The organism is Spirosoma koreense (assembly GCF_054777875.1).
Genome location: NZ_BAAHAC010000005.1, coordinates 840,379 through 898,049, shown reverse-complemented (window position 1 = coordinate 898,049; position 57,671 = coordinate 840,379). Strand labels below are relative to the sequence as shown.

Here is a 57,671-nt window from a genome sequence, read left to right as displayed (position 1 = left end):
GACGCGGGCTGGTTTTATCGGCAGTATAGGGCCAGTCCCAGTACGATGCCTGTGGGTACAGATGCAGCCCGTTGGCCCCGTAAATGCTGTGCATAGCCTGCACCGACTTCTGAATAAAGTCTGCCGAACCGTAGCGAAAAGGCTCCAGGTTGGCCAGAATATGCACATTCTCGATCTGTACCGTACCGATATTGCTCAATGTCCGGTGGAGGTCGGCCCATTTGCCGCGTGGGGTATAGGTGGTCAGGGCTTCTCCGTTGAATTTGGCTTCGGTATACAGGTTTTTGTACAGCGGCAGGGCGGCTTTCATCACGCGGGGGGCATCGGTATCGTGCGCCCGCAGCACGAGGGGTGGCTCGGTCGTCTGGCCCAGCGCTTTCAGTCCGTCTTTCACACCCGGAATGATGGTTTGGGTAAACCAGTCCACGTCGTCCTGACCGACACCTTCCATCGCTTCGCCCAGGGCAATCAGCAGACCGACGTTCGGGTATTTCTGGACGAAAGCAGCAATCGATTTCCGGGTGTAGTCGGCAATGAGTGGTACAATGGGCCGGTTGCGGTCCTGGGTTTTGATGTGGTGATGTTCGGCAAACGGCTTCGAGACGATGATGTTGTAAAACATCTGAATGACCCAGATGCCGCGCTTGTCGGCTTCTTCGGTCAGGAATTTAAAAATCTCTTCGTTCTTTTTGAACGTCGCGTCATCGACCTCGACGGCATACGGGTATTCTTTCAGCCGGACCAGCGACGCAAAGGGGTGACCGTTCCACAAATACAGCGAGTTGTACCGGTTTTCGACCATCATATCCAGGTAGCGAATCCACAGGGCTTTGTCATAAAACCACGGAAACGTTTCGGGCGTATACGGGTATTCGTACACGTCGCGGCCGGGTAGGTAGGTTGGCTTCTGTACGCCGATGCATGTACCCCGCAACACCATTTCCGGTTTGTCGGCCAGACTGATTTTATCCGGGATTTTACCCGTTTCAGTGATCTGCGAAGCTAGTTCCAGGCAGCCGTACAAAGCGCCCGACGGATCGGCACCGGCAATCAGCAGCGGCTTCTGCCCTTCTTTCTGAATCAGAAAACTTTCTTTCCCTGTCGTTTTCTCACCCGTAACCGAATAGCCCGCAGCCGTTTGCTTTATCCCCTCGTCTGTCCAGACACCCACCACAATAGCCGTGTTCGTTTTCGGTACGGAGCCGCTGGCAAGAGTCGCCTGATAGCCCGCTTTTGCCAGCGCCTGCTGGAGTTTCTGAGCGCCGAACATCACCCGCGCATGCGCCGACGCCGGTACGACGATCGTAACGATTTGTGCTTTTTTGCTTTCCGGCTGCGCAACGGATAGCAGCCGGGAAAAGAAAAAGAGAGCGGATAGAAGTAAACAGATTCGACTATGTCGGTTCATGGTGGGTTTATCGTTATCCTGGATAAGCATTTTTATCATCCCGACTGACGGACCGGTCGGGATGATAAACTGCGCTGGAACACTGACAAAATTACTCGTTTACTTCACCGTCGATCTCCACCATTTTTTCTAAAAATGATATAATCTTAGCGTGGTGATTCTGAACGGTATCGTGGGTTTCAAACTGGCAAAGCGAGCTAGTATCCCTCATTCTGTTTAAACTCGCCCTTATTCGTTACTGCGTCGATTTCACTCTGCGGAATGGGCCGTACGACATGGAACGGCTGAATGTATGGGGCCGCGTCGGGGTTGTACTTTTTCACCCGCTCGACCAGTTTATTCGTCCGTTTCAGGTCGAACCAGCGCACCTGCTCACCAGCCAGTTCGCGGGCGCGTTCGTCCAGAATGAAGTCGAGGGTTACGTCGGAGGCTGCTACACGCATGGCGGCCTGCCGCCCGCTCACGGCGGCCCGTGTCCGGATTTCGTTCAGGTAATAAGCGGCCGAGTCTTTTTTGCCCAGGTTTAGCTGCGCTTCGGCGGCCAGCAGATACACTTCGCCCAGGCGCAGGATATACGCATCGCGCGAGCTTTCGGTAGTCGCATCCGTTGCCCGGGTCGGGTCGTCGAACTTCTGGAGCGATACGTAATGGAACCGGTCGTTTGGCGTACCGTCGGCTTTATACATGTCGTTTACGTCGTAGATACGGTATTTTTTCGACTGGCGGAACCCGGGTGCCACTGCGTATTTCGTTGTCAGTACCGCCGTGTCGCCGACGTTCATTCCCGCCGGTCGTTTGGTCGCGTCGGTTTCGTTGGCCTTCCAGACCGACTTAAACGAAGCAGTATACCGCGAGTCGTCCTGTTCATTGAAGAGATTCAGCAGAAACAGCGTCGGCATATACCGTACATTTGGAAAGCCATTCGCCACGTCGCGTTTCATGCCGGGCTGGGTGTTGTACTCCATCAGAAACAGGGTATGGTTCAGGTTGCTCCCCGCGTTGAAAGCCAAGTTCGTCGAGTAATTCACGGCCCACAGGACTTCGGTATTCTGCTGATTCGTTATTTTCCACAAGTCGGCGTAGCTGGGCAACAGCTTGTAGGAATAGCCCGTAATTACTTTTTTAGCGTAATTGCTCGCTTCCTGATTCCGGCCACGGGTTAGATACACTTTCGCCAGAAACGCTTCGGCGGCCGGTCGGGTGATGCGTCCGTACTCGGTGGTCGTTTGCGGAATAGCCGACACGGCAAACTCCAGGTCCTGAAAAATCTGCGTATAGATCTGATCGACGGGCGTCCGTGTGGCGGTGGTCAGGATGGTTTCGGTCGGAGCCAGCTGGAGTGGAACCGGGCCGAAAGTTTCGGCCAGATGCCAGTAATACCAGGCCCGCAAAAACCGCGCTTCGCCCTCCAGCTCTTTCTGACGGGCCGCAGCCACGCCCGCGCTGGGCAGGTAGGTCAACACGCTGTTGGCCAGATTGATGGCTGCGTAACATTGTTGCCACATCCGGTTTTTCACCCAGAGATTATCTGTTGTCAGGCCCTGGTAAGTCATCAGCGAAGGTTGCGGAAAGAGGCCGTTCGAGCCCGTATTACCGTTGTTGGCGGCATTGGTCCAGATGTCGGAGCCCATTTCCATGAGCGCCTGCCCTTCTTCTTTTCCGTAGAAATAGCGGTTGTAGGTATAAATCCCGTTCACGCCCGCTTCAATGCCTTCGGGCGTGGTAAACAGGGTTTGGGCGGTCGATCCGGCCGGGTTGTACTCCTGCAGATCCTGCTTGCAGGAAAGCCCCGTGGCGGTCAGCGCCAGGATGGTTATATAACTCAGGTATCGTTTCATAGTAGATGGCAGCTGCCGGTTAAAAGCCAAGATTCAGACCGAACACATACAGCCGGGAAAGGGGCTGGTCGATGACGCCTTCGTTTTCGGGATCGAAATCTTTCAGGTTGCTGAACGTATAGAGGTTTTTGCCCGACACGTACAGCCGCAGGTTGTCGATTTTAATTTTACTGGTGACGGTTTTAGGAATCGTGTAGCCCAGCGTGACGTTGCGAAGTTTCACGTACGAAGCCTGCCGCTCGGTCAGCGTCGTGACGTAGGTCGAGGCTCGGTTCGCGTTCGGCCGCGGATACTCGTTGGTTGGGTTTTCAGGGGTCCAGTAGTCGATGCTGGCACCGTTGTTGTTGCCGTTCCGATTGTACTTGGCGTAGTAGTCGGAACTGATCCACTGGCCTGCCCGGGCAATAAACAGAATGTTCAGATCGAAGCCTTTGTACCGAATGTCGTTGGACAGACCACCCGTCCACTGCGGCACCCGCGACCCGATGATGGTACGATCGGTCCCGTCGATTTTTCCATCGTTGTTGATATCTGCGATTTTAATATCGCCCGGAATGGTATTGTATTTAGCCGCAGCCGATTCCTCGCCCAGTTGCCAGATACCCAGCTTTTTGTAGTCGTAATAAATCTGCGATGGCTGGCCCTGAATCAGCGAATTCCGGTAGTCGTCGGCGATAACGTTGCCGTTCGGCAGCGAAACGATCATCTCTTTGTTACGGGCAAACGTCACATTCGTCGACCAGGTAAAGCCTTTCTTATTGATGTTCTGCGTCGTAATACCGATTTCAAGTCCGCGGTTCCGGGTGACGCCGATGTTGCGGTTCACCGTCGTTACGCCCGTCAGCAGCGGTAGGGTATACGGGAAAATGAGGTCGTTGGTACGGGCGTCGTAGTAATCGATGTTGGCCGTGATGCGGTTGTTGAGCAGGCCCACGTCCAGCCCCACGTCGGCGGTGGTAGTCAGCTCCCATTTCAGATCCTGGTTGCCGATGGTCGGGCTGATCAGGTAGGCATTGGCGGCATTGGCATCGCTGTAGGCAAACGACACCGTCGTCAGCGAACTTTGCGTTGCGTAGGGATTGATCACGTCGTTTCCCGACACGCCGTAGCTGGTCCGCAGTTTCAGGTCAGTAACCACATTCTGATTTTTGAGGAACGGCTCGTCGCTGATGCGCCAGCCCAGTCCGGCCGATGGGAAGAACGCCCAGTTATGTCCCGCCCCCAGCTTCGACGATCCATCGCTCCGTCCTGTAACGGTCAGCAGGTATTTGTCTTTCCAGTTGTAGTTGATGCGCCCGGTAAACGAAATCAGCCGGTTGCTGGTGTAGCCACTGCCCCAGAACGGATTCTGGTTGGCGGCCGCCAGATTATAAAAATACTGGGCCGGAATCAACTGATTATTCCCGCCGGCAAAACTCGACGTGTTGTTGAAGGACAGGTAGCTGGTCACGCCCGTTACCGTAAACGAATGGTCCTGAATCGTGCGCTTGTAGGTAAACACGTTCTCCCAGCTCAGGTTCCGGCTCTGGTTGTTGGTGATGGACGCCTGCGATTTGCTTCCGGCTCCGTCGATGGTGTTCCGACCATAGTAACTGCCCAGCTCGGAGGTCGAGAAAATAGCCCCCAGCGTCGAGCGGACCGTAAAGCCCGTAAAGGGTGCCAGTTCGACGTAGGCCGACAGCGTACCGCGGTTCGTTTTCTGGTTCCGTTTGTAGGCGTTTGGCTGTTCGTCGGCCAGCGGGTTGATGATGCTGCCCCCCAGCGGGAATGGGATAAAATTACCGTTTTCGTCGTAGGGCGTGCCTAGTGGCGGTATGTTGGACGCCCGGTTGAACGGGTCCCGACGAATGTCGTTGTCGATATAGGCCAGCTGAGTCTGGATACCGGCGGTGATCCAGTTGTTAATCGTCTGATCGATGTTCATCCGGGCCGAATAACGCTTGTACTCATCCAGTTGCAGGATACCTTTTTCGTTATAATACCCGGCTGAGAAATAAATTTTGGTTTTATCCGTCCCGCCCGTAACGCTCAACTGATGGTCCTGCTGAAAGCCCTGTTTCAGCAACAGATCGGGCCAGCTCGGAAACTGCTGTTTCTGAATGGCATCCAGTTGTGGGGCGTTGAAAATCTTCGCATCGTCGGCTGGGCTGGTCCAGGTGCCGGCCGCCCGATAGGCTTCGCGCCGGAACGCGATGTATTCCGGACCCGTCATGAACTTACCGTAACCCGCTACCTCCGATACCCCCGCGTACGAACTAAAGCTGAGCTTCGGTTTACCGCCCGTGCCGCGCTTGGTCGTGATGATGATGACTCCGTTGGCTCCGCGCGAACCGTAAATAGCCGTCGACGACGCGTCTTTCAGCACGTCGATCGACTGAATGTCGTTGGGATTGATATCGGCGGCATTCACTCCCTGCACGCCATCGACGATGTACAGCACATTGTTCGAGCTACTGGGGTTGGCAATCGAGCGGTTGCCGCGAATCCGGATGGAGGCACTGGCCCCCGCGTACCCGCTGTTCCGGGTAATGTCGGCACCGGGAATTTTTCCCTGAAGCGCTTCGACCGGCGTGGTCACGGGAATCTTGGTCGTTTCATCGCCTTTGATCGAAACCACCGATCCGGTCAGGTCGCGTTTGCGCTGCGTACCGTAGCCCACCACGACGACCTCGTTCAGTTGTTTGTTGTCGACCTGAAGGGTTACGTTGAGTTCGGTTTGACTGGCAATGGCGACTTCCTGCGATAAATAGCCGACGAAACTGAAGACCAGGGTTGTCGCGGCATCGGGAGCGGTCAACTGATAGGCCCCGTTCGCATCGGTCGTGGTACCCCGGCCCGTATTTTTGATCACCACGCTTACGCCCGGCAATCCCTGTCCGCTTTCATCTTTAACGGTCCCTTTGATGGTTTTGTCGATTATCGGGGGGGTAGTGGGCTCGACCCGGACCGTTGCGGGTGCCGACTGACGACTGGCCAGCCCATGCGGATAAGCCAAGATTGGCAAACCCAGCTGAGTTAGCCCAAGAAAGCCCAGAAACCAGGCGTGGATACACTTCATACCGATATAGTTGAGAGTTTACGTAAGGTGCAGTTGTTCATAACGAGCTGGCTACCAAAACGATAGTTAGCCAGAAGCGGTATCTTCATGGTTTTAGTCTAAGGAAGCTTCGCATTCTTCTATTTCGAAGAAAGATGACAAACTTAGCCGTTTTGCAGGGCGTCAAATTCCACCATTTTTCCTAAAAATTATACAATCTTATCCTGCTGAACCCTGTGAAAACGTAGGGCCTGTCCGGAACAATGAGCCATGGCTTTCAACAGTCAGGCAATTTTCTGACTATCAAGAACTTATTAATGATTCATGGCTCCGCGTAGTAGGTTGACAAACTTCATCCTGCTTTTATGGTTAGCTAATTACTGCCATTCCCATCCGATCTATGTCAACCCTTGACCTGGTTCTGCTTACCTATTCGCTTGTCATTACGCTTGCTTCCTTCCTGAATCTCATCCGGCTCGACTACTGGTGGATTCGCATCTGGGATTTTCCGCATCTGCAACTGACGGCGCTGGCCGGTCTGGGGCTGCTGGGCTGGCTCGTATTGGGGCATCATATGGACGGGTGGCTACTCATCGTGCCCGTCGGACTGCTGGCCACGCTGGTGTATCAGTCGTGGTTGATTTATCCGTTCACGCCCTTTCATAAAAAGCAGGTTCTTTCTTTGTCGCAGACCTGGAATAGTTCATCCGAAAGCGATAACAGCATCCGGCTGCTGACGGCCAATGTATACATGGAAAACACCCGGATGCCCGAAGTGAAAGCACTGGCGAAAAAGCACCAGCCGGACGTTATTTTAGTGCTGGAAGCGAATCAGAAATGGCAGGATGCCCTGACCGATCTGGAAGAGTTTTATCCCTATCGCCGGTTGTACCCGCTGGAAAATACGTACGGGATGTTGTTCTATTCCCGCTTTCCGATCCGTTACGATGAGCTGCGTTTTTTGATCCAGGACGATATTCCTTCCCTCTACGCGCAGCTTGAATTGCCGTCGGGCCAGCTCATTCATTTTTATGGGGTTCATCCGATGCCGCCCAGCCCGACGGAACACTACCGATCGACGGAACGGGATGCCGAATTGATTCTGGTGGGGAAAGAAGCCCGAAAAAAGACAGACCCCGTCATCGTTGCGGGCGATCTGAACGACGTGGCCTGGTCGCACACGACCCGTTTGTTCCAGCGCATCAGCGGCCTGCTCGACCCGCGCATTGGCCGGGGGCTTTACAACACCTTTCATGCCCGGTATTTCTTCCTGCGCTGGCCCCTGGATCACATTTTCGTTTCCCCTCATTTCCAGTTGCAGACCATTCAGCGTTTACCCAATTGCGGCTCGGATCATTTCCCGATGCTGGTCGATCTGATTTACACCGGCGATCAGGCAGCGAAGTCTGTAGATATTCCTCAGCCGGAGGGCGACGATCTGGAAGAGGCCAACGAAAAAATAGAAGAAGCGGAATGACCCCGAATTCCAAATGGGGGTAGCACCGAACGGGCCGGGCGGGTGAAACGTAACGGCTATGTACCCGACCGGCACGATCGGTACTAGACAAAACTTCTTATCTTTACCGTATGAGGATGGCACCCATGTTATAATTATTTCTTCGCTGTGGCTTCGTCGCCCACACTCGCCCCACCTGCTTTGGGACGAAGGATTTTTATACCATTTTCAATACTCTTTAGTCACCAATCTCATGTAAACCAGCGAATGGCGGTTTTTATGAGATGCTTATCCTCAGAAAAATGCTTGATTCGACGCAGATACAAACCTTTATTCGGGACGGCTTCGTCCGTGTAGACAATGCCTTTTCCAAAGCCACGGCCGACGCGGTAGTCGATCGTTTGTGGAGCGACATCCCTTTCGACCGAACCGACGCTACCACCTGGACAGAACCCGTCGTGCGGCTGGGCATGTATGCCGAAACGCCCTTTCTCAATTCGGTCAACAGCCCCAAACTGCACGACATATTCGACCAGTTGGTTGGCGTGGGCAAATGGATTCCCTGCCGTAGCGTAGGCACGTTTCCGGTTCGTTTCCCTTCCGACAAAGACCCGATGGATACCGGCTGGCACGTGGATGCCAGTTTTCCGGGTACCGATCCCAGTAATTATTTCGACTGGCGGGTAAACCTACGCTCGAAAGGCCGCGCCCTGCTCCTATTGGTGCTGTACTCGGACGTTGCGGAAGCCGATGCACCGACCATCATCCGCAAAGGTTCGCACCGGGACGTTGCCCAACTGCTGGCCGACAAAGGTGAGGCCGGGCTATCGTTTATGGAACTGGCGAACAGACTCGCCGATTTACCGCACCGGGACGAAGTGCTGGCAGTTGGCTCAGCCGGGAGTATTTACCTGTGTCATCCGTTTCTGGTGCATGCCGCACAGGCCAACCAGGGCAACCGTCCCAAATTTATGGCCCAGCCGCCCTTGCAGCTGCCTACCGAGCTGAATATCAGCGACGAGTCCATTGAATTCGCGCCTGTAGAAGTTGCCATACGCCTGGCGTTGCGGCTTTGACGATAAAGGGTGTAGTGCCAACCGTGGACGGTTGGCACTACACCCTTTATCGAATGAACGGAATCCAGACTTCCATTTCCGAATGCCCACGGTTGGCCCAGGCATAGTACGGAATCAGGCGAACGCGGGTGGGGGCCGGTGCTTTATCCGATACTTCCCGGTAGAGTTGGTTGGTCCAGCTATTCTCGTTCAGGAGTTTGGCGTCGCCCTCCAGTGCCATCAGGTCGCTGTTGTCGATCCGGACGGGGGTGGGTCTGAAAGCCATTTTCGAAGAGAGCGCAATGTTCGTCAGTTTCGTCTTTGGATTGTCCGTCGATTCCAGACAGTATACGATCGGCCCTCGCTTGACGGCGACCTGATTGCGGCTCTCCTCGACCAGCGGGTTCGCTTCGATCAGTTTCACCAGCATCGGTAAGTTGATGTTTACTTTATCGCCCGCTTTCCAGCTGCGGTTGATTTCAGCGTATTCGCCCGCTTGTATAGTTGCCGAAATAGGTTTCCCGTTCACGCTGATGGTTGCGCCCTGACACCAGCCGGGGATGCGCACAAAGACTGAAAACGGCTTCGTCGGTACCTGCTCCAGTTGCAAACCGATCGCCCCTTCCCAGGGGTAATTCGTGGTCTGCGTCAGCCGGATCGGTGAACCATCCTTGAGGGTTGTATTCAGTTGGTTACTACCGAACAGGTTCAACCACAAGCCTTTGTCGGACAGGCTATACGCGTAACTACTGACTTCGGCCATCGTCCGTACGGTATTCGGCGGACAGCAATTCGACAGGCGGATGTAAGGCTGACGACCGCCCATCCAGCGCATCTGATACGGATAATCGTCCGACGCGCTCAACGGGTTAGTGTAGAAAAACTTCGTGCCGCCCAGGCTGATGCCCGACAGAATCGCGTTGTACAACTCCAGTTCCATGACGTCGGCGTATTTGGCCTGGCCCGTAATCTGTAGCATGCGGTAGTTCCAGAGCAGGTTGCCGATGTTGGCGCAGGTTTCGTTATGCGCCGAGTGGTTGGGCAACTGATACGCTTTGCCGTAGGCCTGATGGATTTTCTGTACCGTATCGGGCTTGTACGATGTGCCTTCGGGCGAAACGCCGTCGTAAAGCGCTCCGCAGCCACCCGTCACATACATTTTGGTTCTGGTCACATCATCCCACATCCGGTCCAGGGTCGACAGCAGCGTACTGTCGCCGGTTTCGGCAAATACATCGGCTGCCCCCGCAAACAGGTAATTTGCCCGAACGGCGTGGCCAATCACTTTCGTCATCTGCCGGAACGGCACGCGGTCCGAATTGTCGTCGGTACCTTCCGATAGCCCGCGAATGTCGATCAGCTTTTGCGCTAACGCCAGGTATTTCGGGTCGCGGGTGGTGCGGTACATCTCCGTGATGCCCATGTAGTGCGACGGGCAAATGGCGTTACGGGCCTGTTCGGGGCTGGCGCTGTTGTAAAATCCGATCAGAAAATCGGTCGCTTTTCTGGCTATATTCAGCAGCGAGGTTTTGCCCGTGACCCGGTAATGCACGCAGGCCGCCGTCATTAGGTGACCGAAATTATAAGCCTCGAAACTGAGCTTATCACGGAAGGCCGCCCCATCGAACATCTTTGTTTCGCCGGTTTTTTTCTGCTGAATGATGGCTTTGGTATACACGTAGCCGTCGGGTGCCTGCGCTTTGCCAATGACGGCAATGGCCTTGTCCATCTGCTCGTCCAGCTTTTTGTCTTTCGTCAGGGCGTATACCCCCGCCACCGACTCCAGGGTTTTGTAAAAATCGCCATCGTGGAACGATGGTCCTTTGAAGTTGCCTGATTCCAGCCCGGCGGCTATCTCGAAGTTACGGAACGCATGGCTGAGGTTGGCATCGGTGTAGGTATTCCACAGGTGTGGCACCATCGAATCGCGGCATACCCGAAACCGATCCGCCCAGAAACCCGTCGTCCAGTTGACGGCGTTCAGATCGGTACTTTCCAGTCGGGCAAATTTACTTTTCGACGTGTTGACCAGCGCGTTGGTCTGCGCGTTGACGGATGGTATCGAAATGACGGACAAGGCTAGCAGGCAACCGTATTGGAGTAATTTCATGTGGCTGAGGCTAAATAGCACGGAGTCAATAAGCAATGGAACGACTTTACTTTTCAATCACGGAGCGGTCTGCCGTTGCAGCACAAAGAATAGGGCAGTTCACTGAATTGGTTGGTAGCAACTCAAGAATTGGTACACTCTATGGCTCTGTAGCTCAAATTTTAAACGGATATTCCAGTACGTTGGTAAAGTGTGGCCCTATGACAGTTCAAAATTAATAGCAATAATCCATTACAAAATATGCTATTTTCTCCGGTCATTGTAGGATGTTAGCAGGTGAACACCAGCCGCCCGGCTGAGATGGAGGCACTGTTGCGAAACGAAATAATTAAAAAATCAATCATTTACTTTGTATTACAAAGTACTTTTATAGATTTGCAATCAAATCATAAACCAGACCATCATGACAACTGAAAACAAACGATTTACCGGCATTTTACTGACCATCACAACGCTGTTGTTCATCCCCTTGCTGGCAATGCAGTTTACCACAGAAGTGAACTGGACGCTGTCCGATTTTATCGTGGCGGGTATTCTACTTTACGGCACCGGTCTCCTCTGTGAACTCGTCCTGAGGAAAGTAACCCGGTTCGAGTACCGAATTGCTCTTTGTGCCATATTGCTGATTACACTGCTCCTTGTTTGGGCAGAACTGGCGGTTGGTATCTTCGGAACTCCACTCGCCGGAAGTTAGAATTTAAACAGCAGGAGAACGCCAGACAGATTCGATGCCAGAACAGCACATAACCGTTACTAGCCTTGAAAACCAAAGCAGGCATATTTATTGGTTGCAACGGTCTTTCAATCAGGTGCGTGTACTGGCGCAATTGCGTAATTTAGAACAGACAGTAAAGACCACTATGGACAGTAGAAGAACGGGATGTTCTCTACCTGCGCGGACTCGACAAAGGTGAAGAACGGATCGTCAAAAACTTGCTGGCAAAGCTATCGCTTAGTGTAGAGCAGATTGCTGACCTTGCAGAGGTATCCGTTGACTTTGTTAAAGCTACTCAACAAAAACTTGCCACCGGTAAGGAATAGGCAGTAACGCGGGCGGTCGGCCGCAGCCGTGGCCACGGCTGCGGCCGACCGCCCGCGTTACTGCTTGTAACTCAGCACATAGCTTCTCCCCTTTTCGACCGTCAGTTCGTAGGCCCCGTTGCCTATAGCCCTAACCTCACCCTGCTTACAGACGGGTTTGGCTTTGCTTTTAAAGCGGAGGCTTCCGGTTCCGGCGGCTCCGGTTACTTTGATCTCTCTGGCGCTGCAGTATACGCTGACGTCACCGTCGGGGGTGGGCACTTTCCCGTCGATCCATTGCAGACCACCCAACTGCGGTTCGATTAGGTAGGTGGCGTAGGCGGGCGATGTCGGTTTGACGCCCAGGTAATATTTTCCCAGCAGATAAATCGGGCTGGCGCCCCAGGCGTGGCAGAGGCTTTTTCCAAACGGTCGGCCGTACATGGCGTAGTGTTCCGCGCCTTTTTTGGCCGGATTGTATTCTTCCCAGAAGGAGGTAGCGCCCAGGGTCAGCATACCGCCCCAGTAGTCTTTAATTTCTTTCGTTACATAGGCCTGTTCACCCAGCGCGCACAAGGCTTCGAGTTCGTAGAAGCGCATGTATGGCGTTGTAATTTTGGGGACGTCCGGATTCAGCAGCACATACTGCTTGACGGCCTGTTTCTTCGCATCGTCCAGGTAATTGAAGAAGATTGCGAACATGTTGGCGTAGCGCGTGACGTTGTCGGTCGGGACGCCATCCACGCGGCTGTGCACCAGTGCGTGTTTACTGTCGCTCCAATATGAACGGAACAGCTTATCTTTGACGTCGGCGGCCAGCTGGTTGTATTTTTCCACATTCTGCGTATCGTTGACAATGCCCGCGCAGAGCGCCATCGTCTCCAGACTCCGCGCAAACAGTAACTGCTCAAAACTCACTTCGCCTTTCTTGCTCAGCCCTTCGGCCCAGTCGATGAACACCCAGTCACCGGCGAGCCCTTCCAACAGGCCATTTTTATTCCGGCGGCCCAGGCAATAGTTCAACAGGCTTTGCATGCGCGGATAAACTTGTTGAATAAACGCCTTATCGCCCGTGTACTGGTAGTAATCGTAAATTCCGATGAACCAGTAAAAGGTGTAGTCCATGATGGTATTGATGTGGCTCGTCACCGGGTCTTTTCCGCGGAGAGCCAGCAGCGTGCGCGTTACCGAAGGCGAGTCGAACAGCAGGTAGTAATTCATCAGATAACTCTGGGCTGCATCGCCCGACCAGATCCAGCGGTCGCGTTTGATGCCGTCAATGAAAAACTCGCGCGTGTTCAGGTGCAGCGTGTAGGTCGCTACGTCGTAAATTTTGTTGATCTGCTCGTCGTTGCAGCGGAAACTACCCCGGTCGGCCACGGGGAGGTACTCATACAGCATCGACACCGAATCGATGGCAACGCTGCCGTCGAACTGCACATTCACGTACCGGAACGCTTTGGTCAACTCCATGGTGGAATCCCGTTTCTGTCGCTGATCGATTTGCAGAAAATCGGTAGTTTCGCCGGTGTCCGTTGCCAGCGCTTCTTCCCGCGATTCGCCGTAATAAATATTGACCGCCCCTTTACCCGACAAACCGTGCAGTTTCACGAATCCAAAGGTTTCCTGGCCAAAATCCAGTAGCATCGACTGCGTTTGCTTCTCGGTCTTCAGGGCCGATAATGGCCTGGTAGCCAGCTTAAACTTCGATGGCGGCAATTGAGGGTCATTGAAATTCCAGGTGCCCGCTTTCAGCCAGGTTGTCCCCGACTGATCGGATGCCTTCCCGGTTTCGTCGATCCACTCTTTATCCTCGAACGTCACGAGCCATGAGCCATCCGAAACCACGTTTTTTCCCCGCACATAAATCGCCGGTACCCGATCCTGACAAAACACTTTCAGGCTTAGTTTGTGCTTGCCGGCGGGCACTGTGATTCGTTTCGGATAGCCCGGAAAAGCCTTACCGTCGACCTTGACGTTGTATTTTCCTTCCACAAACAGATCGACTTCTTCCACCTGCGACAGGTCGAAATCCTTATGAAAATCGATGAGGTTGTAGTGACTGTCGAGCTTCCAGAACGGCGGTAGAAAGGTAGTCCGCTCGGTCCGCCGGTTCTGCATGGAATTGCCCAGCCAGATCTCAAAATCACCCGGATACCAGATCCAGGTTGCCTGACGTTGCGCAAAGCCAGTCGAAACGAATGCTAAAAGTAGAAAAGTGGCCAGGCGTAACTTTCTCATACAGAATACAAATGGATACGATCAAAAAACAAAAATAAGAACCCTTTAGAAAGTAAAAGAAAATTTATAGACTTTCTCTAAACTAATTATTGAATATATCCAAAAAATGAGCTGTTCAACCAACTTTTATAGGATATTACCCATGGCATTGTACTATATTAACCCACACAATAAACGTTATTCGTGCTCATATGGCTTATTATATCCATTGATTTACTTTCGATTGTTTTCTTTTATTTTCTATTTATCATTTTTATCTTTGTTCGATCGGTCTAGCTGGTACAAGCCTACGCGTTGGCCGAATTGACATCTACTAGCCCATGAATGTAAAGACAAGTGCCCCGATTACGTTAGGGGTGATTATTGGTAACCGGGATTTTTTCCCCGATAAATTAGTGGGCGAATGCCGGGCCGATCTGCTGCTCGCCTTTCAGAAAGCCGGGGTCAATCCGATCATGCTGCCCGAATCGGCCACCAAGCTCGGTGGCGTCGAAACTTTTCAGGAAGCTCAGAAATGCGCCGAACTATTCCGTAAACACGCCGACGAGATCATGGGCGTTCTGGTTGTGCTGCCCAACTTCGGCGACGAAAAAGGGGTGGCCGAAACCCTAAAACTCGCCCGGCTGGACGTTCCGGTGCTGATTCAGGCCTATCCCGATGATCTGAACCGGCTCGACGTAGCTCGTCGTCGGGATGCCTGGTGCGGTAAGATTTCGGTCTGCAATAACCTGTATCAGTTCGGGATCAAGTACTCCCTGACGACAAAGCACGTCGTGCATCCGTCCGACCCGAGCTTCGAAGCGGATCTGAAGAATTTTCTGGCCGTTTGCCGGGTCGTCAAAGGGTTGCGCAACGTGCGGATCGGGGCGGTTGGTGCGCGTCCGGGCGCGTTCAATACGGTTCGGTATAGCGAAAAAATCCTCCAGCGAAATGGCATATCGGTCGTCACCATCGACCTGTCGCATATTCTGGGGTTTGCCAATAAACTTACCGCAGCCGATCAGTCCGTAAAAGACCGGCTCGACGCCATCAAAGCCTACACGCCGACGGGCCGCACCCCCGATGATAAGCTGGTTCAGATTGCCAAGCTTGATGTGGTGCTGAACGATTTCATGCAGGAACACGCGCTCGATGCCACGGCCATTCAGTGCTGGACCTCGCTTCAGCAAAACTACGGCTGTAACGTGTGTACCAGCATGAGCATCATGAGCGAAAACATGCTTCCCAGCGCCTGCGAAGTCGACGTGACAGGTACACTCAGCATGTACGCCATGCAACTGGCGTCGGGGTCACCCAGCGCGCTCGTCGACTGGAACAACAACTACGCCGACGATGAAAACAAGTGCGTACTGTTCCACTGCGGTAACTGGGCCAAGTCGTTCCTGCCCGATATCGAAATCAGCACGGCCCCGATTCTGGGGACCACCGTCGGTGAAGAAAATACCTACGGTGCGCTGGCCGGACGCACGCCCGCGTCGCCCCTCACCTTCGGGCGCATCAGCACCGACGATCCGAAAGGGATTATGAAAGCGTACATCGGCGAGGGCCGACTGACCGACGACGCGCTGAACACGTTCGGCAATCGGGCCGTGGCGCAGATCGATAACCTGCAGGGACTGATGCAGTATGTGTGCCGGAACGGCTTCGAGCACCACGTGGTGATGAATGCCTCCAAAACCGCGGGTATCCTGAAAGAAGCCATGGAAAATTATATGGGCTGGGAGGTCTATTCGCATTAATTTTTTTCGACAGGATGCACAGGTTTTTTTATGGCTGTAATCCGAAGCGTCGGCCCGGCTGTCAATTCTGTCGAAAAACTCGTCAAAACCGAACATCATGACGTCACAGGAGCTAGCCCGCAAGTCGGCTACGTATCGAAAAAATATCCTTAAGTACATCGTCGGTGCCAATGCGGGACATACAGGCGGCAGTTTATCCTGCATCGACATTCTGAATGTGTTGTACAACAACGTACTGAATGTCAGCCCGGAAACGGCCAAATCGCCGGACCGCGACCGGTATATCCAGAGTAAGGGACACACCGTTGAAGCACTGTACGTAGTACTGGCTGACAAAGGTTTCTTTCCGGAATCGGACCTAGAAACCCTGTGCCGGTACAAGTCGCACTACATTGGTCACCCAACCAAAAAAGTGGCAGGCGTCGAACAGAACACCGGTTCGCTGGGGCACGGGCTTTCGCTGAGCGTCGGTACGGCCATTTCCGCTAAGCTGGATGAAAAACCCTTCCGGGTATTCACGCTCCTGGGCGATGGCGAGCTACCCGAAGGCTCGAACTGGGAAGCGGCACTGCTGGCGGCTCAGTATAAGCTCGATAACCTCTGCGCCATCGTCGATAAAAACGGCCTGCAAATTACCGCGCCAACCGCCGAGGTATGCAGCACCGACCCGCTCGACCAGAAATTCGAAGCGTTCGGCTGGGCTGTCCGGCATGTCGACGGCCACGATTTCGATGCGCTGACCGAAGCGTTCGACGCCCTGCCCTTCGAGCCCGGCAAACCAAGCCTGATCATTGCGCATACCGTAAAAGGCAAAGGCGTCAGTTTCATGGAGAACCAGCTCAAATGGCACCACGGCGTTCCGAATCCGGACCAATACCAACAGGCACTGGAGGAATTAACGAGTCAACTATGAACGGTCGTGTAACGCGGGTTTCCACCCGCACTGTTTCGCTAACAATCGCGGGTTTCCACCTGCGTTACTCCGGGGCTTTGAAAAAGGGATATTGGCTAAGTTTGCTCCTCAGCCTAACGGTTTCTTTTCATGCGCTTGCCCAGTCGAAAGGCCTGCCGGGTGTGGAGCCTCGCATGCGCATCATCGTCGACAACGATTTCAGCGGTGACCCCGACGGTCTGTTTCAACTGGCCCACCTGCTGATGTCTCCGTCGGTGGAGGTACGGGCCATCATCGGTTCTCACCTGCGGGTGGGCGACGGTTTCGACCGATCTACAACTCAGGCCGACAACGCGGCTAAAAAAGCGAAGGAAGTGCTCCAGGTGATGGCCGTGACCAAAGCTATCCCTGTCTTTGCGGGGTCGAACACAGCCATGGCGAACGACAGCACGCCCGTCAAAAACGAGGCCGTTACCTTCATTATCCAGGAAGCCTTACGGACCGATACCAAACTGCCTCTTTATGTAGTTTGCGGAGCCGGCCTTACCGAAATTGCGTCGGCTGCGCTGACCAATCCGCAGATTGCCGATAAGCTGACATTAATCTGGATCGGGGGTGCCGAATACAGTGAACTGGCCCTTCCTCCGCCGGGCTATACGGAAGTCGAATACAACCTGAATATCGATCAGGCAGCGGCCCGGGCGGTTTTTAACCGGTCTGCGCTGCCGTTGTGGCAAGTGCCGCGGGATGTGTACCGGCAATGCCTGCTGTCGTATGCTCAGTTGCTGACCAAAGTGAAGCCACGCGGAAAAGTGGGTGCTTACCTGAGCGGGACGCTGGAAACCCTGATGGCCCGCATCCAGCGCTTCCTAAACATCGGCGAAACGTACGTGCTGGGCGACAGCCCGCTGGTACTGCTCACGGCGCTGCAATCGTCCTTCGAAGCAGACCCCTCATCGAGTCGCTACGTCGTTCGACAGGCTCCCCGCATCAATCAGGCCGGAACGTATGCCCATAACCACAAAGGAAGACCGATTCGGGTGTATACGCAGTTGGATACCAGCCTGATGTTCGCCGATTTCTTTGCTAAACTGGAATTGATGAGTGGCCAGTAATTAGTCATTAGCTGCGCGTTAATGATTGTCATTGATAGTCATTTGTAGTCATTGGTCGCTGCCGATAAATGACCATCGATGACAGCACCGGCGGACTGGCGAGGCAAATGACCATTTATTAAGATACAACCATGGGAGAAGTAAGTACAGTAGTCGATAAAAAAGAATTGGCCAACCTGGATGTGTTTTCCAGCACGCTACAGGAACTGGCCAGCACCGACAGACAGATTCTGGTCGTCACCAGCGATTCGCGAGGGTCGGGAAAACTGGTGCCGTTTGGGCAGAAATATCCGGCGCAGCACATCGAGATTGGGATTGCCGAGCAGAATCTGGTGGGGGTAGCCGCGGGTCTGGCTTCGACGGGCAAGAAAGTTTTTGCCGTTTCGCCCGCCTGCTTCCTGACGGCGCGGTCGTTCGAGCAGATCAAAACCGACGTGGCCTATTCCGACAATCCGGTTAAGCTTATCGGCATCAGCGCGGGTGTCAGCTACGGGGCGCTTGGCTCGACGCACCACAGCCTGCACGATTTTGCGGCACTCCGAGCGGTGCACAACCTGATTATCGTAGCGCCCGCCGACAATTTCGAGACCGAGCAGGCTATTCGTCTGGCCGCCGAAACCGAACACCCGATTTACCTGCGGTTCGGCAAAAAGCCCATGCCGCTGCTGTCCGAAGAAAACCAGGATTTTGCCTTCGGGAAAGGCCGCATCATCTGCGAAGGCGACGACCTGGTGCTGATCGGTACCGGCGAAACGGTTTACCCGGCGCTACAGGCCGCCCGCCAGTTGGAAGCAGTACACGGCCTGCGCGCAACGGTGATCAGCATGCACACGATCAAGCCACTGGATTACGAGTTGCTGGCAACGGTCGCGGCCAAAGGTTGCCCCATTCTGACCGTAGAAGAGCACAGCGTGTTCGGCGGTCTGGGCGAAGCCTGTGCATCGTTCCTGATGACCAACGGCTTCCATAACCGATTCAGGATCATGGGAATTCCGGATGAATACACCGTTACGGGTTCGCAGGTTGAGATTTTGGCACATTACGGTTTGTCAGAAAACGGCATCGTTGCCGAAGCATTGACGTTAATGGATTAAACACATCGGACCACTACCCTAAACCACCATGAAATCCATCTTACTCGTTTTGCTGTCGCTCTTAGCGATACGAAGCCCAGCCCAGCAACCACCGCCAAAACTGCGGGTGCTGGTGCTCACCGACATTGAAAATGAACCCGACGATGCGCAGTCGATGGTGCGCTTTCTGACGTATGCAAATCAGTGGGACGTAGAAGGCCTGATCGCGACGACCTCGGTTCACCAGAAAGAGCGGGTGGCTCCGGAGCGCATCAAACAGATCGTGACGGCCTATGGAAAGGTTCGGTCGAATTTACTGCTGCACGAAAAAGGTTATCCCGAAACCGAATACCTGACCAGCATCATCAAGTCGGGTTATCCAAACTTCGGGATGAGTGCCGTTGGGCCGGGCAGAGATTCGGAGGGTTCGGAATGGATTATTTCGGTTGTCGACAAAAAAGATGACCGCCCCGTCTGGATTCCGGTCTGGGGTGGAGCCAACTGCCTGGCGCAGGCCCTCTGGAAAGTTCGTCAGACGCGCACACCCGAAGACCTGGATAAGTTTGTGGCCAAACTTCGGGTCTACACTATTTCGGATCAGGACGATACCGGGCCATGGCTGCGGAAGACGTTCCCGAATCTGTTTTACATTGCCAGTCCGGGCTTTCATGCGGGGGGAGCCTATCACCATGCCACCTGGAGCGGCATCAGTGGCGATAAGTTTCACGGACGATTTCAGGGCGCCGATTTCAGTCTGGTCGATAATCCGTGGCTGGACGAGCACATCCGGAAAAATCACGGTCCGCTGGGTGCGGAACATCCATTCACCAAATTTCTCATGGAAGGCGACACGCCGACGTTTCTGTTTCTGATCAACAACGGCCTGAGCGATCCAGAGCACCCGAATTACGGGAGTTGGGGCGGTCGCTACGAATTCTACACGCCCCGCATGCGCAAGTGGTTTTACGAGCCCGAAACGCGCCCCTTTTGGTCGGATGCCGAAGATGAGGTGATGGGCGTCGACAGCGGCTGGTACACCAGCAACAAAGCGACGATCTGGCGGTGGCGGAAAGCGTATCAGCATGATTTTGCCGCCCGGATCGACTGGACGGTCAAGCCGTATAAAGATGCAAACCATCCGCCTGTTGCCCGACTCGGTCACCCGAATCAGATCCGCGCAAAAAGCGGAGAAAAAGTGACGCTGAGCGCCGACGGGTCCAGCGACCCGGATGGCCATACGCTGACCTACGACTGGATTTATTACCGCGAACCCGGTACGTTCGACAGCAGCCGGGCGCTGGAAATACAGGATAAACAGAAAAAACAGGCTTTTGTCGTGGCACCGGCCGTAACGAAGCCCGAAACCTTTCATGTCATCCTGGCCGTGACCGATACGGGAACCCCAGCCCTGACCCGGTATCAGCGGGTGATTGTAACGGTAATGCCCTGATCAATGAATAATGGATAATGTAAAATGAATGCATAATGCAGCAACCCTGGAAATCAGCCGCTTACTCATTATCCATTATCCATTATCCATTATCCATTATCCATTATCCATTATCCATTATCCATTATCCATTATTCATTCCCTCCTATGAAACATTACTATCACTGGGTACTGGCTCTGCTGATACTGGCAGGGAGTTGTACGAAGAAAACCGATACAGGCCAGCCGAAGAAAGTGGCCGTGATTGTCTCTACACTCAACAATCCCTGGTTCGTGGTACTGGCCGAAACGGCAGCGGCTGAAGCCAAAGCGCTGGGGTACGAAACCAAGATTTTCGATTCACAGAACAACACAGCGCTGGAAAGCGACCATTTCGAGAACGCAATAGTGTCGGGATTCAACGCCATTCTGCTCAACCCAACGGACTCCGACGGATCGATCGTGAACGCCATGAAAGCCAAAGACGCGGGCATTCCGGTATTCTGTATGGACCGCGAAGTCAACTCGTCCCAGGCCGCTACCTGTCAGATCCTGTCCGACAACTACTCGGGCTGTGTAGCCATCGGGAAATATTTCGTACAGACCCTGCGGACCAAAGCCAGTGCCGCCCCGATCAAATACGTCGAGATTCTGGGACTAGTCGGCGACAACAACACCTGGAACCGTTCCAAAGGCTTTCACAGTGTCGTTGATCAGTATCCGAATTTTAAAATGGTCGCGCAGCAAAGCGCCGACTTCGACCGCAACAAAGCAATGGAAGTGCTTGAATCCATCCTGCAGGCGCAACCCGATATCGACGCAGTTTTCTGCGGCAACGACGCCATGGCGATGGGCGCATACCAGGCGCTGGTCGCAGCCGGCAAAGCCAAAGACGTTGGGGTGTTCGGCTTCGATGGGGCCGACGATGTGATGAACTCGATTCGCGATGGTAAGATCAAAGCGACGGGGTTGCAGTCACCACAGACGATGGCTAAAACCGCGGCTCAGTTTGCGGACGAGTATTTCAAAGGCAAACGCGATTTTGCCAAAAAGATACCCGTAGCGGTCGAACTAGTCGATCAGGGAAATATCAAGGATTATCCGGGCACTAAAAAATCCTGACGAGCCATGCCGAAAAACCTGAAATATGCCCTGCTGCTGGTGTTGATTGCGGTTGTCGCGTACAACTCCGTTTACTTTAAAAAACTGGATGAGGTCAACGCGTCGGCGGGGGCCAGTACCGGTACGAAATTCGACGCGGCCGCATACGCCCAGACCTTCTGGAAGACGAAACTGCTCCCCGACTCGGCCAAAGCGACCGAGCTAACAACGCTCCTCCCTTTGCTGAAGTCGGACAAAGAAAAAGCGTTCGACACCTATTCGCACGCGCTGGGCATCGGCAACATCCGCTATTTTCTGGTGAAAGGCGAAGGCAGGATTACGGCGGTCGGCGACAACGACATTACGGTGCTTCTCCCCTCCGGCGACGTTGTGAAACTGGCGACCGAATACATTTTCGGCAATGCCGCCCGTGATGCTTCGGGGCTCATCAGAATCACGGAATTCGACAACACGATGGATCTCAACAACGTCTCAGCCGAACTCAACACGATCATCCGCCAGAAAGTGGCGCCGATCCTGAAAGCCACCGCCAAACCCGGCGGTTCGGTCCGGTTCATCGGTGCTATCGAATTGAACCAGGCGCATCTGCATCTGGAAAATTTGGAAGTGATCCCAATAGCTGTATAGCATAGGGCATGTGGTAAACCCATACGCTTTATCCTAGACCCTACCCCCTTCGCCCCATGCCCTTACCCCCAAACCCTCTGCCCTTACCCCTCCCCCCTCTCCTCGTTGCGGAAAATATCACCAAGCGATTTGCGGGCGTGACGGCGCTGGACCAGGTCTGTCTGGAATTTATGGCGGGGCAGGTCACCGCCCTCATCGGGGAAAATGGAGCCGGGAAATCGACCCTGATGAAAATTCTGTCAGGGGTTTATTCGGACTACGAAGGTCAGATCCGCTTCAACGGAGAGCCGGTCCGGTTCCACACCATCCGCGACGCGCAGGCCTGCGGGATCGCCATCATTCACCAGGAACTGAACCTGATTCCGTACCTCAGCATCACGGAAAATATTTTCCTGGGCCGCGAACTGACCACCCGCTGGGGTACGCTCGACCGCAGGGCCATGCGCACTAAAACCCATGAGCTGCTCGACAAACTCAAACTTTCCATCGATCCCGATACGCTCGTCGCCGAACTGAAAGTCGGTCAGCAGCAGGTGGTCGAGATTGCGAAAGCATTGTTGGTGGAATCGGACGTGATCATTATGGACGAACCTACCTCGGCCATTACCGACAGCGAAGTGGCGGTTTTGTTTACGATCATCGACGACCTACGCCGGGCGGGCAAAGCCATTGTCTACATCTCGCATAAGCTGGATGAGCTGTTCACGATTGCGGATCGCTACGTGGTCCTGCGTGACGGAAAATCCATCGAATCCGGTTCGATGCAGGGCATCGATCACGACACGCTGATCCGGAAAATGGTGGGCCGCGCCATTACGAGTATCCGTCGTCAGTCGGCCGATCGGGCGTATGAGTCGCTGCTGTCGGTGGACGGGCTTTGTCTGAAGCATCCGGTACGGGTGCAGGAAAATCAGCTCAAAAACATCTCGTTTACCGTCGGACGGGGAGAAATCGTCGGTATTTTCGGATTGATGGGCGCGGGTCGGACGGAGTTGCTGGAATCTCTGTTCGGGCTTCATCCGAAGCGGTCCAGCGGTACGGTTCAGCTCGACGGTCAGCCGGTTCGCCTGAAAGCGCCGGTCGATGCCATCCGGTCGGGTCTGGCGCTGGTGCCCGAAGACCGGAAGAAAGATGGACTGGTGCTGGGGCTGGACGTACAGACAAATATCAGCCTGACGGCGCTCGAAGCCATTGAACAGGCCGGTTTGCTGAATCAGACGAAAGAAACCACGCTGGCCAGGAAATACATCGCGGACTTGCGAATCAAGACGCCTTCGGAAAAACAGGCGGCTAAAAACCTGAGCGGTGGCAACCAGCAGAAGATTGTGCTGTCGAAATGGCTGGCGACGCACCCGAAGCTACTGATGCTCGACGAACCGACGCGCGGCATCGACGTCAACGCCAAGAATGAAATTTACCGCCTGATTCTGCAACTGGCCGACGAAGGCATGGGCATTCTGGTCGTTTCGTCGGAACTCCCCGAAATTCTGGCGATATCGGACCGGATTCTGGTTCTGTGCGAAGGCACCCTAACCGCCGAAATGGCTGTGCAGGATGCCTCCGAAGATTCGATTTTAAAAGCGGCTATTCCGAAAACTTAATGGATAATGAATAATGTATAATGGTTAATCACCTCAACAAAATCCCTTGACAATCAATATGTTACATTATGCATTTTTCATTATACATTACCCATTATATATTACCCATTACCCTCTCTTATGCAATCTACACTCACGACCTACCGGCCTTTACTGACTAAGTTTCAGTCGCTGATCGCCCTGTTCATTCTTTGTCTGGGCATTAGCCTGTTATCCGATAAATTCTTGACGATAGCCAATTTCTGGAACGTGCTGCGGCAGATTTCGGTCAACGTCTGCATCTCGACGGGCATGACGCTGGTGGTGCTAACGGCGGGCATCGACCTGTCCGTGGGTTCGGTGCTGGCGCTGTCGGGGGCAATCACTGCGGGGCTCCTGCGCAACGGCATCCCAATTCCATCGGCCAATCTATACATCGGGTTCACCCTGCTCGGCGCTATACTGGCGGGAATCCTAACGGGTTCGGCGCTGGGCTGGTTCAACGGCTGGGCTATCACCCGATTCAACCTCCCGCCGTTTGTTGCCACCCTGGCCATGCTGACCATCGCGCGGGGCCTGACTATGCTCTGGACCGAAGGCTTTCCCATCACCGGCTTGGGCGACTCGTTCACCTTTCTGGGCACCGGCTGGTTTCTGGGCATTCCTTTACCCGTCTGGCTATCGAGTATCATCGTAGCCATTGCCGTGCTGGTCACGAACAAAACCCGTCTGGGTCGCTACATCTACGCCATTGGCGGCAGCGAAAGCGCAGCGCGGCTATCGGGCGTCAATATTAACCGAATCAAGCTGGCCGTGTACACCATTGCCGGGGCGCTGGCCGCCGTGGGTGGGCTGCTGGTCACTTCCCGGCTGGATTCGGCCCAGCCCAACGCCGGCACCAGCTACGAGCTGGACTCCATTGCCGCCGTCGTAATCGGTGGCACCTCGCTTTCCGGCGGACGCGGCAGTATTTTAGGAACGGTGCAGGGAGCTATCATCATCGGGGTGCTGAACAACGGGCTGGTGCTTCTGAACGTGTCGCCGTTCTGGCAACAGGTCGTCAAAGGTTTCGTCATCCTGCTGGCCGTGATCATCGACAAATCGAACGTAAAAAATGAATAATGAATAATGTACAATGAATAATAGTTAACACTACCACATTGACAGGAAGCAATTTGACCTCAACACTCATTTTTCATTAACCATTATTCATTATACATTAACCTCCAATGACTTCTTCCTACATCCTCGCCATCGATCAGGGCACCAGTAGTACCAAAACCCTTTTGTTTGACGAAGCCGGTCAGGTTGTGGCCCGCGCTTCGGAGCCGCTGACGACAAACTATTTCGGGGACGGCTACGTAGAACAGGACCCGGAAGGCATTTTCCGGAATGTGCTGGCTTCGGTCGGCAAATGCATCGGCACGTTTGCTGCGGAGGGCGGGAACCTAAAAGCCATCAGTGCGTGCGGGATTTCGAATCAGCGCGAAACGTTTGTGGTGTGGGATGAAGCCGGCGTACCCCTGCACAACGCCATCGTCTGGCAATGCAAGCGGTCGATTGCGGTGTGCGAACGACTCAAAGCGGAAGGACTCGAGGAGATCATTCAGGCAAAAACCGGCCTGTTCATCGACCCGTATTTTTCGGGTACCAAGCTCATCTGGCTGTACGAGCATGACGAAACCGTCCGGCAGGCCATCGATGCGGGCAAAGCCTATTTCGGTACAATCGACACCTGGCTGCTGTACAAACTGACCAACGGCCAGCGCTACCTTACCGACTATACCAACGCTTCCCGAACCCTGTTTTTTAACCTCCAAACCCTTAGCTGGGATCAGGAACTGCTCGCCCGGTTTGGGTTATCGAAACTGAATCTACCCGAGCCCCAACCTTCTTCGGCTTTCTTCGGCGAGTCGAATTTCAATGGTCTGTTCGACCATATTCTGCCTATTACCAGCCTCATCGGTGATTCGCACGCGGCCGCGTTTGGCGAGGGTTGTTTCACGCCCGGAACAGCCAAAGCTACCCTGGGCACCGGCTGTTCGATTATCATGAACATTGGCCAGTCCCTGAAACCCTCGCAGCACGGTATGGTGACGACCATCTGCTGGAGCACCGAAGCACGCGTAGATTATGCGCTGGAGGGGGTTATCGTCACGTGTGGCGCCACCATCGAGTGGCTGAAAAACAGCCTGGGCTTATTCGCCGAGAGCCGCGAAACCGAAGCAATGGCGACGGCGGTCCCCGACAACGGGGGCGTGTACATCATCCCGGCATTCAGCGGACTGGGCGCTCCTCACTGGCAGATGGCCCGCAAAGCGTCGATCTCGGGGCTGACGTTCGGTTCGACCAAAAACCACATCGTTCGGGCGGCTCTGGAGTCCATTCCATACCAGATCAAGGATGTCATCGTCGCGATGGAGCAGGATACGGGCATTCCGCTCGAAGAACTGATGGTGAACGGCGGCATCAGCGCCAACCGGTTCGTCGTACAATTTCTGGCGGATCTGCTCGGGAAAGCGGTGGTCAACCGTGCCATGCCCGACGTATCGGCTTTGGGTGCCGCTTATCTGGCAGGCCTGAAAACCGGACTCTACAAAGACCTGGCGCATTTACAGGAATTAAACGCCGACAAATTGGCCGTTGAACCGAATGAAATAAATACCTCAGTAGCCGGAAGTTATGCGGGTTGGCAGGCAGCGATCGCGGCAATTTGATCAATCGAATACCAGTTTACCCACCAGAATGACCGTACTTTGCGTATTCACTGATAAGGTACGGAATGAACGAACGGTTATTGGACCCGATTGAAGCAGGTATCGACGCGATTCGCCGGGGCGAGCTGATTATTGTGGTGGACGATGAAGATCGCGAGAACGAAGGCGATATGATCGGCGCGTCGGAATGCATCACCCCGGCGCTGGTTAACTTCATGACCAAAGAAGCACGCGGACTCATCTGCGTTTCCCTGACCGAAGCACGCTGCCAGGAGTTGCAACTGCCGCTGATGGTCGAGCAAAACACCGCTACTCATCAAACCGCGTTCACCGTTTCCGTCGATTTAAAAGGGTTTGGTTGTGGTACGGGAATTTCCGCACATGACCGCGCCAAAACCATTCAGGCGCTGGCCGATCCCAGCATCCATCCCGACGATTTTGGTCGGCCGGGCCATATTTTTCCGCTTATCGCCCAGGCGGGTGGTGTACTGAGCCGCCCCGGACATACCGAAGCGGCTATGGATCTAGCGGTACTGGCGGGCTTCAAACCCTCGGGTGTGCTGGTCGAAGTGCTGAGCGAAGATGGTTCGATGGCTCGCCTGCCCGAACTGCGGCAGATCGCCGATCGATTTGGGATGAAGCTGGTCAGTATCGATGAATTAATTCGATACCGCCAACAGAACGAAGGTTAAGTTTACTTCAACAGGCCGATGAGGCTTTCGACCATCATGGGCGCACCGATGTACAGGGGCGTCCGCTGGTGCAGGCTGGTGGGCTTGATGTCGAGCACCGACCGGTGTCCCGACGTGGCCAGGCAACCGGCTTTTTCGGCGATAAACGCTAGTGGGAACGCTTCGTAGAGCAGCCGTAATTTTCCGTCCGGGTTCTTTTTGGTAGATGGGTACAAATAAATTCCTCCCTTCAGCAGGTTACGGTGAAAATCGCCCACCAGCGACCCGATGTACCGCGCTGTAAACTGTTTCTTCCGGCAACTGGTCAGGTAATTTTGTACGCCCTCTTCGTAGCTGTCGACGTTCCCGTCGTTGCAGGAATAGATCTGGCCATTGACGGGGCTGTGAATATCCGGATGCGACAGGATAAATTCGCCCAGCGACGCGTCGTACGTAAATCCGTTGGCGCTGTGGCCGGTCGTATACACGAGAATCGTCGAGGAGCCGTACAGAATATACCCCGCTGCGACCTGCCGCCGGCCACCCTGCAAAAAATCATCCAGCGTCGGTTCCGATCCAATGGGAGTTATCCGGCGGTAGATGGAAAAGATCGTACCGATGGATACGTTCACGTCGATGTTCGAGGAACCATCCAGCGGATCGATTGCCACGACGTATTTGCCGTGGTTGTTGCCCGTGAAGACAATGTCTTCGTCTTCTTCCGAAATAATCGCACACGCTTCTCCCCCATTTTTGAGCGCCCGGCAAAACCGGATATTAGCGATCATATCCAGTTTTTGCTGGCTTTCGCCCTGCACATTCTGAACGCCCATGCCGCCGGTCAGATCGATCAGCCCCGCCCGGTTCACCTCGCGGTGAATGATTTTTCCGGCCAGCGCGATGTCACGCAGCAACTGCGAGAGTTCGCCGGTGGCGTAGGGGAAAGCCGTTTGCCGGTTCATGATGTAGCGGTCGAGGGTTACACCAACGGGTAACGCCAGGGGATGCGAAGCGCTGATTTCCATTTGCTGAACGTCCATAGTACTGGAAGGAATTTATATGAATAGATAGTTTACAGATTAAATAGATTTTTAGGTAGGATCAACTGGAATTTGGCAAGGCAATAGCCTTGCCGTCGATCTCGTTGACGCATGGATCGCCCGGACGAACGATCTAAATAATCAACAAAATCAATACAATCTTACCTATTCTTACCTAGTGAACATGAGTAATGTTTTAGGCTTCGGCTGACGGGTTTTACAGGTCAGACCGAAAGCCTAAAACATTGATTTTTACAGACGTTACGCTACCGGTTCCGACTCGGGCGTTTCCAGCCGGACGGGTTGCATAGTTGGGGTAAGCAGGTGCATGACCAGCCAGGCCAGCAGGTAGGCCGAACCACACATCAGGAAGATGATGCCGTAGCCACTTTGAATATCACCAATGCGTTTGTAGTTGTCCAGAATGCGCCCGACAATTTCCGGAAAAATGATCCCGCCGACCGATCCGGCCATACTACCAATACCCACTACCGAGCTAACCGCCCGCTTCGGAAACATGTCGGAGGCCGTCGTGAAAATATTGGCGCTCCAGGCCTGGTGAGCCGCACCGGCCAGCCCGATCAACGCTACGGCCGTCCAGATTCCTGGCCCAAACCGGACAGCAATAACCGGGATGACCAGCAACGCGAAAATAAACATGGCGGTTTTTCGCGCCCTCCAAACGCTCCAGCCGCGACTGATCAACGTCGATGAGAGGTACCCCCCTCCGATACTTCCAATGCTGACCAGGGTGTACAGCACAGCCAGGTACAGGTTCGGTTTTTTGGTATCCAGGTGGAACGTCGTAGAGAAATAATCCTGCAACCAGAACAGAAAAAACCACCAGATGGGGTCGGTCAGCATTTTTCCGAACACGAACGCCCAGGTCTGCCGCTTGCTCAGCAGTTGCCCCCACGAAACGGGTTTCCCATGATCGGCGACTTCGTCGGGGGTGGTTTCGTTATCGCTGTGGATGTAGTCGTATTCTTCTTTCGACAATTTAGCCTGCTTAGACGGAATTTCGTAGGTAACGTACCAGAAAACCAGCCAGATAAATCCGACGGCCCCGGTAACGATAAAGGCCATTTCCCAGCCATAAACGCCCAGAATCCAGGGGACCAGAATCGGGGCTATAACCGCGCCGATGTTGGCTCCCGAGTTGAATATACCGGTTGCCAGCGCCCGCTCTTTTTTCGGAAACCACTCGGCTACGGTTTTGATAGCTGCCGGAAAGTTACCCGCTTCGCCCAGCCCGAGTCCGATACGGGCAAAAATGAATCCCATCGTGCTCGATGCCAGGGCGTGGCCCATAGCGGCCAGACTCCAGAAAATAATCGCCAGCGTATAGCCCAGCTTGGTGCCGATCCGGTCGATGAACCGCCCGAAGATCAGCAGGCCAATGGCATAAGCGGCCGAGAATACCTGAACAATGCGACTGTAGTCGAGTTCCGACCAGTCGAATTCTTTCTCCAGCGTAGGTTTCAGCAGCCCAACCACCTGTCGGTCAAGGTAATTGATGGTCGTCGCGAAGAACAGCAGTGCTACGATGGTCCAGCGATAGTTTCCAGTGGGTTTAGTCATGCGGGTTGGGGAATAAAGGGTGTAACCATCTGAACCAGGGCGGCCACGCGCTCCCGCAGGATGGCCGGGTCGGCGTTTTGCCCGGAGAAGAGTTGCGATCCAATACCGACGGCCGTTACGCCCGCCCGGAACCAGGCCGACAGGCTGTCGATGGTCGGTTCGACCCCACCTGTAACCATCAGTTTGAGTTTGGGCATAGGCCCTTTGATGGCTTTTATGAAATCGGGACCGACGACGTTACCGGGAAACACTTTGACCAGATCGGCTCCCAGCAGTGTCGCCTGGTAAATTTCGTTCAGGGTTGAGCCGGCGGGCATCCAGGGAATACCGCGGGCTTTGCAGACGTCACCCACGGCGGGCGTCGTTACGGGCTGCACCACGAAATGAGCACCGGCATCCAGGAATTTTTCGGCGTCTTCGGGCGTCAGGATCGTACCGATGCCCAGCGCCATCTCGGGGCAATTTTCCCGAACGTAGCCAACCAGTTGGGTAAAAACCGCCAGGGCCTGATCGCCCCGGTTCGTAAATTCAAAAACGCGAAGGCCGCCGTCGTAACAGGCCTGCACGATGGCCTGCGCCTGCTGAGCGTCGGGATGATAAAATACCGGTACAATCGGGTGACTGATGACTAGATCAAGGATTTTTTCGGATGAGAATGAGGACATGACAACCTTACGTTAAGGACGTTAATGGATATAACCGTTTCGTAATATCGACGACGGACTGCTGCGTTGCATCGCCTAATTCCTGCAATTTGCCAAAAGCAGCCGTAGCGGCAAAATCGACAATGTCCTGAGGGGCATGCTGGTTGTAAAGTCCGTAGATCAGACCAGCCATAAAACAGTCGCCACTGCCCACCCGATCGACTACGGATTCCGTCACTAATTCGGGTGAAACGTACTGCTTGCCAGCGATGTAAAGAGTTGTGTAATAACGCAGTCCGGTGGGTGGCCGGTCGAACCGGAAGGTGTTGGCCACCACCTTACAGCGCGGAAACCGTTCCTGAACAGCTTCCGACGTGGCCAGCGCATGCGCCAGATAATCTTCCTGTTGTCCCCTAGCAAGACTGCGTTCATCGATCGGCATGCCGAGCAGGGTGTTGGCCGCCCATATATTACCCATCACCACATCGCAGTACTCGACCAGGCCCGGCATGATCTCGGTCGGTGCCATGCCGTACTGCCAGAGCCGCGCCCGGTAGTTCAGGTCAATCGATACGGTAATGCCTTTCCCGCTGGCCACAGCCAGCAGTTCGCGGCAAGCGGCAGCCACATTGGCATTCAGGGCGGGGCTGATTGCGCTCACATGCAGCCAGCTCGTTTTGTCCAGCACCGTATCCCAGTCGACCTTACCGGGTGCTAATTCCGAAAAAGCCGAATGTGCCCGGTCGTAAATGACCCCAGCGTTTTTCAGGTCGGTTCCCTGAGCGAGAAAGTAGCTGCCGATTCGCTGCCCAAACCTTAAAATCCGCGAGGAATCAATGCCTTTACTAGCCACGTAGGCGATGATGTCGTCGGCGAGGGCATTTTCGGGCAATACGGTACTGTAGCTTACCGGAACACCCCACTGAGTCAGCGCCGTCGCGACGTTCAGTTCGGCCCCGCCGATAAACACGGGCATAGTCGCCTGCCGAATCCACTCGCCATTCGCAAGGGGCGAAAACCGTAACAACAACTCACCGAAGCAACAAACGCTGTTCATTTTCTGACTTTGTAATAGGGTCATTTGGTGGTGTAACGCGGACGGTCGGCCGCTGCCTTGGAAACCCGCGTTACACAATATCATTTAAACTGCCATCGCCAGAGGCTTGCTGCTGAAACCAAAATAGGTTTTGGCGTTGCCGTAGCAAATGTTTTGTACAACCTGCCCTATCCAGTCCATATCGTCGGGCAATTGGCCACTTTCAATGTCGTTACCGAACAGGTTGCACAGAATCCGGCGAAAATATTCGTGTCGCGGATAACTCAGGAAAGACCGGGAGTCGGTCAACATACCCACGAACCGGCTCAATAAACCCATATTCGACAGCGCATTGATCTGTTTCTCCATCCCGTCTTTCTGATCCAGAAACCACCAGCCCGAGCCGAACTGAACTTTTCCGGCCACGGACCCATCGTTGAAATTGCCGATCATGGTTGCCATTAGTTCGTTGTCGGCCGGGTTGAGGTTGTATAGAATCGTCTTCGCCAGCTTGTCCGACGCGTCGAGCCGGTCGAGGAAGCGCGCCAGCGCCCGCGCCTGCGAGAAATCGCCGATGCTGTCCCAGCCCGTATCCGGACCGAGTTGCCGGAGCATGCGCGAGTTGTTGTTCCGCAGCGCCCCCAGATGAAACTGCTGCGTCCATCCTTTCTCCCAGTCCATTTCGGCCAGGTAGACCAGCATCGCCGATTTAAAGGTCAGCATACCCGCTCCGGTCAGAGCGTGCCCCGACCGGATTTTATCGAAAATAGCCCGAACATCGGCCTCGCTGTAGTCCTCGGCGTAAATCTGTTCCAGACCGTGGTCAGACAGTTTACAGCCCATCGACGCAAAGTAATCGTGGCGCTGCCGTAGCGCTTCCAGAAAATCACCGAAGTTCGTAATGGACACGTTGCTGGCCGCTTCCAGCCGGGCGACATACTGGTTGAATGCTACGGGGTCTTCTACCGCCATGGCTTTATCGGGCCGGAAAGCGGGGAGTACGCTGATCTCAAACCCCGAATCAGCCAGCGCCTGGTGATACTCCAGCGAATCGACCGGATCGTCGGTCGTGCAGACGGTTTCTACATTCATCCGACGAAGTAAATTCCGAACCGAAAACGCCGGTGATTGCAGTTGTTCGGTGCAGGCGTCGTAAATGCGCCGGGCGCTCTGGCCGTTCAGGATTTCCGTGATGCCGAAATAGCGTTGCAACTCCAGATGCGTCCAGTGGTAAAGCGGATTCCGGACGGTATAGGGCACCGTTTCGGCCCATTTCTGAAATTTGGCGAAATCATCCTGCCGACCGGTACAGTAGCTTTCGTCGACACCGTTGGTACGCATGGCCCGCCACTTATAATGGTCTCCGTAGAGCCAGATCTGCGTCAGGTTCTCAAACGTCCGGTCTTCGGCAATCTGATCGGGTGGAAGATGGCAATGGTAATCGATGATCGGCATCGATTTGGCAAACTGGTGATAGAGCTGCTGGGCAGTTTCGGTCTCCAGCAGAAAATCCTCGTTCAGAAAGGGCTTTTTCATAGTCAATGATGGAGAAACAATGGATAATGAATAATGTACAATGGATAATGAACAATGCATAATGACATTGACTCACCCCAGCCAGTATTATTCATTTTACATTATCCATTATTCATTAAAAATCTAAAGGGAAACTCCCCGTTTCCAGGGAATAAAATCGTCCTGGCCGTGGCGAACGGCGGCTACTTCAACTTCACCACTCGCCACCCGGATAATCTGTTCCAGCAGACGTTCTCCGGCTTGCTGGATGGTTTCTTCTCCGTCGATTACCGTACCGGTGTTTACGTCGATGATGTCAGGCATGCGGTTCGCCAGGGCGGTATTACTGGCAATTTTCACCACCGGTGCGATGGGGTTACCCGTTGGCGTTCCGAGCCCGGTCGTGAATAAAACTACCGTTGCTCCCGATCCTACTTCTGCCGTTGTCGATTCGACGTCGTTGCCGGGTGTACACAGCAGATTCAGTCCGGGTTTCGTGACCAGTTCGGGGTAGTCAAGCACGGCGACGACCGGCGACGAACCGCCTTTTTTCGACGCCCCCGCCGACTTCATGGCGTCAGTGATCAGCCCGTCGCGAATGTTGCCCGGCGACGGGTTCATGTCGAAACCCGAGCCCGCTTCCTTCGCGCGCTGGGCGTAGGTGTTCATCAGCTCCCGGAATCGACCGGCGGTTTCGGAATCTACGCATCGATCGCAGAGTTCCTGCTCGACTCCGCAGAGCTCGGGAAACTCCGACAGAATGACGGTGCCGCCCAGCGTTACGAGCAGATCGGAGGCATGCCCCAGGACGGGGTTGGCCGAAATTCCCGAAAAGCCATCGGAGCCACCACACTCCAGCCCGATGATCAGTTTGCTGAGCGGAGCCGGTTGCCGGATGGCGGCATTGGCCTGCATCAGCCCCGCAAACGTTTGCCGCAGGGCCAGACTGATGAGCGATTCTTCAGTGCCGACGGTCTGTTGTTCGAGAATGAACAGGGGTTTATCGAACTGAGGGCTCCGCTTCCGGATTTCATCCTGCAGCATACCCACCTGCGCATTCTGGCAACCCAGACTCAGGACCGTAGCGCCCGCCACGTTGGGGTGGGTAATGTAGCCCGCCAGCAGTCCGCAGAGGGCCTGCGCATCCTGCCGGGTGCCGCCACAGCCGCCTTCGTGAGCCAGAAATTTAACCCCATCGACGTTGGGAAACAGCCGGGACGACTTACGGTTCAAGCTGCTGAGCGACTGCGCCGTCTGTTCCAGATCAGCCTGCAACACCTCTTCGACCGTGCGGCCGGCCTGCACCAGCGCCATCAGTTCCTGCGTCTGGTTCTGATAGTTATGTCGTCGGGCGTAGCCGAGATCCTGAACGAGCGCTTCTTCCAGCACCTGAATGTTACGGTTTTCGCAGAATACCAGCGGAACTACCAGCCAGTAATTGGCCGTTCCGACGCGCCCATCCGACCGGTGATACCCCATAAACGTCCGTTCCTGCCAGCGGTCGGCGGCCGGGGCTGTCCACTGATACGAGGGGCTGTTCAGGTCGTAGCTGTTCGTGGCGTGGAGCACGTTGAAGGTCGTCAGTCGGCCACCCGCCGGAATGGGTTGCTTCGCTTTCCCGACCAGTACACCGTACATCGTAATTGGATCGCCGGGCGCAAACGCCCGGATGGCGACTTTATGCTTGGCGGGAACCGCGTCCGTTACGGTCAGCGCAGCACCGTCCCACTGGACACGTTCGCCGGGCTCGAGATCGCTCAGGGCAACCAGTACCGAATCGTCGGGATGTATTTTTACTACGTTCTGTTTCATTTTGTTACGGCTTCGTAATGCTCGAACTGCGTACAGACGGTCGCCAGAACGCCCTGTTCGAGCAGTTGTGTCAGATACCCCGCGACGGATTCTGCAAAACCCGGCAACAGGCTTAAATCGTGGCCCCACAGCCCGGTATTTTTCAGCACGGCCCGGGTCAGTTCGTCCGGACTCAGGCGAGCCCACAGATCGGCAAAATAACCCGCCTGGGCATCGTAGATCGGATACATTTCACCGTTGCGTTCGCCGTACCAGACCTCATCCTGTTGGGTCGTTGCCCGCATGAACAGCAGGTAAGCGGCAAAGCCCAGGCTGATGTAGCGGGGGGTTACGCCGAGTTTTTTGTAGTAGTGCAGCAGGGTCGGCACGTTTCGCATCTGCATTTTCGCCGAGTACTGCATCGTGATCGCCAGCCAGCGGTGTTCGATAAACGGATTCCGGAACCGGTCCAGCACCTGAAACCCGAAGCGCTGGGCAGCTTTCTCATCGACCGCATACGGAATGCCCGGAATCAGTTCGCCCAACATGACGCTGCTGATAAACGCCGACATCCGCTCGTCATCCATCGCATTCCGCACCGTGTCGAACCCGCTCAGGAACGCCAGCCCGCAGCTGAGCGTATGGGTTCCGTTGAGCAGTCGAAGTTTCAGTTCGCGAAACAGGTCGATGTTGGGCCGGATGATGACGTTTTCGTCGGCTTTGCAGAACGACAGCACCTGCTGCACGTGTTCGTCGCCCTCGATGGCCCACAGCCGGTACACTTCCGAAATGGTCAGCAGTTCGTCTTCGTACCCCAGTTGCTCGGTCAGGGCGTGCTGGGTGGCCGGATCAGGACGACCCGGCACGATTCGGTCGACGAGCGAATTGCAACAGGTATTGGCCGTTTCGAGCCAGTCGATGAACCCGCTTTCCAGCTCGTTCCGATGCGCCAGTTCGAGCAGGATCGCTTCGAGTTTGGTACCATTTTCGGGAATTAGTTCGGTCGGTACAATGACCAGGCCTTTCGACGGATCGCCGGCAAAAGCCTGATAACGGGCGTACAGCACGGCCAGTAGCTTACCCGGAAACGATTGGGGTGGAGCCTGCCGGATATCGTCCTGCACGAGTTGAATGCCGATTTCGGTGGTGTTGGAAATCACGATCTGCAAATCGGGGCTGGTAGCCACCTGAAGAACGTCATTCCACTGCTGCTTGGCCGACAGCACCCGGCTGATGGCTGAGCAAACGACGTTCTGTTCGACAAGCTGCCGGTTTTCGACGCCCCGAATGCAGAGTGTATATAAGTTATCCTGCCGACCGAAGGCGGTCATGTCGCCCCCATCCGTCGATTTCACAACAACGATCCGACCGTTGAAAATACCCTGTCGATTCGCCTTGTCGATCAGGAAATCGGGAAGCCCACGCAGCAGCACTCCGGTGCCGAACTGAAGCACCCGCTCGGGCAAATGGAGCAGTGGAAGTTCGGGCAGACTAACGTCGGTGCGGGGTTGGATGAGTGGCAGTGATTCAACGGATAGCGGGATCATAAACACGGGTCGGGCGGTTGAGTTGATCGATAAATTTGGCTTTTTTACAGGTAATGGGTCATGTGCGGCTCTGGCACACTGGTTCATTGACAGGGTAAGATTAAATAGTGTATTTTTGATAGTGAAGTATTTTCGCTTATTTATTCACGCAAACGTTATCGGGAACGTTGCCAGCTTTTGAGCCGGCCCGCTTTCGGGCCAAAATAAGTAATTGCTGACCCGGCGGGGCTTATACCAGGACAACCTGATTTACTCGAAACGTTTTTGTACTTTACCAATATATTCCCTTGGACACCATCACCATAAAAGATATCGCGCGGGCGCTCAACCTATCGACTTCCACTGTCTCGCGGGCACTGCGCGACAGCTACGAGATCAACCCGGAGACGAAACGGCTGGTCATCGAATACGCCGAGCGGCTGAACTACCGCCCCAACCCGATTGCGCTCAGTCTGAAGGAAAACCGCAGCCGGGTGATCGGGGTGATCGTCCCGCAGATTGCCAATAATTTTTTCTCGCAGGTCATCAACGGTATCGAAGCCATTGCCTACAACCGGGGGTACCACGTGATTATTTTCCAGAGCCACGAATCGTTCGAGCGCGAACTGCTGTCGGTTCAGCAGGCCGTAGCCCGTAAAGCCGATGGGTTGCTCATCTCGTTGTCGAGCAGCACCTCCGATGTGTCGGAACTGCGGTTGCTACAGGAGAAAAAATTACCGATCGTGCTGTTCGACCGTGTCTCGACCGAACTCGATCTGCCCTGCGTTACGGCCGACAATTTTGCCGGTGCGTTTGCCGCTACCGAACACCTGATTCAGACCGGTCGACGGCGGATTGCGCACGTGACCATTCCGCCGTCTATCTCGATTACGCAGGAACGGCTGGCCGGTTACCGCGCAGCGCTGGAAAAACATGGGTTGCCGTACGACGAATCGCTGGTACGTTACGCCGGGTTCGGCCAGAACGAAGTGGAACCGATTATCGATGAGTTGCTGAGCCGGTCGCCGGATGCGTTTTTTGCGGCCAGCGATCGGCTGGCGATCGGCTGTCTGGCGGCCCTGAAAAAGCGTAACATCGCCATTCCGGAGACGGTTTCGCTCATTGGATTTACCAACACGCCCGTGGCCGATCTGCTGGCTCCGCCCATGAGCACCGTCGAACAGCCCGCAATGGAGATCGGGCAGGTGGCTGCCGAGCAGTTGATCGACCTGATCGAAGGGAAACCCAAAAAGCCCCAACCCGGTGCCGTTGTCCGGATTCCGACCCGGCTTTTCGTTCGTACGTCTACGCGCTCGGGGGCTGATTAGAGACGGCCTGTAACAGATGGCTTGTCGGTAGCTATCGCTTCGACAGGCTTCACCGGTCAACCGCGCCATGGGCCTTTTATCCGTTTAGGCCCCGGCAGGTTTTTAGAATGGATAGTTTTGCGCTTAACCAAACTAATCATCGAGCCATGCTAACATTATTCGCTTCCTGCCCCTATGATCAACTGAGCTTAGACCAGCTATCGGACAGCCAACTCCTGGCTAAGCGCGCCAGAAACAGACAGTTGGGTATTTACGTGTTACTGCTGTTAATCCTAACCATAGGAATGGCCTTTGTGCTCGAGTCCTATCTGGTCGGGGTGGCCAGTTGGGCCATGATTCCCGCTATGAATGAATACAGCAAGAAGCGGAAAGCCATCATCCGTCAGTTACAAAAACGGAACATCGCCTGAACCGGGACATACAGCGGATTTACTTAGTTCATAAAAAGAAGGAGAGCCGCTAGTAGCTCTCCTTCTTAGTTAGTACCAGAACCTGAATCGGGGTAATTTTGTCAACGATACAACCAAATTAGAAAATTCATGTCTCTGAAATCAGAAGAAGACTTTATTGGTATGCAGCAGATCAGCCAGGTAGTGGGGTCGACCCTCCTGCTGATGCAACAGTATGCAAAACCCGGCATGTCCACGTATGAGCTGGATCAATACGGTCGGCGGCTTCTGGAAGGATTCGGTGCCCGGTCGGCGCCTAAACTCACGTATGGTTTTCCAGGCTGGACCTGTATTAGCCTAAACGATGAGGTATGCCACGGCATTCCCTCGACCAGACGCATCTTACAGGAAGGTGATTTAATCAATATTGACGTATCGGCCGAACTGAATGGCTATTGGTCAGACAATGGCGGCTCTTTCGTGCTGGGGCAGGATATTCATCAGCATAGCGATCTGGTAGAAACCTCGAAGCGCATCCTGGCGAAAGCCATAAGCCATATCCGGGGTGGCGTACAACTGGCGGAAATCGGTCGGCTGATCGAGTCCGAAGCGAAACGATCGGGCTACCGGGTTATCCGGAATCTGGCCGGACACGGCATCGGCCGAAGCCTCCACGAAGAACCGCACGATATTTTATGCTACTACGACCGGGCTAATAAAACCCGGTTCAGGAAGAACTCCGTGGTGGCGATCGAAACGTTTCTGTCTACCAAAGCCACGTATGCCCACGACAAAGGGGATGGATGGACGCTGGTAGCCCGGAATAGCGTTGCAGTCCAGCATGAACATACGATTGTGGTAACCGATCAGGAACCGATTATCCTGACGGCCGCGAACCAGTTATGGAATTAAAGAACGTCCGCCCCTCGCCCTACCAAATAGCACTTGCCTGAGGCATCTCATAAAAAAGCCAGAGCCGATATCGGCTCTGGCTCCTAAAATGTCTGGCATTATCAATACGTTTCATACGTATAGGTAATCACCTCGTTACCTCCCTGGATGGTCGTACGCCTGATCGGCAAACCCTGTGCGTTATAGTCGTAGGCGTAGGTCTTCATATAAGACGGTTGACTCTGACGCGACGTGTAGTCTATCCTGGTGACATTATTACGACTGAAGAGTTCTACATCACTCAGATCGGGATCAAGCATCCCAAAGAAGGGATTGATCTTGTCATCATACACGTAGGTATCATCGTGGTCAGGAAACCGAAACGTATTATAATTCGCTGTTGTAATATTCTCACCTGTGTATATAAATGAGGCAGGATTAATACCAGTGATGTCCTCACCCAAGTGATGGTCTACAGATGTAATCCGGTTACTGTTGCCATATAAATAAAAAGTCCTTAATGTCGCCCCAAAGTTAATTTCAGAGTTGAACAAGGGGCGCGTTCTTGCGTACGTATAACTACCGGCTTCTCCATTAGAATAGTATATTGTAGCGGTGCCTTTCGTTTGATCGGCGGGATTGGGATACTCTTTGAATAGAGGTACACCAGGATAGTCGGTTGTACTATAACTATAGACCCGAAGGCTGCCGTCTGCTTTAGTGACTCTCGCCAGTCGATTTTGGGAATCGTAGGTGTAGGTCGTGTTAAGGGAGCCTCCTTGAACAGATTTGAGCCGAAGGCGAACCGGTGAAGATGGCCCACCCAAGCGGTGATCGGTACAGGCAAACAGGCTTAGACTCAGGGCAAGCCCAGTCAATACGTTTTTAAAATTGAGATTCATAAAAAGAAGTCCGTGGAATATTTAGTTGGGCGGCCAAATTACATTCAATTTTTAACATATGAAAAAACATTTAGTATACATTTATTTATATGCCTGCTCACCCTATGGTGACATTGCTGCTCTGATAGATTATATGTACAACGGCCGTTGCTGAAGCTAGTAGCCCTCACTACGTTTTGGACCACACTATAGCCGACCGGAAGTTCATGCACTGGAGTACTAATGGCCCGCCGGGACTATTCAACCGCTCCAGCGGCTGTGGTCATGAAGATCGTACAGGTTACTGCTGATTACCCGGCCTATTGCTGCCCAGACTGTCGTAATAGACCAGAAGATCGATCAGATCCGTCGGCGTTACCGAAGAAGCGGACAGCCTTTCTTTGATCTTTTCCTGCTGGTCAGCCAGGCGAGCAAGTATCGATTTCTTCGATAAATTCGTGGATTCGAGCGGTCCCTCCCCTTTCTGAATATAATATTTTGTCGTCGTTTTATAAATACCGATGATGTCTTTGTCCTTCGTAAAGCTATAATTGTGATTGGCCTCCATTTGCCGCCACTGGACCATGACAAGTTTCGTGGGCCCATTGTAAAGCCACGTAGCGTAAGATCGGTTCGGCTGCCGGACGTACTCGACTCCCTGGATAACGAACCGTTCGGGCGTCATCACAATCACGGTCGAATCGCCTTTGAAACGGCACATAACTTCCCGGTTGACGAGGTTATAAGCTAACTCACAGGGAAGTATTTTGTCTCCATTCTTTACCTGCACGCTGCCGTCCTGCCAAACGGGGTAGGTTAAATAGGGGCTTCCCAAATAAATTTCCCGCCGGTACGCAGCTGTCGCGCTCTTTCCGGAGCTGTTATAAAATTCGCAGCTGGTCAGGATTTTCTGGTTTTCGTCCTGATAAACCACGCACTGACCGTATGTCTTCTGGGATAGCATACACACCAGACCACTCCAGAACATCAGGCGGCAAACAACGCTGTTTGATAAGAAAAGGCGGGATTGGAATACATTCATATACATCGGTTGTTGTTGACAGCGTTAACGGACGACTAAAATACTACTAATGGGTACGAACGGTCGGCGATGGATTATCTAAGCGCTGATTCGAACTTATGCGTGGACGATAAAATCAGTTTAAGCTCTTCAGAACCGATACATGAGCTGGGCTCGTAAGCTAAGCTGATAGCCGTGATAATACGTGTAAGTCGGATGGGCCTGCATATTATACTGAGCCATAGGCTGTACCACTAAAGCCAGGTGCTGTTTTAGCTGATAAATAGCTCCCACACCCAGCATTGGCGTCACAGTAACTGCCTTACCGATATTTACGGCTACCTCGGTACCACCCACATCGACGTAGCTTTTGGCCCGAAAGTCGGCAGATGCTCCGGCTGAGAAATAAGGCGAAAGCCGTTTGCCCGACGACTGATAATTCAGCAGAACCGGAATCCTGTAGGCATACTCGAAAGGATGTTTGTTCGAATAATCGATAACCGTATTATCCCCATCGACGGTAATGTTCCCCTTGATCGAAATAAACTGGGTTGCCCATATTCCGGCTGACGCCGACCAATTCGACGAGAAGAAATATGTGCCCATCAGGCCAAACGAATAACCAACGCTATGGGATCGGGAAAGCAGTTCGGAATTGGGTGAAGCAGGAACAGGCGAGGAAGAGAAAGGAAGAATGGCTTTGTAATCCGTGTGAGCATACGTCGGGGCTACATTCACCGAAACAGACCATCGGCTCTGCCCTGATACCGCACTCAAACCACTTACCACAAGCAAAAAAGTAGTCAGGAAAAATAACGTTGTTTTCATACTTCGGCGTAATAAAAACGGTTGTTCGATCAAAATCAGCCTTTCATCGATGTAGGCTTGTGCGGTTGCTACTTCGGCAACCGGAGCCGGGTCTTTCTGAACGGCATACCAGGCCGCCTAAAACCACCGGGGTCCCTATAAAACAGGGAGTCGATCGGGAGCCACCATCGAGTTTTTCGTCGAAAAAAGCCAGTCAGCAATGGCAGTCTGGTTTACACGTAAGACTACGGCATCGGAATAAACTACGCCGGTCGTTGTAGAGCGACGCTTCCATATCGCCCACCGTAGCAATTGTCTGAAGCAGGGCATCCTGCTTTTGTCAGGTATTCGAAAGACCTACTGTCGCAGGGAGCGTAAGTAGGGTTGTGACGCGTTTCATAAACGATAAGCAGTTATTGATAATAGTATGAGCAAATAACCATCCAATCAATAAAAAGTCAATTAAATCTATATTAATTTATAATTTCAATAACATCTAGCTCCTCATTTGAGGCCAAGCTAGCTTCCTGATCAACAAAAACCCCTCCGTTGGGCGTCGTCTCTATGAAGGCAGACGCTCAACGAAGGGGGTTAACCTAATGGCAAATCTTACTTTCGGCTGCTGACAGATCCGGCGGGTGCCGGCCGGGCTTGTTTCAGCAACCAGGTAGCCAGGTCTTTGCCCGCACTGAAATTCTGGAACGTAGCCGGAATTTTCCGTCCGTCGGTATACTCGTTGTACAGCCACGGATCGCCGACGGCAAACACGGTGCCTTTGCCCACTTTAGCCACGGCCATGATCACGTCGTTCTCTTTCGTGACCATAGCTTTTGCGGGTGCTTTCAGGCCGATTGGAGCCAGTTCTTTAATGTAGACGGCTTTCGTTTTCGGAAACATCTCGCTGCCCGCCGGAATATCGACCCGCCCCTGTTCAAACTGGTCGTTTTTGACCATGTTGATGTTTTTTGGCAGGAACTGCATACCGAACTGAGCCGCCAGCTGATTCAGATGAACGTGTTCGCAGTTGGATGTGTCGTTGGCCATCAGCACCAGCACCCCACCCGCTTTCACCCAGTCGGCAATGGCTTTGTTATCGGTCTGGTTGATGTAATTGGGCCTGGCGGTTTCTTTCGGCGTGTCGGGGTCGACAATGATGTACACGTCCACATTTTTCAGCGAAGTTGCCGTCGGTGCCGTTGGGATGGTAATCGTCTTCGCACCCAGCTCACGGAAGGTATTCCCCCACAACCAAAATCCCGAATGCTGACGATCGTCCCAAAGATAATGAAAGGGCTCCTGTCGGCCGTTCTGGTCTTTCCGAAACTCGTGGTTGAAATAATTATCCACGGCTACCGTACGCCCTTTTCCCATACCGTCTTCGGCCGCGATCTCCATCTCGACACTGGCCATGATGAACGGCCCCACACCCTTCAGGTCGTCCTGTCGGAGCGGTTCGCTCAGGTAATATTTGTAACTACCATCGCGATAGGGATTGCCCCCGAGCCCACCGACCACCACCGTTTTCTCCAGGTGAATCAGTCCTTTCTCATCTGTCGAGATAAAGTTTTTCAGCATACCATCGTACCCTTTCCGGGCGTTCGCCAGCATCGAATTCGGCAGGTACCCCAGCCGAACACCTTTCGCGAGCGCATACACAAACATGCCCGAACCCGATGCTTCGATGTAATTTCCGGTATCACCCAGGCGGTCCGTTACCTGATACCAGCAGCCCGAAGCGGGGTCCTGGTATTTCACCACGGCGGGCATAAACCGTTGCAGAATCGCGATCAGTTCACCCCGGCGGGGGTGCGTAGCCGGCACGTAATCCAGTACATCGACCAGCGCCATGGCGTACCAGCCCATCGCCCGGCTCCAGAAATTCGGCGACTGCCCCGTTTGCGGATTGGCCCACTTCTGCGCCCGGCTTTCGTCCCAGCCATGATAAAGCAGGCCGGTTTTCGCGTCGCGGGCGTGGGCTTCCATCCAGACAAACTGGTTGATAATGTCGTCGAAACCGTTTCCGGCCGGATCGAACAGGCGGGTGTACTCGGCATAGAATGGTTCGCCCATGTACAGCCCATCGAGCCACATCTGATACGGATAGATTTTCTTATGCCAAAATCCGCCTTCTTTCGTGCGCGGCTGTTCGGCCAGTTGTTTGCGCAGCAGATCGGCGGCTTTTTTGTATTTTTCCTTATCCGGAAGGGTTTGCTGGTACAGCATCAGCAACGACCGGCCCGGTGTAATGAAGTCGATGTTGTACTTGTCCAGTTCGTAGGTTTTGATCGAACCGTCTTCATTCACCAGCCGATCGATGTTTTTCTGGATGTACTGAAAATAGCGGTCGTCGCCGGTCCGGTACCACACCTGCTCGATGGCGTGCAGCAGCAGCCCCATTTCATAATCCCAATGGGTCATCCGGCCGCTTTTGGCGGTGTCGGGATGGATGGTCATCATGGTGGCCGTCATTTTCTGCGACCAGGGCATCGACTGCGTCTGTCCCCAGCAGGGTAGGGCAAACAGCCAGAGAACCAGTAGTTTCTTCATCATTATTTTTTCGTGGTCAGGGTATTGGCCGGCACATTGGCGGTTGTTTCGACGGTCTTCCGGGCGTGCGACGTATCGGTGTTCACCAGATTGATTGCCCCGGAGCGGTCGCCCGTAATGTGCATCAACAGATCCACGTTGTCCGTATAGCGGATCTTGTCGAGGCTGATGTTCCGGCTGTTCTGAAACTGCATGACCGTTTTGGCACTGGTAAGCAAAGCGACATTGACTAGTTTTATACGCTCCGCTTCGATACACACCAGCCCTTTCCGGCTTTGCAAGACCGCGTTTTCGATCAGAATATCTTTCACCGACATCTCGGGCAGTCCCCGAATCAGAATCCCGGTTTCGGCACCCTTGCAGCGGACGTTCCGCACCTGAAACGAGCGGAACTGGGGCGTCGCGTCCGACACCGGCTGCGCCGGAATAACGGGAAGCTCGTTACTTTCTCCTTGTTGCGGTACGGGGTCTTTGGCCGCGTAATACATGTCGAACAGAATCGCTTCACCCGCAATATCGGTCATATCGATGCCATCGATGAAAATATTTTCCACGATACCCCCGCGTCCGCGAGCGGTCTTGAACCGAAGCCCCACGTCGGTACCCATGAAGGTGCAGTTCGATACGTACAGGTTGCGCACCCCGCCCGACATCTCGCTGCCGATCACAAACCCACCGTGAGCGTGGTAGACCCGACAGTTCCGGACGATGACGTTTTCGGTCGGAACGCCCCGCTTCCGGCCTTGATCGTCGCGGCCCGATTTGATGCAGATGCCGTCGTCGCCCACGTCGAAGGTGCAGTCGTCGATCAGGGCATTCCGGCACGACTCCAGGTCGAGGCCATCGCCGTTCTGGGCGTACCAGGGGTTTTTCGCCGTTACTTTACGGAGGGTAATATGTTCGCACAGCAGCGGGTGCAGGCACCAGGCCGGTGAGTTCTGGAAGGTTACGCCTTCGAGCAGGATTCGTTTGCAGCGCGTCAGGCTAAGCATGTTTGGCCGCAGAAAATCCTTGACGCCTTCGTAATAACTCATCGGTTGCCCCGCTTTGATAGCACCGCCGGCTCCTTTCAGCGACTGTGCCGACGGATACCAGATATCCTGTTTCTCGTTCAGGACGCCCCCGGAGGCAACCAGTTTCTTCCACTGGTCGTCGGTCATCTTGCTTTTTTTGACCATCCGCCAGGCCTCCCCGGCGCCGTCCAGAATTCCCTCACCCGTAATGGCGATGTTTTCCAGATCGATCCCGGAAATCGGGGCCTGATTCCGGACGGCCTCCTCGCCTTCCCAGGTAGTGCTGATCAGCGGGTAAACGCTTCGCTGGCTAGTGAACTGAACCAGGGCTCCGTTTGCCAGGTGCAGGTTTACATTACTTTTCAGGGCGATCGGGCCGGTCAGCCATAAGCCTTTCGGGATCAGCACCGTACCACCCCCGTTTTTGGCACATTGTCCGATGGCCGTTGCAATGGCCGACGTGTTGAGGGTCTGTCCATCGGCTATGGCACCGAATTGGGTAATGGCGACGGTATCTTTTCGGAACGTCGGTACCTGCACAGTAGGCAGCTCCCGCTGCGCCAGCAGGCAACCGGGTGCCAGTGCGGTGATCAGAGCGGTCAATCCAGCAACTAGTTTCATCAAAAAGGGTAGGTCGGATAGTTATTTTCATCCGTAGACCTGTGATTTCCCCTCTAAGTTGCCTTAAAAAGCGGTACTCTTTCAAGAGACGATTGCCCTTTTTTTACGCAATCGTTCCCGGTAACGTTCTCAGGTATGCCCGAAATTTATCTGTCCGGTCGGCAACTGGTCAAAAGTAAGCGGGCCACGGTTTTCGAAAACCGTGGCCCGCTTATCGAAATTTATCCATTCGTTAGGGTTGGTGTTGTTTTGCCGTAACCAGGGCTTTATGCTGCGCTTTCAGGCTGGATGATAATAACGCGCCGATCATGAGCGACGAAAGCAAGAGACTGAGTAGTAAACAGTGTTTGAATTTCATGGTGAAGGCGTATTTGTTGGGAGACGATACAAAAATGGCTCCCCAGGCGCCTTTATACCACTATAAATTGATCAAGCGTCTGTTTTGGAGGATAAACTGCCCGAAACAGTGGGTGAATCACATAGGGTTATTAAACACAGAGCGTTTCGCTGGTGCGGCATAGAGAACACAGAGGAGGAAGATAGCCCAATGAGCCAAAACGAAGGCTTGTAAAAAAGTAAAACTTTTCCTTGACTCTCCCCTTACGTCATAGTCTACATTTGTTGCAGTCAATCAAAACAGGCTTCGGCTATGCAACACTATTCGGTCAACAAACTGGCAAAGCTGGCGGGCGTCAGTGTGCGCACACTGCATCATTACGACCGACTGGGCCTGTTGAAGCCTTCCGTCCGGACGGAGGCCCGATACCGGCTGTATGGTCAGGAAGAGTTGATTCGGCTACAGCAGATTCTCTTCTACAAGGAACTGGATTTCTCGCTTGAAGAAATTCTCCATATTCTGAACGATCCGAATTTCAATTTATTGACGGCGCTGCAAAGTCATAAGCAAGCTCTGCAAGCCCGTAAGGCCCAACTAACAATCCTGCTGACCACGATTGATAAAACAATTTTAAGTTTAACCGGACAACGAACTATGTTAACGAACGAAGAACTCTACGAAGGCTTCCCCAACGGTCAGGTCTACCGGGACGAGGCTATGACTACGTACGGCCAGAAAACCGTTGAAGACAGCGAAGACCAGTTACGTCGACTCGGCAAAGTGGGTTTCGAACAGCTTAAAGCCGATCAGAAGGCTATTGCCAAAGCACTGACAGGGCTGATCGGACAGGACCCGATCAGCCCTGTGGTACAGCAGCAGATTGCCCGGCACTATCAGAACATCCGGGGCTTCTGGGGTGAGTCGGTCTGTCGGCAAAAAAACATGGTTGAAGCCTACAAAGGGCTGGCGCAGCTTTATCTCGACGACCTGCGGTTTACAAGCCAGAACGGAATCGAAAACCCGGACTATGCGGCTTTCCTAAATAAAGCGATGGTGTACTTCGCGAATACGCAGATCAGGGATTAAACACATCGGACCGCCGAAGCGGAGGCACGGAGAGCACAGAGTTATATCTGATGCATAACCCATACACTCTGTGCTCTTTGTGCCTCCGTGTTTAATCCACCGTCCAGAATCTTTCCAGAATTGCCCCTTAATTTCGCATTGGATTCGCTTTATTCATGCAATGAAAGTACTGGTTGTCGAAGACGAGAAGGGCTTGGCCGAAAGCATTACCGACTACATGGTGCAGGATGGCTACATCTGCGAGACGGTGGCTACGTATACGGAGGCCGAAGAAAAAATCCACCTGTATACCTACGACTGCGTCATCGTCGACCTGACTTTGCCCGACGGCAGTGGATTTCAGATCATCGAAACCCTGAAACGACTCGTAGCGACCACAGGCGTCATTATTATCTCAGCCCGCAACGCCCTGGAAGACAAGCTAAAAGGGCTGGAAATCGGCTCGGACGATTACTTGACCAAACCCTTTCATTTGTCGGAGCTCAACGCCCGTGTCAAATCGCTGCTGCGTCGACGGCAGTTTGGCGGGCATACCGAAATCCGGTTTCGGGAAATCACCGTGGTGCCGCACAACCGCAAGGTGTTTGTAAATGACCAACCCACAACGCTTTCGCGCAAAGAATACGATCTGCTGCTTTATTTTCTGTCCAACGTCGATGTCGCACTGACCAAAGCGTCCATCGCCGAGCACCTCTGGGGCGACAACATCGACTCTGCCGATTCGTTTGATATCGTGTATTCGCACATTAAAAACCTGCGTCGGAAGTTGTTGGAAAAAGGGGCCGCCGACTACGTGCAGTCCATTTACGGCATCGGTTATAAATTCGGTCAGCCTTGAAGCTACTCGCCAAAACCAATCGGATCTACCTGACTTTCTCGCTGGCTATTTACCTGGTCACCGCGTTTGTGTTCTACCAGATTATCCGGAGGGTTATTTACGACGAAGTAGAAAACCGGCTGCGGGTCGAGAAACGGGATTTTGAAGCGTACGTCCACGTGCACAATGCCTGGTCGGACATTCCGTATTTCGTTGAGAACAAGATCGTGGTTGTGCCCGTCAAAGGCAGTAAATTCCGGAAAGAAGCGTTTTCGGACACGCTCATTCTGAACCGCTACGACAACGAACTGATTCCGTTTCGGCAGTTGACCTTCTACGAGCCCATTCAGGGCGTCATGCACCGGGTGTCGATCCGGAAATCGCTGATTCAAACCTACCGGCTCATCGAGGTGATTACGGCCGCTATGATTATTTTTCTGGGCCTGTTGCTGGTCGGCATGTTCTGGTTTCAGGGGCAGTTGTCGGGGCGGCTCTGGCTGCCGTTCTACGATACCCTGTCGCGGCTCCGGCGCTTCGACCTGACCAGCGACAAACCCTTACAGCTGGATAAAACCGAAATTACGGAGTTTACCGAACTGAACGAAGGGCTACAGAAAATGGCCGACAAGATGCGGCAGGATTACCAAAGCCTCAAAGAGTTTACCGAAAATGCTTCCCACGAGATGCAGACACCCCTGGCGCTCATCAACGCCAAAGTCGAGCAGCTGATTCAGACCCAGCAACTTACAGAAACTCAAACGAACTGGATCGAAAGCATCTACCAGGCTTCCCGCCGGATTTCGCGGCTGAACCAGGGCTTGCTGCTGCTCGCGAAAATCGAAAACCGGCAGTTTAACGACAGCCAGGTAGTTGACCTGACGAAGTTGCTGACGGAAAAGCTGGCCGACATGGACGAAGTACTGTCATTCAAAAAGGTTTCGGTTTCCGTACAAACCCAGGCTTCCTTCGAAGTGTCGCTGCCCCTGGCGCTGGCCGATAGCCTGGTGACGAACCTGATGAGCAACGCCATCCGGCACAACCAGTCCGACGGACGCATCGAACTTACCTCAACCGCCGACCGGTTATCCCTCAGCAATACGGGTGGGGAGCTTACCTCCGACCCGGACCGGCTATTCGAACGGTTCAAGAAAGAAAGCACCGGTCCCGATTCGGTAGGACTGGGACTGGCCATCGTCCGGCAAATCTGCGAGAGCTACGGCCTGCAGGTGTCGTACCGCTATCTGGCAAACATGCATACCATTTCATTGACGCACGCTCAGCCTGCCTGAGGTTTGTCCGATCCTCTTTTCGCTTATTCAGAGTAGTCTGGTTTTATAAACCGTGGGGAGCCTGTAGCCCACGGTTTCATTTTTTACGACTAATGCGTATGTCTCTCTTCTTAAACCCTTCTCCGTATGAATTCATCCTGTGTGCTTCAGTCCGTCGGGCGGTACGTCCAGACATTCGACCTCGATCTGCCCTTGCCATCTACCGGCCAGCCTGCTCCCCAGGTGGCACAATGGCTAACTGAATTCAGCTACTACGGCCTGCTGTTTGCCGCCGTTGCGGCCTTCGTCGCCTTATTGTTCGGGAGCATCGTTCTTTTTCGGGATGCCCGACGCACCGATCCCGTACAATCCTATCTCCAACCGGTTCCCCCCAAACCGATTCATCGGTATCCCCGGCCCATGGGCAATCCGTCTGCCCAGTTGCCACGAAAGCCACTTTCGTTAACGCCAACCCGCCCGGCGCGCCATCAGCCTGGTGACCGCCTGCCGGTATGAAATGGGCGGCTTACAGGTTTCTACCGGGCCAGGTTTTTGCAGCACGGGGTTTCTTCCGCACACAAACCCTCAATAAGATTATTTGTTAAAAAAACATTAAAAAAAAGGGTCATTTATTTTTTTGTTTAAAGGATTAAGCATAGATTTGACCGCAATTGGTAGCCAATGAGTGCTAAAAAAACTTCGTTAAAGGATATCGCGCAGAAAGCAGGCGTCTCCACAGCCTTAGTGTCGTATGTCCTGAACGGGAAAGAGAAAGAAAGTCGGGTTGGTCAGGAGATCGCCAGCAAAATCAAACAGATTGCGAAAGACCTCCACTACCAGCCTAACCACCTGGCCAAAAGCTTACGAAGCGGCAAAACACACACGATTGGATTGATCATCGCCGACATTTCCAATCCGTTTTTCGCCAACATAGCCCGCGTGGTCGAAGATGAAGCCAAACGAAACGGATATACCGTTATTATCGGTAGCTCGGACGAGAACGCCGATAAGTCGCGGGATTTGCTGAACGTGCTGATCAACCGACAGGTCGATGGGTTTATCATCGTTTCTTCCGAAGATTCGGCCGAACAGGTACAGGATCTGAAAGAACGTAATATTCCCTTCGTTTTGCTGGACCGTTATTTTCCGGACATACAGACCGATTTTGTTTCAACCGATCATTACAAAGCCGCCTATGACGCAGCCAATCACCTGATTATCAGCGGCTATAAACGCATCGGCATGATTGCTTATAAGTCGCAGCTCTTTCACATGCAGGAGCGCATACGTGGCTATGTCGATGCGCTCAAAGACCATAAAATACCGCTTCAGAAAGCCTGTTTGAAAAAAGTACGCATTACCAACATCGAGCAGGAGGTCAAAGCAGCCATCGATGAGCTGACCACGATGGAACGATCGGTAGACGCGCTGATCTTTGCCACCTACAGTCTGGCTATCAATGGCCTGAAGTATTTTAACGAATTGCGACTGAAGGTGCCCGACGATGTGGCCATCGTCAGTTTCGGTCAGGCCGAAGTGTTCGACCTGTATTATTGCCCGATTACGTATTTGAAGCAGCCGATCGGACTGTTGGGCCAAACCGCTGTCGGCCTGCTGGTAGACAAAATAAAAGACAACCAGAAAGGCCCAGCCCAGATCCTTATGAAAGCCGAACTGATTGTCCGGGCGTCATCTAAAACCAAACAGACCGACTAGCTATTCATTTATCTTTTTGCTTAAACGATTAAGCTGACTATTTCTTTTCCCAACCCTATGCAACGCAGACATTTTCTTAAATCCTCGCTCATCGGCTCGACGGCTGCGCTGGCAGGATTACCGCTCCATTCGATCGCGGCTGCTCCCAAACTCAAAATCACCAAAATCCGCTATTACGCAGCCCCCGGTTACAACAAGCCGCTGTTCAATCAGGCGCGGGGGATCGTCGAAATCGAAACCGACGGCGGCATTATCGGCATTGGCGAGGGTGGTTCCAAAGACATGATCGAACAGTGCGCACAGATGATCATCGGCGAAGACCCTTTCCGGATCGAGCATCTCTGGCAGAATGTGTACCGGGGCATGTTTTATCCGCCAGGCCGGGAAAAACTGCATGCGCTGGGCGCGCTCGAAATGGCGCTGTGGGACATTAAAGGAAAAGCGCTCGGCGTGCCGGTCTACGAACTACTGGGCGGAGCCACCCGCGAGTACGTCGAATGTTACGCGACAGGGTTTCGGGCATCGAAAGCTAAAACCGAAGAAGGGCGTGCCCAGGATTGTATCGCGGCCGGTTTGCGGGCGTACCGGATTGGGCCGACCGGCGGCAACGGTGAAGCGCCCTTCGACTTCTACGACAACGCCAAAAAAACCATTGAGCTTTGCAAGCGCATCGATGCAGCTGTAGGCGGTGGCGGCAAATGGGCTATCGACCTGCATACCCGCTTCGATACGACCGAGGGAATCAAGATATGCAAAGCCATTGAGAACCTGGAACCCTACTTCGTAGAGGACATCATCCGCTCCGAAAATCCGGGCGTGTACAAAACCGTGCGGCAGATGACGAACGTACCCATTGCCGTCGGCGAGCAGTTCGGAGACCGCTGGGACAGCAACGAGCTGATCGAGAATCGCCTGATCGACTATACCCGGTTTACCTTACCCAATACGGGGGGTATCTCGGAGTTTAAAAAGCTGGCGTCCATGTGCGAAACCCACTACGTTGGCATGATTCCTCACTTCACCGGTCCGCTGGCAACGGCTTCCCTGGTGCATGTCCTGGGTTCCAGCAGCCCGATGCGCTGCCTGATGGAGCTGGGAGGTGGTGAGCCCGAACGTCCGGCCTACTTCAATGAGGATTTCATCAACTTCAAAAACGGAAAATTATACCTGAATCCCAACCCGGGTCTGGGGGTGAAGTTCGACCCGAAAAAAGCGACGTTCGTCATGGAAGTGACCGCAAAAACGCAATTCCCACACCCAGTACTGAAAGCCCCCGACGGCTCGATTCACAACTGGTAACCGGAAAAAGCGGGGAATCAGGCCCTCGATGCAACAATCCGGCTACGTGACCATGTAGCCCTGCTCATGGGTTGGGCAGATTGTTTTTTACAAGCGGCAAAAATTTAACTATACCTTTATTAATCAGTACAATAACCAGAGTGTGTTGCCTTTTCCTTGAACCCTTAATCAATTCTTTCCATGAAAAAAGCTCTAATCCTAAGCCTGTTCTATACAGTCTTGTGTTGCAGCGTAGCCTTTGCGCAGGCCAATAAAGTAACGGGTAGGGTAACCGGCACCAATGACCAGGGGTTGCCGGGTGTCAACGTGGTGGTCGGTGGTACGACCACCGGTACGACAACCGATGCAGAAGGTAATTATTCGATCAATGTCCCCGCCAATGCATCGCTGGTATTTTCGTACATCAGCTACATCAGCCAGACCGTTCCGGTCAATAACCGCTCGATCATCAATGTGCAACTGGCGGAAGATGCCAAAGCGATCGATGAAGTGGTCGTAACGGCGCTGGGAATCAAGCGCGAAGCCAAAACCCTGGGCTATGCCACCGCCACCGTCAATGCCGACCAGATCTCGACCAACCGTACGCCCAACTTCGTAAGTGGCCTTCAGGGTAAAATGGCCGGGGTAAACATCACCACCATGGGTACCGGACCGGCCGGCACGGCCAAGATCCGGATTCGGGGCCAATCGTCGTTCAGCGGTCAGAACAACCCGTTGATCGTGGTGAACGGCGTACCGATCGACAATTCGAACTACTCCCTGGGGGGCGATTATGGCTCCCGTACCAATACGGGGCTACCGGTCAACAGCTCCGACGGGGGCGACGGGCTGAGCAGCATCAACCCCGACGATATCGAAACCATGACGGTGCTGAAAGGAGCCACTGCAGCCGCGCTTTATGGCTCGCGGGCCAAAGACGGCGTCGTGATGATTACGACCAAAAGCCGGGGAACAGGCAAAGGGTTCGGGGTTACCTACAACGCAAACCTGACGACCGACACTCCGCTGGATTTCACCGATTTTCAGTACGAATACGGGCAGGGCGAAGGCGGCAAACGCCCCACGACGGACCGACCCACATCGGGCGTGTGGAGCTTCGGTGAAAAGTTTCAGCCAGGCATGACCCAGACGCTGTTCGATAGCAAAACCTATCCGTACGAACCCGTTTATAACCGGGTGAAGCAGTTCTACCGCGTCGGCACCAACTTTACTAACACGGTTACGGTCGCCAACAACGGCCAGAACGGTGGTTTCAGCCTGTCGTTCGGGAATACCGACAACCGGGGCATCATGGAAAACAACACCTTCAACCGCAAGGTGATCAACCTGGGTTTCAGTCAGAACATCACCTCGAAACTGACGGCCTCGGGAAACATCAACTATTCGAAAGAAAACAACGTCAACCCGCCCCAGATCAACGCGCAGGATTTCTCGGTCTCGACGGTGGTGTTCACCCTGGCGAACTCCATGCCATTTCAGGCCCTGCGCGACAATCAGATCGATCCGGCTACGGGCAATGAGTTTGTGATGTCGCGCTTTCTGGTTCGTAACAACCCGTATTACTCGATGAACTATCACTTCGAAAACATTAAACGGGACCGGCTCTTCGGCAACGTCGCGCTTAAATATCAGTTTACAGACTGGCTGTATCTGCAGGGGCGGATCGCCCAGGATTTCTACATCCGAAATCAGGATTACAACATCCCGAACGGATACGCCCCGATTGCCCCCGCTCCGGTCGGCTACGTCAACGGCTCCTACACCCAAGACGTACGCCAGAATACCGAACGAAACATCGATTTCATTCTGGGTGCCAACCGGACCTTCGGCCGGATCGGCGTGGATCTTACCCTGGGTGGCAATGCACGCTACAACCGGCTCGATTACAACAGCGTGACGGTTCAGGATTTCATCATTCCAAAGTTATACACAGTTGCCAACGGGCGGGTCAAAAACCCGATCTATGCTCTGTCGGAAAAGAAAATCAACTCGCTGTTCGGGGCCGCCACGATATCTTACCGCGACTACCTGTTCCTCAACCTGACCGCCCGGAACGACTGGTTCTCGACCCTGGCCCCGTCTAACCGAAGCATTCTGTATCCGTCGGCGACGGCTAGTTTCGTGTTCTCGCAGGCGTTCGAAAATCTACCGAACTGGTTGTCGTTCGGGAAGTTGCGGGCCGCCTATGCGCAGGTAGGTTCCGACAACGTCGATCCGTATTCCAACGCCCTCTACTACCAGGTCGATAACAATTCATTCCCGAACCCAGCGGGACAGCTTGTACCCGTAGGCGGTATAAACGCTTCGCAGGTTCCGAATAAAAACCTGCGTCCGCTCCGGGTGCAAGAAGCCGAAGTAGGACTGGAACTGAAGCTGTTCGACAACAAGATTGGTTTCGACTTCACGTATTACCACAAAACGACCGACGATCAGATTCTGGCCGCTCAGGTTTCCGATGCATCGTCGTACACCAGCAAGCTGATCAACGTGGGCCGAAGCATGAACCAGGGGCTGGAGATGGCACTAACGTTTTCGCCCGTTGTCAAACCCAATTTCCGGTGGGACGTGAACGCCAACGTTTCCTACAACACCTCGAAAGTGCTGCGACTGGGGCTGTCGCCCAACGATACCGTCATTACGGTCAGCAGTGGGGGCGGCCGGACGCTGAACCAGGTTGTCGGCAAGCCCATCGGTCAGCTATACACGTTCATGTATCTGCGGGATGCTCAAGGCCGTCAGGTATTCGACGCCAACAGCGGGATGCCCTTGCGCAACAACACGCTCCAGAATGTAGGAAACGCCCTGCCCAAATACTTCGGTGGCATTACGAACACCTTCACTTACCAGGGCGTGTCGCTCTCGTTCCTGATCGATTTCAAGCTGGGACACAAAATGATCGCCGGGCGGAACATCAACTATTTGCGGCATGGCCTGTCGAAGCGGACGCTGCCTGGCCGGGATGTGGGCTACGTGATCGGTAACGGGGTCAATCCGAACGGCGAAATCAACCAGACCAAAGCGGCCGTGCAGCCTTACTACGAATCCATCAACCCGCTGGGGATCAACGAAGATTTCGTTTCCAACGCGGGGTTCTGGAAACTTCGTCAGGTAACGCTGGGATACGATTTCACCAAACTGCTGCCGTCGAGTCTGTTCATCAAAGGGCTGAAACTGAATGCCGTAGCCAACAACGTGCTGGTGCTCAAGAAATGGACCGAGAACATGGACCCCGAAGAAGCGCTGGTTTCGTCGGACAATGGCGTGGGGCTGGATTTCTGGCCGGGCCTCCCTCCTACCCGTAGCATTGGCTTTAACCTGAATGCGAGATTCTAAACCCGTTGTCACTGAGGGTCATTTAATGACACCGAATGATCAATAAAGACTTTATACCATGAAACGTAATCGAATATATACCCTCACGCTGCTCCTGTCGATGGGTCTGTTGTCGGCCTGCGACCAGGGCTTTACCGAAGTGAATACCAACAAGGTAGACCCAACGTCGCTGGCGCCTTCGATGGTTCTCAACAAGGGCATCATCAATACCAACTACCTCGACGGGTTCGGGACGCTGGGCATGCTGACCTACAATTTCGGCATTGTGCAGCAGGTCATTACCCCCTACGGTAGCTCGCTGTCGGGCGCGAATTACGACCAGGTGAACAACAGCAATACGCCCCTGGTCTGGCAGAATTTCTACCGCAACGTGCTCAAGCAGCTGGTCGCTGTGCTGGATCAGACCAAAGGCGTTCAGGCGCAGTCCAACACCTATAATGCGGCCCGAATCTGGAAAGCCTACGTCTTTATGATCCTGACCGATACTTATGGCGATGTTCCGTATTTCCAGGCCGGACAGGGTTACACCCAGGAGATCATCACGCCTAAATACGATGCCCAGCAGGATATCTACAAGGATATTCTGAAGGAGCTCGACGAAGCCTCCGCAGCACTGACTACCACACAGGCCGCCGTGACGACCGATATTCTGTACGGGGGCGACATAGCGAAGTGGAAAAAACTAGGCTATTCATTCATGCTGCGGGCGGCCATGCGGCTGACCAAAGTCGATCCGGCCATGGCCGAATCCTACGTCAAGAAAGCCGTGACCGGTGGGGTGATGCAATCCAACGCCGACAACTCGATTCTTCGCCATACGTCTTTGTATAACAACTACATTGGCAACCACTTAGGCGCTCGCGAAAAAACCAATTTTTACCTGGCGGCTCCTTTCGTCGATTACCTGAAAGCGAACAGCGATCCACGGCTGCCCGTTTTCGCCCTGCGCTACGTGGGTGCCAAGGGTGGCCAGGAGCAGACACCCGCGCGGGCAACTTCCGACCCCGCCGTACAGGTCGGCATGCCCATGGGGTATAACGACGTGTCGATTGCGACCACGTTTGCGGCCAACAACGTGGTGAGCCTGTGGGATTACTCGCAGGTGAACCTGAACACGGTGCTGAAACTCGACGCCCCCGAATTTCACATCACCTACGCACAGACGTCGTTTCTGCTGGCTGAAGCGGCCTTCCGCGGCTGGGTCACCGGCTCGCCGGCCGATTATTACCTGAAAGGCATTCGGGCGAATCTGGAACAAATGGCGTCGTATGGTGCCACCATACCTGAAACCAGCATTAAAGCATATCTGGATGCGCACCCGCTGACGGCCGGTAAGGAACTGGATCTGATCAACACCCAGTATTGGGTCGCGTCTTTCCTGGATGGCACCGAAGCCTGGGCTAATTTCCGGCGCAGTGGCTACCCAACCCTGAAGAAAAACCCATATCCAGGCTCCGAGGTGAAAGGCGATTTCATTCGTCGTATGCCCTACCCCGACAGTGAGATCGTCGTCAACTCGGGTAGCCTGAACGAAGCCATTGCCCGCCAGGGACCAAATACACTGGACACCCGCGTATGGTGGGATAAAAAGTAAATTTTCTGACAGGATTTACAGCCGGGCCGACGCTTCGGATTGACATGATCTATTACCCGAAAAACAATCCTGTTCATCCGAAGCGTCGGCCCGGCTGTAAATCCTGTCGAAAAACAGTCAATTAAATCGCTCAACTTTTATAGTCTCTTTTATGAATAACCTGGATCAAAGCCGCCGTGACACCCTGAAAATGCTGGGCTTCGGCTCCTCAGCCTCCCTCCTCAGTCTGTTCGGTGGTATGTCGACGGCCCAAGCCCGCGAGCAACAAATAAAACCCAGCTACGCCATCGGCGCTCCCCCCGTCAAGATCAAGTCCGTCAAAGCCATCGCCACCGCCCCCCAGGGCTCCAACCTCATCGTCGTCAAGGTCGAAACCACCGAACCCGGACTCTACGGACTGGGCTGCGCCACCTTCACCCAGCGCGCAGCTGCCGTCGTGGTCGCCATCAACACCTACCTC

42 protein-coding genes and 2 pseudogenes (1 of these 44 running past the window's edge) are annotated in these 57,671 nt (G+C 53.9%); 26 read left to right on the top strand and 18 right to left on the bottom strand.

The window, feature by feature from the left end; all coding sequences use genetic code 11:
• From ACYVC2_RS09510 to ACYVC2_RS09500, 3 genes are all read right to left on the bottom strand, one after another.
• Positions 1-1,408: the 5' portion of an alpha-d-galacturonidase gene (locus tag ACYVC2_RS09510; protein ID WP_461102068.1), read on the bottom strand. It extends 1,352 nt beyond the left edge of the window; only the first 1,408 of its 2,760 coding nucleotides appear in the window; the start codon lies at positions 1,406-1,408; the stop codon falls past the left edge of the window.
• 197 nt (positions 1,409-1,605) lie between these two features.
• Complete coding sequence (locus ACYVC2_RS09505) at positions 1,606-3,246, bottom strand: RagB/SusD family nutrient uptake outer membrane protein (RefSeq protein WP_461102067.1); 1,641 nt, start codon at positions 3,244-3,246, stop codon at positions 1,606-1,608.
• A 19-nt stretch (positions 3,247-3,265) separates the two neighbouring features.
• The gene (locus ACYVC2_RS09500; protein WP_461102066.1) at positions 3,266-6,304 is read right to left on the bottom strand and encodes a SusC/RagA family TonB-linked outer membrane protein; all 3,039 of its coding nucleotides are present in this window, start codon (positions 6,302-6,304) and stop codon (positions 3,266-3,268) included.
• Between the two features lie 379 nt (positions 6,305-6,683).
• Here ACYVC2_RS09500 and ACYVC2_RS09495 point away from each other — a divergent pair, with 379 nt between their 5' ends.
• Together ACYVC2_RS09495 and ACYVC2_RS09490 are read left to right on the top strand one after the other, a co-directional pair.
• Positions 6,684-7,760: an endonuclease/exonuclease/phosphatase family protein gene (locus ACYVC2_RS09495; RefSeq protein ID WP_461102065.1), complete on the top strand. Its 1,077-nt coding sequence runs from the start codon at positions 6,684-6,686 to the stop codon at positions 7,758-7,760.
• A gap of 263 nt (positions 7,761-8,023) precedes the next feature.
• On the top strand, positions 8,024-8,815 hold the full coding sequence (locus tag ACYVC2_RS09490) for a phytanoyl-CoA dioxygenase family protein (protein ID WP_461102064.1): 792 nt from the start codon (positions 8,024-8,026) through the stop codon (positions 8,813-8,815).
• Between the two features lie 46 nt (positions 8,816-8,861).
• On the opposite strand, the gene ACYVC2_RS09485 is transcribed toward ACYVC2_RS09490, so the two are convergent.
• On the bottom strand, positions 8,862-10,904 hold the full coding sequence (locus tag ACYVC2_RS09485) for an aceric acid hydrolase (RefSeq protein ID WP_461102063.1): 2,043 nt from the start codon (positions 10,902-10,904) through the stop codon (positions 8,862-8,864).
• Between the two features lie 403 nt (positions 10,905-11,307).
• Between ACYVC2_RS09485 and ACYVC2_RS09480 the strand changes: the two genes are divergently transcribed.
• Positions 11,308-11,598, top strand: a complete 291-nt coding sequence (locus ACYVC2_RS09480; RefSeq protein WP_461102062.1) for a hypothetical protein — start codon at positions 11,308-11,310, stop codon at positions 11,596-11,598.
• A gap of 404 nt (positions 11,599-12,002) precedes the next feature.
• On the opposite strand, the gene ACYVC2_RS09475 is transcribed toward ACYVC2_RS09480, so the two are convergent.
• Positions 12,003-14,165 (bottom strand): alpha-L-rhamnosidase-related protein, encoded by a 2,163-nt coding sequence (locus tag ACYVC2_RS09475; RefSeq protein WP_461102061.1) that lies wholly within the window; start codon positions 14,163-14,165, stop codon positions 12,003-12,005.
• Between the two features lie 320 nt (positions 14,166-14,485).
• Here ACYVC2_RS09475 and ACYVC2_RS09470 point away from each other — a divergent pair, with 320 nt between their 5' ends.
• From ACYVC2_RS09470 to ribB, 11 genes and pseudogenes are all read left to right on the top strand, one after another.
• Positions 14,486-15,904, top strand: a complete 1,419-nt coding sequence (locus tag ACYVC2_RS09470; RefSeq protein ID WP_461102060.1) for an L-fucose/L-arabinose isomerase family protein — start codon at positions 14,486-14,488, stop codon at positions 15,902-15,904.
• 97 nt (positions 15,905-16,001) lie between these two features.
• Positions 16,002-16,817 (top strand): transketolase, encoded by an 816-nt coding sequence (locus ACYVC2_RS09465; RefSeq protein ID WP_461102059.1) that lies wholly within the window; start codon positions 16,002-16,004, stop codon positions 16,815-16,817.
• Complete coding sequence (locus ACYVC2_RS09460; protein ID WP_461102058.1) at positions 16,814-17,911, top strand: nucleoside hydrolase; 1,098 nt, start codon at positions 16,814-16,816, stop codon at positions 17,909-17,911. The genes ACYVC2_RS09465 and ACYVC2_RS09460 overlap by 4 nt, the downstream gene beginning before the upstream one ends.
• A 131-nt stretch (positions 17,912-18,042) precedes the next feature.
• Entirely contained in the window at positions 18,043-19,005 is a 963-nt protein-coding gene (locus tag ACYVC2_RS09455; RefSeq protein ID WP_461102057.1) for a transketolase family protein, read from the top strand.
• A 28-nt stretch (positions 19,006-19,033) separates the two neighbouring features.
• Positions 19,034-20,434 carry a DUF1593 domain-containing protein gene (locus ACYVC2_RS09450; protein ID WP_461102056.1) on the top strand — a complete coding sequence of 467 codons (1,401 nt, stop codon included), beginning with the start codon at positions 19,034-19,036 and terminating at the stop codon, positions 20,432-20,434.
• A gap of 147 nt (positions 20,435-20,581) precedes the next feature.
• Positions 20,582-21,535, top strand: coding sequence for a substrate-binding domain-containing protein (locus tag ACYVC2_RS09445; protein WP_461102055.1), 954 nt, complete (start codon positions 20,582-20,584; stop codon positions 21,533-21,535).
• Between the two features lie 6 nt (positions 21,536-21,541).
• Positions 21,542-22,162 (top strand): DUF2291 domain-containing protein, encoded by a 621-nt coding sequence (locus tag ACYVC2_RS09440; RefSeq protein WP_461102054.1) that lies wholly within the window; start codon positions 21,542-21,544, stop codon positions 22,160-22,162.
• Positions 22,163-22,218: 56 nt separating this feature from the next.
• Positions 22,219-23,763 (top strand): sugar ABC transporter ATP-binding protein, encoded by a 1,545-nt coding sequence (locus ACYVC2_RS09435; protein WP_461102053.1) that lies wholly within the window; start codon positions 22,219-22,221, stop codon positions 23,761-23,763.
• Between the two features lie 120 nt (positions 23,764-23,883).
• Positions 23,884-24,864: an ABC transporter permease gene (locus ACYVC2_RS09430; protein ID WP_461102052.1), complete on the top strand. Its 981-nt coding sequence runs from the start codon at positions 23,884-23,886 to the stop codon at positions 24,862-24,864.
• A gap of 107 nt (positions 24,865-24,971) precedes the next feature.
• Positions 24,972-26,459, top strand: coding sequence for an FGGY family carbohydrate kinase (locus ACYVC2_RS09425; RefSeq protein ID WP_461102051.1), 1,488 nt, complete (start codon positions 24,972-24,974; stop codon positions 26,457-26,459).
• A 65-nt stretch (positions 26,460-26,524) separates the two neighbouring features.
• A pseudogene (gene ribB / locus ACYVC2_RS09420) lies at positions 26,525-27,145 on the top strand (3,4-dihydroxy-2-butanone-4-phosphate synthase); the annotation flags it as partial.
• A gap of 8 nt (positions 27,146-27,153) precedes the next feature.
• Here the strand turns inward: ribB and fbp are convergent.
• From fbp to ACYVC2_RS09385, 7 genes are all read right to left on the bottom strand, one after another.
• A complete protein-coding gene (fbp, locus tag ACYVC2_RS09415; RefSeq protein WP_461102338.1) occupies positions 27,154-28,155 on the bottom strand; it encodes a class 1 fructose-bisphosphatase in 1,002 nt (333 codons plus the stop codon).
• 276 nt (positions 28,156-28,431) lie between these two features.
• Complete coding sequence (locus ACYVC2_RS09410) at positions 28,432-29,751, bottom strand: MFS transporter (protein WP_461102050.1); 1,320 nt, start codon at positions 29,749-29,751, stop codon at positions 28,432-28,434.
• Positions 29,748-30,416, bottom strand: a complete 669-nt coding sequence (locus ACYVC2_RS09405; protein WP_461102049.1) for a beta/alpha barrel domain-containing protein — start codon at positions 30,414-30,416, stop codon at positions 29,748-29,750. Before ACYVC2_RS09405 ends, ACYVC2_RS09410 begins: the two co-directional genes overlap by 4 nt.
• A 7-nt stretch (positions 30,417-30,423) precedes the next feature.
• Positions 30,424-31,452, bottom strand: coding sequence for a sugar kinase (locus ACYVC2_RS09400; RefSeq protein ID WP_461102336.1), 1,029 nt, complete (start codon positions 31,450-31,452; stop codon positions 30,424-30,426).
• Positions 31,453-31,536: 84 nt separating this feature from the next.
• A complete protein-coding gene (uxaC, locus tag ACYVC2_RS09395; protein WP_461102048.1) occupies positions 31,537-32,967 on the bottom strand; it encodes a glucuronate isomerase in 1,431 nt (476 codons plus the stop codon).
• 123 nt (positions 32,968-33,090) lie between these two features.
• Positions 33,091-34,758, bottom strand: a complete 1,668-nt coding sequence (locus ACYVC2_RS09390; protein ID WP_461102047.1) for a UxaA family hydrolase — start codon at positions 34,756-34,758, stop codon at positions 33,091-33,093.
• Complete coding sequence (locus ACYVC2_RS09385; RefSeq protein WP_461102046.1) at positions 34,755-36,284, bottom strand: tagaturonate reductase; 1,530 nt, start codon at positions 36,282-36,284, stop codon at positions 34,755-34,757. Before ACYVC2_RS09385 ends, ACYVC2_RS09390 begins: the two co-directional genes overlap by 4 nt.
• A 287-nt stretch (positions 36,285-36,571) precedes the next feature.
• On the opposite strand from ACYVC2_RS09385, the gene ACYVC2_RS09380 reads away from it, so the two are divergent.
• The 3 genes from ACYVC2_RS09380 to map all read left to right on the top strand — a co-directional run bounded on the left by ACYVC2_RS09380 (position 36,572) and on the right by map (position 38,892).
• Positions 36,572-37,591, top strand: coding sequence for a LacI family DNA-binding transcriptional regulator (locus tag ACYVC2_RS09380; protein WP_461102045.1), 1,020 nt, complete (start codon positions 36,572-36,574; stop codon positions 37,589-37,591).
• Positions 37,592-37,737: 146 nt separating this feature from the next.
• Positions 37,738-38,001, top strand: a complete 264-nt coding sequence (locus tag ACYVC2_RS09375; protein ID WP_461102044.1) for a hypothetical protein — start codon at positions 37,738-37,740, stop codon at positions 37,999-38,001.
• A gap of 129 nt (positions 38,002-38,130) precedes the next feature.
• Positions 38,131-38,892 carry a type I methionyl aminopeptidase gene (gene map / locus ACYVC2_RS09370; protein ID WP_461102043.1) on the top strand — a complete coding sequence of 254 codons (762 nt, stop codon included), beginning with the start codon at positions 38,131-38,133 and terminating at the stop codon, positions 38,890-38,892.
• A gap of 101 nt (positions 38,893-38,993) precedes the next feature.
• Here map and ACYVC2_RS09365 read toward each other — a convergent pair whose 3' ends face one another.
• The 6 genes from ACYVC2_RS09365 to ACYVC2_RS09340 form a co-directional block, all read right to left on the bottom strand.
• Complete coding sequence (locus ACYVC2_RS09365) at positions 38,994-39,773, bottom strand: hypothetical protein (protein WP_461102042.1); 780 nt, start codon at positions 39,771-39,773, stop codon at positions 38,994-38,996.
• 280 nt (positions 39,774-40,053) lie between these two features.
• Positions 40,054-40,794 carry a hypothetical protein gene (locus ACYVC2_RS09360; protein WP_461102041.1) on the bottom strand — a complete coding sequence of 247 codons (741 nt, stop codon included), beginning with the start codon at positions 40,792-40,794 and terminating at the stop codon, positions 40,054-40,056.
• Between the two features lie 129 nt (positions 40,795-40,923).
• Positions 40,924-41,601, bottom strand: a complete 678-nt coding sequence (locus ACYVC2_RS09355; protein ID WP_461102040.1) for a porin family protein — start codon at positions 41,599-41,601, stop codon at positions 40,924-40,926.
• A gap of 588 nt (positions 41,602-42,189) precedes the next feature.
• Positions 42,190-44,130 (bottom strand): glycoside hydrolase family 88 protein, encoded by a 1,941-nt coding sequence (locus ACYVC2_RS09350; protein WP_461102039.1) that lies wholly within the window; start codon positions 44,128-44,130, stop codon positions 42,190-42,192.
• Positions 44,130-45,761, bottom strand: coding sequence for a glycoside hydrolase family 28 protein (locus tag ACYVC2_RS09345; protein WP_461102038.1), 1,632 nt, complete (start codon positions 45,759-45,761; stop codon positions 44,130-44,132). Before ACYVC2_RS09345 ends, ACYVC2_RS09350 begins: the two co-directional genes overlap by 1 nt.
• A gap of 232 nt (positions 45,762-45,993) precedes the next feature.
• A complete protein-coding gene (locus tag ACYVC2_RS09340) occupies positions 45,994-46,119 on the bottom strand; it encodes a hypothetical protein (RefSeq protein WP_461102037.1) in 126 nt (41 codons plus the stop codon).
• Positions 46,120-46,410: 291 nt separating this feature from the next.
• Here ACYVC2_RS09340 and ACYVC2_RS09335 point away from each other — a divergent pair, with 291 nt between their 5' ends.
• The 9 genes and pseudogenes from ACYVC2_RS09335 to ACYVC2_RS09295 form a co-directional block, all read left to right on the top strand.
• Positions 46,411-47,184, top strand: coding sequence for a MerR family transcriptional regulator (locus ACYVC2_RS09335; RefSeq protein ID WP_461102036.1), 774 nt, complete (start codon positions 46,411-46,413; stop codon positions 47,182-47,184).
• A 160-nt stretch (positions 47,185-47,344) separates the two neighbouring features.
• Positions 47,345-48,022 (top strand): response regulator transcription factor, encoded by a 678-nt coding sequence (locus tag ACYVC2_RS09330; protein WP_461102035.1) that lies wholly within the window; start codon positions 47,345-47,347, stop codon positions 48,020-48,022.
• Complete coding sequence (locus ACYVC2_RS09325; protein WP_461102034.1) at positions 48,019-49,290, top strand: sensor histidine kinase; 1,272 nt, start codon at positions 48,019-48,021, stop codon at positions 49,288-49,290. The genes ACYVC2_RS09330 and ACYVC2_RS09325 overlap by 4 nt, the downstream gene beginning before the upstream one ends.
• A gap of 126 nt (positions 49,291-49,416) precedes the next feature.
• Positions 49,417-49,785 (top strand): hypothetical protein, encoded by a 369-nt coding sequence (locus ACYVC2_RS09320; RefSeq protein WP_461102033.1) that lies wholly within the window; start codon positions 49,417-49,419, stop codon positions 49,783-49,785.
• A 165-nt stretch (positions 49,786-49,950) separates the two neighbouring features.
• A complete protein-coding gene (locus ACYVC2_RS09315) occupies positions 49,951-50,985 on the top strand; it encodes a LacI family DNA-binding transcriptional regulator (protein ID WP_461102032.1) in 1,035 nt (344 codons plus the stop codon).
• A 57-nt stretch (positions 50,986-51,042) separates the two neighbouring features.
• A complete protein-coding gene (locus ACYVC2_RS09310) occupies positions 51,043-52,284 on the top strand; it encodes a mandelate racemase/muconate lactonizing enzyme family protein (protein ID WP_461102031.1) in 1,242 nt (413 codons plus the stop codon).
• Positions 52,285-52,464: 180 nt separating this feature from the next.
• A complete protein-coding gene (locus ACYVC2_RS09305) occupies positions 52,465-55,617 on the top strand; it encodes a SusC/RagA family TonB-linked outer membrane protein (RefSeq protein WP_461102030.1) in 3,153 nt (1,050 codons plus the stop codon).
• A 58-nt stretch (positions 55,618-55,675) separates the two neighbouring features.
• Complete coding sequence (locus tag ACYVC2_RS09300; protein WP_461102029.1) at positions 55,676-57,211, top strand: SusD/RagB family nutrient-binding outer membrane lipoprotein; 1,536 nt, start codon at positions 55,676-55,678, stop codon at positions 57,209-57,211.
• Between the two features lie 151 nt (positions 57,212-57,362).
• A pseudogene (locus tag ACYVC2_RS09295) lies at positions 57,363-57,671 on the top strand (starvation-sensing protein RspA); the annotation flags it as partial.

What these genes read in the sequence shown, in the direction of transcription:
- ACYVC2_RS09505 (WP_461102067.1), bottom strand. Translation starts at nt 3,246, where the DNA reads ATGAAACGATACCTGAGTTATATAACCATCCTGGCGCTGACCGCCACG.
- ACYVC2_RS09500 (WP_461102066.1), bottom strand. Translation starts at nt 6,304, where the DNA reads ATGAAGTGTATCCACGCCTGGTTTCTGGGCTTTCTTGGGCTAACTCAG.
- ACYVC2_RS09495 (WP_461102065.1), top strand. Translation starts at nt 6,684, where the DNA reads ATGTCAACCCTTGACCTGGTTCTGCTTACCTATTCGCTTGTCATTACG.
- ACYVC2_RS09490 (WP_461102064.1), top strand. Translation starts at nt 8,024, where the DNA reads ATGCTTATCCTCAGAAAAATGCTTGATTCGACGCAGATACAAACCTTT.
- ACYVC2_RS09485 (WP_461102063.1), bottom strand. Translation starts at nt 10,904, where the DNA reads ATGAAATTACTCCAATACGGTTGCCTGCTAGCCTTGTCCGTCATTTCG.
- ACYVC2_RS09480 (WP_461102062.1), top strand. Translation starts at nt 11,308, where the DNA reads ATGACAACTGAAAACAAACGATTTACCGGCATTTTACTGACCATCACA.
- ACYVC2_RS09475 (WP_461102061.1), bottom strand. Translation starts at nt 14,165, where the DNA reads ATGAGAAAGTTACGCCTGGCCACTTTTCTACTTTTAGCATTCGTTTCG.
- ACYVC2_RS09470 (WP_461102060.1), top strand. Translation starts at nt 14,486, where the DNA reads ATGAATGTAAAGACAAGTGCCCCGATTACGTTAGGGGTGATTATTGGT.
- ACYVC2_RS09465 (WP_461102059.1), top strand. Translation starts at nt 16,002, where the DNA reads ATGACGTCACAGGAGCTAGCCCGCAAGTCGGCTACGTATCGAAAAAAT.
- ACYVC2_RS09460 (WP_461102058.1), top strand. Translation starts at nt 16,814, where the DNA reads ATGAACGGTCGTGTAACGCGGGTTTCCACCCGCACTGTTTCGCTAACA.
- ACYVC2_RS09455 (WP_461102057.1), top strand. Translation starts at nt 18,043, where the DNA reads ATGGGAGAAGTAAGTACAGTAGTCGATAAAAAAGAATTGGCCAACCTG.
- ACYVC2_RS09450 (WP_461102056.1), top strand. Translation starts at nt 19,034, where the DNA reads ATGAAATCCATCTTACTCGTTTTGCTGTCGCTCTTAGCGATACGAAGC.
- ACYVC2_RS09445 (WP_461102055.1), top strand. Translation starts at nt 20,582, where the DNA reads ATGAAACATTACTATCACTGGGTACTGGCTCTGCTGATACTGGCAGGG.
- ACYVC2_RS09440 (WP_461102054.1), top strand. Translation starts at nt 21,542, where the DNA reads ATGCCGAAAAACCTGAAATATGCCCTGCTGCTGGTGTTGATTGCGGTT.
- ACYVC2_RS09435 (WP_461102053.1), top strand. Translation starts at nt 22,219, where the DNA reads ATGCCCTTACCCCCAAACCCTCTGCCCTTACCCCTCCCCCCTCTCCTC.
- ACYVC2_RS09430 (WP_461102052.1), top strand. Translation starts at nt 23,884, where the DNA reads ATGCAATCTACACTCACGACCTACCGGCCTTTACTGACTAAGTTTCAG.
- ACYVC2_RS09425 (WP_461102051.1), top strand. Translation starts at nt 24,972, where the DNA reads ATGACTTCTTCCTACATCCTCGCCATCGATCAGGGCACCAGTAGTACC.
- fbp (WP_461102338.1), bottom strand. Translation starts at nt 28,155, where the DNA reads ATGGAAATCAGCGCTTCGCATCCCCTGGCGTTACCCGTTGGTGTAACC.
- ACYVC2_RS09410 (WP_461102050.1), bottom strand. Translation starts at nt 29,751, where the DNA reads ATGACTAAACCCACTGGAAACTATCGCTGGACCATCGTAGCACTGCTG.
- ACYVC2_RS09405 (WP_461102049.1), bottom strand. Translation starts at nt 30,416, where the DNA reads ATGTCCTCATTCTCATCCGAAAAAATCCTTGATCTAGTCATCAGTCAC.
- ACYVC2_RS09400 (WP_461102336.1), bottom strand. Translation starts at nt 31,452, where the DNA reads ATGAACAGCGTTTGTTGCTTCGGTGAGTTGTTGTTACGGTTTTCGCCC.
- uxaC (WP_461102048.1), bottom strand. Translation starts at nt 32,967, where the DNA reads ATGAAAAAGCCCTTTCTGAACGAGGATTTTCTGCTGGAGACCGAAACT.
- ACYVC2_RS09390 (WP_461102047.1), bottom strand. Translation starts at nt 34,758, where the DNA reads ATGAAACAGAACGTAGTAAAAATACATCCCGACGATTCGGTACTGGTT.
- ACYVC2_RS09385 (WP_461102046.1), bottom strand. Translation starts at nt 36,284, where the DNA reads ATGATCCCGCTATCCGTTGAATCACTGCCACTCATCCAACCCCGCACC.
- ACYVC2_RS09375 (WP_461102044.1), top strand. Translation starts at nt 37,738, where the DNA reads ATGCTAACATTATTCGCTTCCTGCCCCTATGATCAACTGAGCTTAGAC.
- map (WP_461102043.1), top strand. Translation starts at nt 38,131, where the DNA reads ATGTCTCTGAAATCAGAAGAAGACTTTATTGGTATGCAGCAGATCAGC.
- ACYVC2_RS09365 (WP_461102042.1), bottom strand. Translation starts at nt 39,773, where the DNA reads ATGAATCTCAATTTTAAAAACGTATTGACTGGGCTTGCCCTGAGTCTA.
- ACYVC2_RS09360 (WP_461102041.1), bottom strand. Translation starts at nt 40,794, where the DNA reads ATGAATGTATTCCAATCCCGCCTTTTCTTATCAAACAGCGTTGTTTGC.
- ACYVC2_RS09355 (WP_461102040.1), bottom strand. Translation starts at nt 41,601, where the DNA reads ATGAAAACAACGTTATTTTTCCTGACTACTTTTTTGCTTGTGGTAAGT.
- ACYVC2_RS09350 (WP_461102039.1), bottom strand. Translation starts at nt 44,130, where the DNA reads ATGATGAAGAAACTACTGGTTCTCTGGCTGTTTGCCCTACCCTGCTGG.
- ACYVC2_RS09345 (WP_461102038.1), bottom strand. Translation starts at nt 45,761, where the DNA reads ATGAAACTAGTTGCTGGATTGACCGCTCTGATCACCGCACTGGCACCC.
- ACYVC2_RS09340 (WP_461102037.1), bottom strand. Translation starts at nt 46,119, where the DNA reads ATGAAATTCAAACACTGTTTACTACTCAGTCTCTTGCTTTCGTCGCTC.
- ACYVC2_RS09335 (WP_461102036.1), top strand. Translation starts at nt 46,411, where the DNA reads ATGCAACACTATTCGGTCAACAAACTGGCAAAGCTGGCGGGCGTCAGT.
- ACYVC2_RS09330 (WP_461102035.1), top strand. Translation starts at nt 47,345, where the DNA reads ATGAAAGTACTGGTTGTCGAAGACGAGAAGGGCTTGGCCGAAAGCATT.
- ACYVC2_RS09320 (WP_461102033.1), top strand. Translation starts at nt 49,417, where the DNA reads ATGAATTCATCCTGTGTGCTTCAGTCCGTCGGGCGGTACGTCCAGACA.
- ACYVC2_RS09315 (WP_461102032.1), top strand. Translation starts at nt 49,951, where the DNA reads ATGAGTGCTAAAAAAACTTCGTTAAAGGATATCGCGCAGAAAGCAGGC.
- ACYVC2_RS09310 (WP_461102031.1), top strand. Translation starts at nt 51,043, where the DNA reads ATGCAACGCAGACATTTTCTTAAATCCTCGCTCATCGGCTCGACGGCT.
- ACYVC2_RS09305 (WP_461102030.1), top strand. Translation starts at nt 52,465, where the DNA reads ATGAAAAAAGCTCTAATCCTAAGCCTGTTCTATACAGTCTTGTGTTGC.
- ACYVC2_RS09300 (WP_461102029.1), top strand. Translation starts at nt 55,676, where the DNA reads ATGAAACGTAATCGAATATATACCCTCACGCTGCTCCTGTCGATGGGT.